This is a genomic window from Phenylobacterium sp., assembly GCF_004299445.1.
Classification (GTDB): Bacteria; Pseudomonadota; Alphaproteobacteria; order Caulobacterales; family Caulobacteraceae; genus Phenylobacterium.
The window spans coordinates 57,134-112,753 of the sequence record NZ_SCTC01000080.1 but is presented as its reverse complement, the minus strand read 5'-3'; the positions used below and the strand labels follow the sequence as shown (position 1 = coordinate 112,753).

General features: G+C 69.3%; 56 protein-coding genes (2 of these 56 only partly in view). 23 read left to right on the top strand and 33 right to left on the bottom strand.

All coding sequences use genetic code 11. The features are described 5' to 3' along the window. From EPN98_RS22610 to EPN98_RS22585, 6 genes are all read left to right on the top strand, one after another. A protein-coding gene (locus EPN98_RS22610) for a DUF2336 domain-containing protein (protein ID WP_293365201.1) crosses the window boundary here: on the top strand, positions 1–935 show its 3' portion. 199 nt of this gene lie to the left of the window's left edge; 935 of the gene's 1,134 nt are visible here — the last part of the coding sequence; its start codon lies beyond the left edge, outside the window; it ends in the stop codon at positions 933–935. A gap of 62 nt (positions 936–997) precedes the next feature. Continuing rightward, positions 998–1,774 (top strand): NAD kinase, encoded by a 777-nt coding sequence (locus tag EPN98_RS22605; RefSeq protein WP_293365200.1) that lies wholly within the window; start codon positions 998–1,000, stop codon positions 1,772–1,774. Between the two features lie 133 nt (positions 1,775–1,907). After that, positions 1,908–2,336, top strand: a complete 429-nt coding sequence (locus EPN98_RS22600; protein ID WP_293365239.1) for an Hpt domain-containing protein — start codon at positions 1,908–1,910, stop codon at positions 2,334–2,336. Positions 2,337–2,547: 211 nt separating this feature from the next. Further along, positions 2,548–3,066, top strand: coding sequence for a hypothetical protein (locus tag EPN98_RS22595; protein ID WP_293365199.1), 519 nt, complete (start codon positions 2,548–2,550; stop codon positions 3,064–3,066). A 292-nt stretch (positions 3,067–3,358) separates the two neighbouring features. After that, positions 3,359–3,775 (top strand): endonuclease domain-containing protein, encoded by a 417-nt coding sequence (locus EPN98_RS22590; protein WP_293365198.1) that lies wholly within the window; start codon positions 3,359–3,361, stop codon positions 3,773–3,775. Positions 3,776–4,001: 226 nt separating this feature from the next. Beyond that, positions 4,002–4,601, top strand: coding sequence for a hypothetical protein (locus tag EPN98_RS22585; protein WP_293365197.1), 600 nt, complete (start codon positions 4,002–4,004; stop codon positions 4,599–4,601). Between the two features lie 47 nt (positions 4,602–4,648). On the opposite strand, the gene EPN98_RS22580 is transcribed toward EPN98_RS22585, so the two are convergent. After that, positions 4,649–5,449: an NUDIX domain-containing protein gene (locus EPN98_RS22580; protein ID WP_293365196.1), complete on the bottom strand. Its 801-nt coding sequence runs from the start codon at positions 5,447–5,449 to the stop codon at positions 4,649–4,651. 50 nt (positions 5,450–5,499) lie between these two features. After that, on the bottom strand, positions 5,500–6,654 hold the full coding sequence (locus tag EPN98_RS22575; protein ID WP_293365195.1) for a DUF2336 domain-containing protein: 1,155 nt from the start codon (positions 6,652–6,654) through the stop codon (positions 5,500–5,502). A 172-nt stretch (positions 6,655–6,826) separates the two neighbouring features. Between EPN98_RS22575 and EPN98_RS22570 the strand changes: the two genes are divergently transcribed. Together EPN98_RS22570 and EPN98_RS22565 are read left to right on the top strand one after the other, a co-directional pair. Further along, entirely contained in the window at positions 6,827–8,047 is a 1,221-nt protein-coding gene (locus EPN98_RS22570; protein WP_293365194.1) for a hypothetical protein, read from the top strand. 169 nt (positions 8,048–8,216) lie between these two features. Then, positions 8,217–9,413, top strand: a complete 1,197-nt coding sequence (locus EPN98_RS22565; RefSeq protein WP_293365193.1) for a CaiB/BaiF CoA-transferase family protein — start codon at positions 8,217–8,219, stop codon at positions 9,411–9,413. Here EPN98_RS22565 and EPN98_RS22560 read toward each other — a convergent pair. Continuing rightward, positions 9,410–10,234, bottom strand: coding sequence for a transglycosylase SLT domain-containing protein (locus EPN98_RS22560; protein ID WP_293365192.1), 825 nt, complete (start codon positions 10,232–10,234; stop codon positions 9,410–9,412). The two genes, EPN98_RS22565 and EPN98_RS22560, sit on opposite strands and share 4 nt — an antisense overlap. 138 nt (positions 10,235–10,372) lie before the next feature. Here EPN98_RS22560 and EPN98_RS22555 point away from each other — a divergent pair, with 138 nt between their 5' ends. Beyond that, a complete protein-coding gene (locus EPN98_RS22555) occupies positions 10,373–11,068 on the top strand; it encodes an energy transducer TonB (protein WP_293365191.1) in 696 nt (231 codons plus the stop codon). Between the two features lie 21 nt (positions 11,069–11,089). Here EPN98_RS22555 and EPN98_RS22550 read toward each other — a convergent pair whose 3' ends face one another. Both EPN98_RS22550 and EPN98_RS22545 read right to left on the bottom strand, forming a co-directional pair. Beyond that, positions 11,090–12,259 (bottom strand): acyl-CoA dehydrogenase family protein, encoded by a 1,170-nt coding sequence (locus tag EPN98_RS22550; protein ID WP_293365190.1) that lies wholly within the window; start codon positions 12,257–12,259, stop codon positions 11,090–11,092. A 14-nt stretch (positions 12,260–12,273) separates the two neighbouring features. Beyond that, positions 12,274–13,305 (bottom strand): FAD-dependent oxidoreductase, encoded by a 1,032-nt coding sequence (locus EPN98_RS22545; protein ID WP_293365189.1) that lies wholly within the window; start codon positions 13,303–13,305, stop codon positions 12,274–12,276. A gap of 73 nt (positions 13,306–13,378) precedes the next feature. Between EPN98_RS22545 and EPN98_RS22540 the strand changes: the two genes are divergently transcribed. The 3 genes from EPN98_RS22540 (at position 13,379) to EPN98_RS22530 (ending at position 15,476) form a co-directional block, all read left to right on the top strand. Continuing rightward, positions 13,379–13,924 (top strand): CinA family protein, encoded by a 546-nt coding sequence (locus EPN98_RS22540; RefSeq protein WP_293365188.1) that lies wholly within the window; start codon positions 13,379–13,381, stop codon positions 13,922–13,924. Between the two features lie 107 nt (positions 13,925–14,031). Next, entirely contained in the window at positions 14,032–14,646 is a 615-nt protein-coding gene (locus EPN98_RS22535) for a DUF6644 family protein (RefSeq protein ID WP_293365187.1), read from the top strand. Beyond that, positions 14,643–15,476 (top strand): DUF6644 family protein, encoded by an 834-nt coding sequence (locus EPN98_RS22530; protein WP_293365186.1) that lies wholly within the window; start codon positions 14,643–14,645, stop codon positions 15,474–15,476. The genes EPN98_RS22535 and EPN98_RS22530 overlap by 4 nt, the downstream gene beginning before the upstream one ends. Before the next feature lie 2 nt (positions 15,477–15,478). Here EPN98_RS22530 and EPN98_RS22525 read toward each other — a convergent pair whose 3' ends face one another. Further along, on the bottom strand, positions 15,479–16,414 hold the full coding sequence (locus EPN98_RS22525) for a LysR family transcriptional regulator (protein WP_293365185.1): 936 nt from the start codon (positions 16,412–16,414) through the stop codon (positions 15,479–15,481). 128 nt (positions 16,415–16,542) lie between these two features. On the opposite strand from EPN98_RS22525, the gene EPN98_RS22520 reads away from it, so the two are divergent. Next, a complete protein-coding gene (locus tag EPN98_RS22520) occupies positions 16,543–17,118 on the top strand; it encodes an NAD(P)H-dependent oxidoreductase (RefSeq protein ID WP_293365184.1) in 576 nt (191 codons plus the stop codon). Positions 17,119–17,189: 71 nt separating this feature from the next. Then, on the top strand, positions 17,190–17,990 hold the full coding sequence (locus tag EPN98_RS22515; RefSeq protein WP_293365183.1) for a class III extradiol ring-cleavage dioxygenase: 801 nt from the start codon (positions 17,190–17,192) through the stop codon (positions 17,988–17,990). An 88-nt stretch (positions 17,991–18,078) separates the two neighbouring features. On the opposite strand, the gene EPN98_RS22510 is transcribed toward EPN98_RS22515, so the two are convergent. The 4 genes from EPN98_RS22510 to EPN98_RS22495 all read right to left on the bottom strand — a co-directional run bounded on the left by EPN98_RS22510 (position 18,079) and on the right by EPN98_RS22495 (position 24,401). Next, positions 18,079–20,487 (bottom strand): ATP-binding protein, encoded by a 2,409-nt coding sequence (locus tag EPN98_RS22510; protein ID WP_293365182.1) that lies wholly within the window; start codon positions 20,485–20,487, stop codon positions 18,079–18,081. Positions 20,488–20,558: 71 nt separating this feature from the next. Further along, positions 20,559–21,365 carry an RNA methyltransferase gene (locus EPN98_RS22505; RefSeq protein ID WP_293365181.1) on the bottom strand — a complete coding sequence of 269 codons (807 nt, stop codon included), beginning with the start codon at positions 21,363–21,365 and terminating at the stop codon, positions 20,559–20,561. A gap of 4 nt (positions 21,366–21,369) precedes the next feature. After that, on the bottom strand, positions 21,370–23,493 hold the full coding sequence (locus EPN98_RS22500; RefSeq protein WP_293365180.1) for a M13 family metallopeptidase: 2,124 nt from the start codon (positions 23,491–23,493) through the stop codon (positions 21,370–21,372). An 89-nt stretch (positions 23,494–23,582) separates the two neighbouring features. Further along, positions 23,583–24,401, bottom strand: coding sequence for an acyl-CoA thioesterase domain-containing protein (locus tag EPN98_RS22495; RefSeq protein ID WP_293365179.1), 819 nt, complete (start codon positions 24,399–24,401; stop codon positions 23,583–23,585). Between the two features lie 153 nt (positions 24,402–24,554). Between EPN98_RS22495 and EPN98_RS22490 the strand changes: the two genes are divergently transcribed. Then, the gene (locus tag EPN98_RS22490; RefSeq protein WP_293365178.1) at positions 24,555–24,962 is read left to right on the top strand and encodes a hypothetical protein; all 408 of its coding nucleotides are present in this window, start codon (positions 24,555–24,557) and stop codon (positions 24,960–24,962) included. Here the strand turns inward: EPN98_RS22490 and EPN98_RS22485 are convergent. The 4 genes from EPN98_RS22485 to EPN98_RS22470 form a co-directional block, all read right to left on the bottom strand. Next, positions 24,959–25,711: an enoyl-CoA hydratase/isomerase family protein gene (locus EPN98_RS22485; protein ID WP_293365177.1), complete on the bottom strand. Its 753-nt coding sequence runs from the start codon at positions 25,709–25,711 to the stop codon at positions 24,959–24,961. The genes EPN98_RS22490 and EPN98_RS22485 overlap by 4 nt on opposite strands. Continuing rightward, positions 25,708–26,910: a CoA transferase gene (locus EPN98_RS22480; RefSeq protein ID WP_293365176.1), complete on the bottom strand. Its 1,203-nt coding sequence runs from the start codon at positions 26,908–26,910 to the stop codon at positions 25,708–25,710. Before EPN98_RS22480 ends, EPN98_RS22485 begins: the two co-directional genes overlap by 4 nt. Further along, positions 26,910–27,680 carry an SDR family oxidoreductase gene (locus EPN98_RS22475; protein ID WP_293365175.1) on the bottom strand — a complete coding sequence of 257 codons (771 nt, stop codon included), beginning with the start codon at positions 27,678–27,680 and terminating at the stop codon, positions 26,910–26,912. The genes EPN98_RS22480 and EPN98_RS22475 overlap by 1 nt, the downstream gene beginning before the upstream one ends. Before the next feature lie 64 nt (positions 27,681–27,744). Continuing rightward, the gene (locus tag EPN98_RS22470; protein ID WP_293365238.1) at positions 27,745–28,416 is read right to left on the bottom strand and encodes an NAD(P)-binding domain-containing protein; all 672 of its coding nucleotides are present in this window, start codon (positions 28,414–28,416) and stop codon (positions 27,745–27,747) included. Between the two features lie 33 nt (positions 28,417–28,449). Between EPN98_RS22470 and EPN98_RS22465 the strand changes: the two genes are divergently transcribed. Next, entirely contained in the window at positions 28,450–29,388 is a 939-nt protein-coding gene (locus tag EPN98_RS22465) for a LysR family transcriptional regulator (RefSeq protein ID WP_293365174.1), read from the top strand. On the opposite strand, the gene EPN98_RS22460 is transcribed toward EPN98_RS22465, so the two are convergent. After that, positions 29,364–30,764 (bottom strand): AMP-binding protein, encoded by a 1,401-nt coding sequence (locus EPN98_RS22460; protein WP_293365173.1) that lies wholly within the window; start codon positions 30,762–30,764, stop codon positions 29,364–29,366. The two genes, EPN98_RS22465 and EPN98_RS22460, sit on opposite strands and share 25 nt — an antisense overlap. 125 nt (positions 30,765–30,889) lie before the next feature. Between EPN98_RS22460 and EPN98_RS22455 the strand changes: the two genes are divergently transcribed. Then, positions 30,890–32,170 carry an amidase gene (locus EPN98_RS22455; RefSeq protein WP_293365172.1) on the top strand — a complete coding sequence of 427 codons (1,281 nt, stop codon included), beginning with the start codon at positions 30,890–30,892 and terminating at the stop codon, positions 32,168–32,170. On the opposite strand, the gene EPN98_RS22450 is transcribed toward EPN98_RS22455, so the two are convergent. From EPN98_RS22450 to EPN98_RS22425, 6 genes are all read right to left on the bottom strand, one after another. Continuing rightward, positions 32,167–32,871, bottom strand: a complete 705-nt coding sequence (locus tag EPN98_RS22450) for a phosphatase PAP2 family protein (protein WP_293365171.1) — start codon at positions 32,869–32,871, stop codon at positions 32,167–32,169. The two genes, EPN98_RS22455 and EPN98_RS22450, sit on opposite strands and share 4 nt — an antisense overlap. 25 nt (positions 32,872–32,896) lie before the next feature. After that, positions 32,897–33,073, bottom strand: a complete 177-nt coding sequence (locus EPN98_RS22445; protein WP_293365170.1) for a hypothetical protein — start codon at positions 33,071–33,073, stop codon at positions 32,897–32,899. Positions 33,074–33,186: 113 nt separating this feature from the next. Beyond that, on the bottom strand, positions 33,187–34,329 hold the full coding sequence (locus EPN98_RS22440; RefSeq protein WP_293365169.1) for an L-lactate dehydrogenase: 1,143 nt from the start codon (positions 34,327–34,329) through the stop codon (positions 33,187–33,189). A 54-nt stretch (positions 34,330–34,383) separates the two neighbouring features. After that, entirely contained in the window at positions 34,384–35,118 is a 735-nt protein-coding gene (locus tag EPN98_RS22435; RefSeq protein ID WP_293365168.1) for a hypothetical protein, read from the bottom strand. Between the two features lie 11 nt (positions 35,119–35,129). Next, entirely contained in the window at positions 35,130–35,753 is a 624-nt protein-coding gene (locus EPN98_RS22430) for a helix-turn-helix domain-containing protein (RefSeq protein WP_293365167.1), read from the bottom strand. Between the two features lie 79 nt (positions 35,754–35,832). Continuing rightward, on the bottom strand, positions 35,833–36,588 hold the full coding sequence (locus tag EPN98_RS22425) for a hypothetical protein (RefSeq protein ID WP_293365166.1): 756 nt from the start codon (positions 36,586–36,588) through the stop codon (positions 35,833–35,835). Positions 36,589–36,764: 176 nt separating this feature from the next. Here EPN98_RS22425 and EPN98_RS22420 point away from each other — a divergent pair, with 176 nt between their 5' ends. Further along, positions 36,765–37,097: a hypothetical protein gene (locus tag EPN98_RS22420; RefSeq protein ID WP_293365165.1), complete on the top strand. Its 333-nt coding sequence runs from the start codon at positions 36,765–36,767 to the stop codon at positions 37,095–37,097. A gap of 66 nt (positions 37,098–37,163) precedes the next feature. Here the strand turns inward: EPN98_RS22420 and EPN98_RS22415 are convergent, their stop codons facing one another. The 6 genes from EPN98_RS22415 to rlmJ all read right to left on the bottom strand — a co-directional run bounded on the left by EPN98_RS22415 (position 37,164) and on the right by rlmJ (position 42,635). After that, positions 37,164–37,835, bottom strand: coding sequence for a cytochrome b/b6 domain-containing protein (locus tag EPN98_RS22415; RefSeq protein ID WP_293365164.1), 672 nt, complete (start codon positions 37,833–37,835; stop codon positions 37,164–37,166). A 2-nt stretch (positions 37,836–37,837) separates the two neighbouring features. After that, positions 37,838–38,335 (bottom strand): cytochrome c, encoded by a 498-nt coding sequence (locus tag EPN98_RS22410; RefSeq protein ID WP_293365163.1) that lies wholly within the window; start codon positions 38,333–38,335, stop codon positions 37,838–37,840. A gap of 47 nt (positions 38,336–38,382) precedes the next feature. After that, positions 38,383–40,491: an AsmA family protein gene (locus EPN98_RS22405; protein WP_293365162.1), complete on the bottom strand. Its 2,109-nt coding sequence runs from the start codon at positions 40,489–40,491 to the stop codon at positions 38,383–38,385. A 53-nt stretch (positions 40,492–40,544) separates the two neighbouring features. Then, complete coding sequence (locus EPN98_RS22400) at positions 40,545–41,105, bottom strand: sugar transferase (protein ID WP_293365237.1); 561 nt, start codon at positions 41,103–41,105, stop codon at positions 40,545–40,547. 40 nt (positions 41,106–41,145) lie between these two features. After that, complete coding sequence (locus tag EPN98_RS22395) at positions 41,146–41,736, bottom strand: hypothetical protein (protein ID WP_293365161.1); 591 nt, start codon at positions 41,734–41,736, stop codon at positions 41,146–41,148. Positions 41,737–41,807: 71 nt separating this feature from the next. Then, the gene (gene rlmJ, locus EPN98_RS22390) at positions 41,808–42,635 is read right to left on the bottom strand and encodes a 23S rRNA (adenine(2030)-N(6))-methyltransferase RlmJ (RefSeq protein ID WP_293365160.1); all 828 of its coding nucleotides are present in this window, start codon (positions 42,633–42,635) and stop codon (positions 41,808–41,810) included. Positions 42,636–42,705: 70 nt separating this feature from the next. Between rlmJ and EPN98_RS22385 the strand changes: the two genes are divergently transcribed. Beyond that, complete coding sequence (locus EPN98_RS22385) at positions 42,706–43,719, top strand: DNA topoisomerase IB (protein WP_293365159.1); 1,014 nt, start codon at positions 42,706–42,708, stop codon at positions 43,717–43,719. A 99-nt stretch (positions 43,720–43,818) separates the two neighbouring features. Then, positions 43,819–44,634 carry an arylamine N-acetyltransferase gene (locus tag EPN98_RS22380; protein ID WP_293365158.1) on the top strand — a complete coding sequence of 272 codons (816 nt, stop codon included), beginning with the start codon at positions 43,819–43,821 and terminating at the stop codon, positions 44,632–44,634. 26 nt (positions 44,635–44,660) lie between these two features. On the opposite strand, the gene EPN98_RS22375 is transcribed toward EPN98_RS22380, so the two are convergent. Beyond that, positions 44,661–46,664, bottom strand: a complete 2,004-nt coding sequence (locus EPN98_RS22375) for a TonB-dependent receptor (protein WP_293365157.1) — start codon at positions 46,662–46,664, stop codon at positions 44,661–44,663. A gap of 64 nt (positions 46,665–46,728) precedes the next feature. Between EPN98_RS22375 and EPN98_RS22370 the strand changes: the two genes are divergently transcribed. Both EPN98_RS22370 and EPN98_RS22365 read left to right on the top strand, forming a co-directional pair. Beyond that, positions 46,729–47,472 (top strand): SDR family oxidoreductase, encoded by a 744-nt coding sequence (locus EPN98_RS22370; RefSeq protein ID WP_293365156.1) that lies wholly within the window; start codon positions 46,729–46,731, stop codon positions 47,470–47,472. A gap of 269 nt (positions 47,473–47,741) precedes the next feature. Then, positions 47,742–48,032, top strand: a complete 291-nt coding sequence (locus EPN98_RS22365) for a hypothetical protein (RefSeq protein ID WP_293365155.1) — start codon at positions 47,742–47,744, stop codon at positions 48,030–48,032. 59 nt (positions 48,033–48,091) lie between these two features. On the opposite strand, the gene EPN98_RS22360 is transcribed toward EPN98_RS22365, so the two are convergent. The 5 genes from EPN98_RS22360 to EPN98_RS22340 all read right to left on the bottom strand — a co-directional run bounded on the left by EPN98_RS22360 (position 48,092) and on the right by EPN98_RS22340 (position 54,752). After that, the gene (locus EPN98_RS22360; protein ID WP_293365154.1) at positions 48,092–48,946 is read right to left on the bottom strand and encodes a crotonase/enoyl-CoA hydratase family protein; all 855 of its coding nucleotides are present in this window, start codon (positions 48,944–48,946) and stop codon (positions 48,092–48,094) included. A gap of 24 nt (positions 48,947–48,970) precedes the next feature. Then, positions 48,971–49,882, bottom strand: coding sequence for a glutathione S-transferase family protein (locus tag EPN98_RS22355; protein WP_293365153.1), 912 nt, complete (start codon positions 49,880–49,882; stop codon positions 48,971–48,973). A gap of 6 nt (positions 49,883–49,888) precedes the next feature. Beyond that, complete coding sequence (locus EPN98_RS22350; protein ID WP_293365152.1) at positions 49,889–51,748, bottom strand: AMP-binding protein; 1,860 nt, start codon at positions 51,746–51,748, stop codon at positions 49,889–49,891. A gap of 104 nt (positions 51,749–51,852) precedes the next feature. After that, positions 51,853–52,350, bottom strand: coding sequence for a DUF6702 family protein (locus tag EPN98_RS22345; RefSeq protein WP_293365151.1), 498 nt, complete (start codon positions 52,348–52,350; stop codon positions 51,853–51,855). Further along, positions 52,347–54,752 (bottom strand): M1 family metallopeptidase, encoded by a 2,406-nt coding sequence (locus EPN98_RS22340; protein WP_293365150.1) that lies wholly within the window; start codon positions 54,750–54,752, stop codon positions 52,347–52,349. The genes EPN98_RS22345 and EPN98_RS22340 overlap by 4 nt, the downstream gene beginning before the upstream one ends. Positions 54,753–54,911: 159 nt before the next feature. Between EPN98_RS22340 and EPN98_RS22335 the strand changes: the two genes are divergently transcribed. After that, a protein-coding gene (locus EPN98_RS22335; protein WP_293365149.1) for an alpha/beta fold hydrolase crosses the window boundary here: on the top strand, positions 54,912–55,620 show its beginning. It continues 1,055 nt past the right edge of the window; the window shows 709 of its 1,764 coding nt (coding positions 1–709); it begins with the start codon at positions 54,912–54,914; the stop codon falls past the right edge of the window.

Below are 55,620 nucleotides of genomic sequence, written 5' to 3'. Positions count from 1 at the left end.
GCCACCGCCTGTCCGAGAAGCTGGCCGCCGCCGACTGGGCGCCGAACGCCCTGATCAACGTCCTGGCGCTGGACGACATCGAGATCGCCCGCCCCATCATCGCCCAGAGCCCGGTGCTGCAGGACAGCGACCTGATGCGCCTGCTGGTCGAAGCCACCATCGAGCACCAGATCGAAGTCGCGCGCCGTCCGCACATCTCCGAGGCCGTGGTCGGCGCCATCCTCGAGCAGTCCGAGCCCGCCGTCCTCACCGCGCTCGCCGGCAACCACACCGCCGAACTGTCGCCCAAGGACATGCAGGACCTGGTCGAGGCGTCCCGCCAGATCGCCGCCCTGCGCACACCGCTGTCGCAGCATCCCAAGCTCACCGGGCAACTGGCCAAGCGCCTCTACCTCTGGGTGGGTCTGGCGCTGCGCAAGGGCCTGGCCGACCGGTTCCGCCTCGACGTCGCCGTCCTCGACGCAGCCCTGGCCGCCTCGATCAACGAGGCCCACGCCGGCCACATGGCGTCCTCGTCCTCCGAGGCGGTGCCGCGCATGACCCGCGAGGGCGAGCGCGAGGTGATGGAACAGCGGCTGATCGACAAGCTGTATTCCGCCGGCCAGCTGCGCCCGGGCTACCTGGTGCGGGCGCTCCGCGAAGGCCGGCTGGGCCTCTTCGTCGGCGCGCTGGCGATGCTGGGCCGCTTCGACACCGGCCACGTGCAGTCGGCGATCGATTCCGACCGGCCCGAGCTGCTGGCCCTGGCCTGCGCCGCGGTCGGGATCGACCGCAGCGTGTTCCCCGACATCCTCGAGATGACGCGCCAGCTCAACGACGGCCGGCCGGGCGGCGGCGCCGACGGGGCCCGCAAGGCCTCGGTGGCGTTCGCGCCGGTGGCGCCGGAAGTCGCGGCGTCGGCGTTCCGCCAGGCCGCCCGCTCGCTCGCCGCCTAAACGTCAAAGTGTCGCAAACAGCCGTTTGACAGACGCCGGAGCTTCGGCCCTTCTGGCGGACGATGGCGAACCTTTTCGTGACCCGACTGACCTTCGTCGCAAGCACCCGCCCGGAGGCGCAGGAGGCGCGCGACAAGCTGGCCGCCCGCTATGGCGACGCCGGGATCGACAACGCCCAGGTGATCGTCGCCCTGGGCGGCGACGGCTTCATGCTGGAGACGGTCCACGCGCTGATGGCCTCGGGCAAGCCGATCTACGGCATGAACAAGGGCTCGGTCGGCTTCCTGATGAACGAGTTCGCCGACGACGACCTGCTGGGCCGGATCAACTCGGCCGAGCAGGCCGAGATCCACCCGCTGCGCATGCAGGCCGTGGACGTCGACGGCCAGACCCACGAGGCGATCGCCTTCAACGAGGTCAGCCTGCTGCGCACCACCCGCCAGGCCGCCAAGCTGCGCATTTCGGTCGACGGCAAGGTGCGCCTGCCCGAGCTGATCTGCGACGGCGCCCTGATCTCCACCCCGATGGGCTCGACCGCCTACAACCTCTCGGCCCACGGCCCCATCATCCCGATGGATTCCAAGATCCTGGCGCTGACGCCGATCAGCGCCTTCCGCCCGCGTCGCTGGCGCGGCGCCCTGCTCGCCCACAATTCGCGGATCCGCCTTGAGGTGCTGGAGGGCGCCAAGCGCCCGGTCAGCGCCGTGGCCGACAACTTCGAGGCGCCCAACGTGCTCGAGGTCTATGTCGCCGAGGATCGCGACGTGAAGGTGTGCATGCTGTTCGACGCCGGGCGCAGCCTGGGCGAACGCGTCCTGGCCGAGCAGTTCTCAGTCTAGCCTGCGGCGCCTTTCCACATCCACGGTCGAGCTTTCGCCGGTTATTAACCGCTTCACCCTATTCTGGCTGGCGTTCCGCTGGGAGAGTTACGTGAGCGATCCGAAAACCGGTCAGTTCCAGACCCCCAACCCCATGCGCCTGCGCATGGGCGGCGGTCGCCTGGGCGCCATCGATCCCGCGGCCATCGCCAAGGCCGAAGCCGCGCTGAAGAGCCTGTCGGGCAACTTCACCCAGTGGCTGAACGACGAGATCGCCAAGCTCGAGACCGCGCGCGCCGCCATCCGTGACGCGGGCCAGACGGCCGAGACCATGGAAAGCCTCTATCTGCGGGCCCATGACCTGAAGGGCCTGGGCGCCACCTACGGCTTCCCGCTGATCACCCGGATCGCCGGCCTGCTCTGCCGCCACATCGACGACAAGGCCAAGCGCCTCGACGTGCCGATGGGCCTGATCGACGCTCACATCGATGCGATCAAGACGGCCGCCCGCGACGACATCAAGACCGACGACCAACCGGCCGGCCAGGTCATGCTCCAGGCCCTGGAAGCCCGCGCGGCCTGAGCGGCCCCTTCCCTCCCTTGATGGAGAGGGACAGATCGCCGGAGGCGATCAGGGTGATGGAGTCTCGATCCTCACCGCTGTCCGAGCCTAGCCCCCCAATACCCATCTCCGTCATCCCGCGAACACGTCGCGGGATGACGAGCAAGGGCACGAACCGGGCCACGTGCGCGAAAGCTTGACGTCCGCCACGATCCATGTTCTCTTTTTGTTCATGTCGAACGCCGCCGACGCCGCCGCCGAACAGGCCCTCCTCCTGGAGCTCGCCCAGCTCGGCATGGGCATGGTCCGCCAGGTCCATGGCGTGGCCCTCGAAACCCGCGACGTCGACCAGCTCGTGGCCCTGACCACCGTCTACAGCCAGGTGAGCCGGGGCGTGCGCCAGTCGCTGGCGCTCCGCGCCCGCTTCGCCGCCGGAACCGTCGCGCCCGCGCCCCGCGCCGAGGCCAAGCGGGTCGCCGCAGCCCAGGCGACCGACGCTGAACGCCCCGAACGCGACGACGCCTACGAACGGCCCGACTGGCACACCCGCCTCGAGAGGCCCGAGTCCGTCGAACGCCTCCCCGACGACCCCGACGTCTGCCGCGCCCAGATCGCCCGCAACCTCACCGTCGTCTCCCGCACCCCGGCCCTGGCCGCCATCCCAGCCCTACAGGCCCCCGCCGCCGCCCTCGCCGGCCGCGCCGCCCTCCTCACCGGCGCCCGGGCACTGCGCGTCGCCAACACATCCTAGGCCCCTCTCCCAGGCGCGGCAGCGCCGTGGGAGAGGCCGGGAGAGGGCGGCGCCGACGAACGATCATCCGCACCATTGGACCCGATCCCGCCACACACTCCACAAGCATCGACGCGCGGCCCTTGGTTGGGACCCGGTCCTTGGCTGCGCCAAAGCCGGGATGACACCCGTTGTGCAGTCTCGATCACTCCCTTTCTTGCCCTCACCTCTCCCAGGCGCGGCAGCGCCGTGGGAGAGGCCGGGAGAGGGCGGCTCGGCCGTGCCGCCGCCCCAGCGTTGGACCCGATTCCCCATGGCCAAGGTCGTTTCCGTCACGTCCAAACTCCGACGAGATCGTGCCCGCCGTCTCAGGCGCGACCAGACCGAAGCTGAGTTTCAGCTCTGGGAAGTCCTGCGCGCAGGCCGCCTCGAAGACTGGAAGTGGCGCCGCCAGGTGGCGGTCGGCCCCTTCATCGTCGACTTCCTATGTCTCGAAGCCGCCCTCGCCGTGGAACTGGATGGCGGGATTCACGGCGATCAGGTCGAGTACGATGCGCGCCGCGATACCTACCTCAAGCGGCACGGCCTCACGGTGTTGCGCTTCCGGAACGCCCAAGTGATCGACGACCTGGACGCCGTGTCCTGGACGATCCTCAGCGCCTGTCGCGAGTCCGATCCCAGCCGCCGCGGCTCCATCATCGCCCGCGGGCGACGAACGCCCGGCCGCTAGCTCAAGGCCCGGTCGGGTCCAACGTCGAGCGGGCTTCTAACCCAGCGCCGCCCTCTCCCGCCCTCTCCCTCGGCGCTCCGCGCCCGGGAGAGGAGACCCGACTATCGCGCCGGGGGAAACGATACCGCCTTCGGCGGACCGATTCAGCGCGGAGCAAGGGGATAGGTATCGGAGTGGAAAGCAGGCCCCCAATCGCTAAGCTCCTCGCCGGAATAGGAGATGAGCAGTGTCGTTGATCCGACCGACAGCGCGGCGCTACGGCAAGAACACAGTTCCGCTTGCTATCCTGGTCGCGACGCTGGGCGCGTTGCCTGGGACGACGGGCGCCACATCTGCTCCGCCACCGACCCGGGACTCGCGCGAATTGCCCGGCCTTTGTCGATCGACTGAAGTTGCGCTCTTCCAGTGTCCCATTGGCGCGAAGCAGGTCGCGATCTGCGCCGCGAACGGCCCGTCTCGCGCAGTCCAGTATCGATACGGCGCCCCCGGCAAACTGGAACTTGCCTATCCAGAGCCGTCTGGCGGCAGCGCCGGATCATTGCGATGGGCCTCCGCCGGCTACTCTGGCGGCGGTGAGATGCAGATCTATTTTGAGACCGGCGGCGTCACATACGTCGTGTACTCCCGCATGATCAGGACGGGCTTCGGTCCGGATGGCCACAACAATCCCCAGGACGAATTGGGCGTCGCGGTTCTCAGGGGTGGTCGGGTCCTGTCGAACCGCCGTTGCGGCGTCGCGGAGATCCGGGGTGGAACGAGTGACTGGATCGACGAACAGCGCGCGAAGAGTCTGCTGCCACGAGGGAAAGTGGTGCGACTCCCTTAGCCTTAGGGGCAGCCCTTTCCACCGTCGCCTACGGGGCTCGACCGCCCCTACCCCGTCCGGCTCTCCGCCGAGATCCGCTCCATCGGCTCGGCCACCGCGCCGTAGCCCGCGTCGGGCGGGATCACCAGGAAGCGGGCGCCGTCGCGCAGCTCCACCACCGGCAGCACGGTCACCAGCTTCCGGGCCTGCGCGCGGGCCACGCAGTCGCTGGCGCTGTCGGCTTCCGCCAATAGCTGCACGTTCATCCGTGTCGGGAAGATCACCGTGCGCTCGCCGGCGTCGGCCAGACGCAGGATCTCCTTGGGCGCGATCCACTCGGCGTCCACCGCCTCGCGACCGTCGGCCGCCGCCACCTGATCGGCTGGCGCGCGCACGGCGTAGAACCAGGTGTCGAAGCGCTTGGGCATCATGGTGGGCGTGATCCAGCGGGCGAACACCGCCAGCGAATCCAGCTGCAGCCGCACGCCCAGCTCCTTCACCACGTCGATGAAGGCGGTCTCGCCCCGGTCCACCGCCGAGCGCACGGCCGGGTCGCACACCTCCGCGAAGTCCGAGCCGTCGAGACCCTCGGCCAGCAGGATGCCCGCCTCTTCGTAGGCCTCGCGGATCGCGCCGATGCGCAGGGTCCGCTGCTCGTCGTCGAAGGCGTCCCAGCCCACGCAGTGCTCGGCCCAGGCCGGGTCGGCGTCGCCGGCGTGGGTCTTGCCGCCCGGAAACACCAGCGCGCCGGATGCAAAGTCGATCTGGTGATGGCGCTTCACCATCAGCACTTCGAACTCGGGCTGGTCGCGCAGCAGCAGGATGGTGGCTGCGGGCTTCGTCTCGGCGGGCTGTCGTTGTTCGCTCATGGGCCCAGCTTCGTACGCTGACCGCGGGGAAGTCGAGTCCCCGTCCGACGTCACCCCAGCTGGACGACCCGCTCGGGTTCTTCCGCTTGGCCCTTTGCGAGCCCGCTGCCCATCCGGGCCAGCAGGTACTCCACGTCCTCGCGCGCCGCCGCCTGCGGCTGGGTCAGGAACCGCTGCAGCATGCGCTCCTGGAACCGCTCCTGGTCGCGCGGGCCGCCGTCGAACTCCATGGCGTGGAAGGTGTCCACCGCCGCCCGGAACGCTGGGAACAGCCGCGCCGGCAGACCAGCACGCTCGTAGATCGCTCTGAGGCCCAGCGGCCCCGCGTCGTGGATCATCAACCAGGTGCGGTGGTGCGGCACGCCCGCCAGCTCGGCGACCGCCCATTCGAAGAAGGTCATGTGGCCGTGCGCCAGGGCCCGCAGCAGCAGCGAGGCGGTCAGCTTCCGCTCGCGGTTCAGGTGGGCGACGAAGCCCTTCACGTCGGCGGTCTTGCCGGCCTGATCCACGAGGTCGACCGTGGCCCGCTCGGCGGCGCCGGTGGCCAGCTGCATCGCCGTCTCGGCCGACAGGTCCAGCTTGGTGACCAGGTGCTGGCGCACCTGCACGCTGACCATGCCGATCAGCCGCTCGGTCACCGCCAGCGGCAGGGCGTTGCGATAGGCCACCGCCGCCAGCACCCGCTCCGAGGCCTCGAACCGGTCCACCACGCGCTGCAGGCCGTCTTCGCTGAACTCGGCGGCCGGGTTGGCGCAGGCCGTGACGATGGCCCGCTCGCCGCCGTGCTCGGCCAGGCTGTCGGTGACGGCGCGCGACAGTTCGGGCCGCTTGGCGATCGCAACCTGGCGCACCGGCCCGCCCAGGCGGACCACTTCGGCCAGATCGGCGTCGGTGAAGACCGGCGAGAAGGTCAGTAGCGGCAGGCAGACGCTTTCCACGTCGCGCGCCAGCTTCACGGCCACGTCGCGCGGCACCACGTGCGACGCCTTCAGTTCCTCGGCGATGGCCTTGCGCACCAGCTCGGCCGCGTCGGCCGCCATCACCCGGAGGATGTCGGCCGCCAGCGCCCGATCCTCGTCGGACAGCGCCGTGCGATCCATGGTCGTGCAGAGCTTGCGCGCGGCGACCGCACGCTCGTCCGGTGTCGCGCCTTTCACCAGCGTGCGGATATCCACATCCGTCAGCGCCGATCGCGTGGTCGCCATCGCCAGCCAGTTCCCCTGTCCGAACCCGCGTCCGGACTCCCGCGATTCGACATTTGAATGGCTCCGCTTAACGAGAGGTTGCCAAGCGAATCTGTGGATTAAGGATTTCGCGTAACCGCACGCCAACGCCGCGGCGCGCAGGGTCCCCGAGCCCCTCGCGAAAGGCCTGCCCGTGTCGTCCGACAAGTCCGCCGAAGCCGCTCTCGCCGCCGTGGTCGACGAGCAGGGGATGAAGGCCCAGGCGGCGCTGCTTCCCTTTGCGCTGCTGGCGTTTGGCGTCTCGCTGCCGGTGTTCGTCTGGGTCGCGGGCCATGCCGCCAACGCGCACTGGATGGGGGCCGCCTTCGGCGCCTTCGCGGTCGGCTGGGGCGCCTTCTACGCGGTCGTGAACTGGCTGAAGACCGACGCTGCGACCGATCTTCGCAGGCGCGCCCGCGTGCAGGTCATGGCCGGCCTGGTCTGGGCCCTGACCGTCGCGGGCCTCGCCGCCTTCGCCCATTTCGCCGGGCCGGTGCGCGAGACCCTGCTGCTGCTGATCCTGGCTGCGGCGATGGTCTGCGTGGTGTTCACCGCCACCTGGCTGCCCAGCCTGTTGATCGTGGCGCCGGTGGCGGTGGCGGGACCGCTGATCGCCCTGTTCCTCGACCCGGCCGATCAACCCACCGCCCGGCTGGCGCTGAGCGCGGCCGCCCTCGGGCTGGCCCTGGCGCTGGTCGTCAACCGCATCCTGCGCCGCCAGTACGCGCTGGCGGCCGAGCGCGAGCGGCTGCTGGCCGAGCGCGCCGCGCAGGCCGAGGCGGCCCGCAGGTTCGCCCGGGTGAAGTCCGATCTCGTCGACAGCCTCTCCGACGAACTGCGCGACGGCCTGACCGGCGTGGCCCATGTGCTGGCCGCCGCCGCCCGCGGTCGCGCCGCGCCCACCCGCCAGCAGATCGGCGTGGCGCTGGACGCGGTGAACGAACTGCTGACCATCGTCGGCGAAGCCCCGGCCGCGGCCCCCGCCGACGAGCCGGCGCGGAGGCTGCGCATCCTCACCGTCGAGGCCGACCCGCTCACGGCGGCGACCCTGCGCGCCAGCCTGGAACAGCTGGGCCACCAGGTGGTCCACACGCCCAAGGCCGCCCGCGCCGTCGAACTCGCCCGGATCTGCGACCTCGACCTGGCCGTCTGCGGCGACCTGGCCGCCATCGTTCCGTTGCGGGCCCTGCCCGGCGGCGCCGGCGAGACGCCGGTCGTCGCCATCGTGGGCTCGGAGGCCGGGGAAGCCGAGGCGGCCCTGGCCCAGGGCGCCGACGCCCTGGTCCGCCGCCCGCTGGCCATACCGGCCGTCGCGCGGGCGATCGCCGATGCGCTTTCGGCCACCCCCGCGGCGAACGATCGCCAGGTCGCCTAGAGCCTGTCCGGTTCAGCCGGAATCGTCCGAGGCGGACAAGCAGGCTCGATCTCTTTGATTTCGAGCGCGTTTCGGGGCGAAACCCACATCCACCTTCGCCCCACGCGCTCTAGGCGCCGCCCCGTCATATCCCGTACCCTGGCGCGCAAAAGAAGCTGGGAGTCTGCTCGTGTTGCTGAAGGGCCTGAAGGTCGTCGATTTCTCCGCCTACATCGCAGGCCCCGGCGCGGCGTGCATCCTGTGCGACTGGGGCGCCGACGTGATCAAGGTGGAGCGGCCCGAGGGCGACAACATGCGCCACATCTTCGCCGACCTCGCGAACGACATCGGCGCGAACCCCACCTTCGAGTTCGACAACCGCGGCAAGCGCGGGATCGTGCTCGACATCACCAAGCCCGCCGCGCGCGACGCCCTGGCCAAGCTGGCGGCCGAGGCCGACGTGTTCCTGACCAACGTGCGGCCCGTCTCGCTGAAGAAGTACGGCCTGGACGACGCCACCCTCCGCGCCGCCAACCCGCGCCTCGTCTACACGGTCATCACCGGCTACGGCCTGGAAGGGCCCGACGCACACCTGCCCGGCTTCGACGTGACCGCGTTCTGGGCCCGGTCGGGCATCGGCTACATGACCGCCCCCAAGGGCGCCGAGCCCTTCATGCGCACCTCGGGGATGGGCGACCACACCACCTCGCTGGCGACCGTCTCGGCGATCCTGGCGGCCCTCTACGAGCGCGAACGAACCGGCGTGGGCCGCGTGGTGCAGACCTCGCTGCTGGCGTCGGGCGTCTACCTGATGGGCTCGGACATGGCCGTGCAGCTGAAGATGGGCCGGCTGGCCTCGATCCGACCGCGCGACAATCCGATCAACGCGGTGGCCAACCACTTTCGCAGCTCGGACGGCCGCTGGTTCGTGCACAACCCCCGAGGCTCGAGCGGCGGCTGGGAGAAATTCGCCGAAGCGGCGGGGCGGCCTGACCTGGTCAAGGACGAGCGGTTCGCCAGCGGCAAGGCGCGCCGCAAGAACGCCCGCGAGCTGTCCGCTGAGCTGGACGCCGCCTTCGCCGCCCTGCCGTTCGACGAGATCGCCCGCCGGCTCGACGCCGCCGACCTCGTCTGGGCGCCGTTCCAGACGCCTGCCGAGGTGGCCCAGGACGCGCAGGCCGACGCCGCGGGCTGCTTCGTGCCGGTCGACGACGGCCAGGGCGGGACCTACCGCTCCCCCGCCGCCCCTGCGGTGTTCCCGGGACTGCAACAGGAGACCCGCCCCCGCGCCCCACGCCTGGGCGAGCACACCCGCGACGTCCTCGCCGAGCTGGGTTACGGCCCGAGCGAGATCGACGCGATGATCTCACAGGGCGCTGCGGCCTAGCTCTCTCGGTTGTCCGACAGGACCTTCAGCATCTCGCTGGTGAACAGCGAGCCGGCCAGGCGGCTGCCGACGCCCGCCTGATCGGCTGGCTGCGAGCCGCGCAGGATCAGCGCGATCAGGGCGTCCTGCTCGCGCTGGCGCGCCTGCTGGCGCATCGACGCATACTGGACGAAGCCGCCGTCCGCATCGGGCCTCTCCTGCGTGGCGCTCACCGCCTGCTGCGCGCCGCCGGTCTTGGTCAGGTTGGCGTAGACTTCGCTGACCGAACGCTCGCGCCCGTCACGGAAGAAGATCGAGCGGTTCGACCGCGCCGCATCTGGAAACAGCGAGGCGGCCGACGCGCCGGGCTGGTTCTCCACCGCCTTGATCAGACGCGCCGACCCCTGGGGGCCCAGGAAGTGGGCTGCGTACAGCTCGCCAGCCGTCGGTTCACGGCCGACGCGGCCCTTCAGGTACGCGGCGTGGTCCGACGTGAGTTCGCCGGCCATCAGCGAAGCGGCGTGCGGGTCGAGGCGCAGGTCCATGACGGCGCGGCGAGCCTCATCGCCCTGTACGCGATAGCGGCCGTCCGAGCCCCTGGTGATCAGGTCGGCATAGCGGGCGTAGCCGTGCTTCGACCCGTGCTGCTTGAGGGTGCTGAGCCAGGTCTGCTCGACGAACTGGAACAGGCCCGCGGCCGACGAGGTCGACGCCTGAGCTCGGGGGTTGAAGCTCGACTCGCGGCCCGCGGTCTTCATCAGGAATCCGAAATCGACGCCCGTCGCCCTCGAGGCGCGGTCGATCGCTTGTTCGACGATGGCGCGGATTCCCTGGACGGCCATGGACGCAGGAGTCCGCGATCATGGTTAACGCGGGAATAACCCTGTTCCGACTTTCCCCATCGCCTCTCCACGGCTTCGCCAAATTACCGACGTAATCGGCCGCGCAGACTACATGCGTAAGACAACTGGGAGCCCGAGATGGTCATCCGCCAAGCCCTCCCCTTCGATTTCGCGCCCCAGGGCCGGCGCACACCTGCCAAGACCACCCTCATTGTCGCCGCCTCGCTGGGCGTCCACGCCGCCGTGGCCGCCTATCTGGCGATGATGCAATTCGCGCCGCCCAAGGCGCCGCCCACGGTGGAACCCCCGCTGCTGGACCTGGAATTCTACACCCCGCCCAAGCCACCGCCGCCGCCTCCGCCTCCGGAGGCGTCCAAGTCGGTGACCACGCCCGTCCAGCTGCATGCGCCGACGCCGACCTCGACGCCGACCAATGTCGCGCCCCTCCCCGCCGATCCGACGCCCGTCCCGGACGCGCCAATCGGTCCATTGGCGAACCTCACGCCTGGCCCAGTCGCTCAGCCCTCGCCGCCCGACCCGATCATCCGCAATCCCACCTGGCTCAAGCGGCCCGGCGCACGCGAGTTCGAACGCTTCTATCCGGACCGCGAGATGCGGATGGAAACCGAAGGCCGTGCAGTGCTGAACTGCATGGTCACCGCCAGCGGCTCGGTCACCGGCTGCAAGGTGGCCTCGCTGACCCCGGCCAACAGCGGCTTCGGCGACGCCGCGCTCAAGCTCTCGCGTTACTTCGTGATGAGCCCGCGCACCGTCGATGGCCAAGCGGTCGAAGGCGGCCAGGTCTCGATCCCGATCACCTTCAACCTGAAGTGAGCCCCCTACTCGCTGGGCCTGTCAGTAGCTCTTGGGCAGGCCCAGCACTCTTTCGGCGATGTAGTTCAGGATCATTTCGCGGCTCACGGGCGCGATGCGGGCGATCATCGCCTCGCGGAAGTAGCGCTCGACATGGAACTCCTTGGCGTAGCCCATGCCGCCGTGCGCCAGCACCGCCGCCTCGCAGGCGTTGAAGCCCGCCTCGCCGCCCAGGAACTTGGCTGCATTGGCTTCGGCTCCGCAGTCCCGCCCGGCGTCGTGCAGGGCGGCGGCCTTGAAGGCCATCAGGTTCGCGGCCTCCAGCTCGGCCCAGGCCTTGGCCAGCGGGTGGGCCACCCCCTGATTCTGGCCGATGGGCCGGCCGAATACGACCCGCTCCTTCGCATAGGTCGCTGCGCGTTTCAGCGCGGCTCGCCCGAGACCCACGGCTTCGGCGCCGATCAGCACGCGCTCAGGGTTCAGCCCCTCCAGCAGGTAGTAGAAGCCCCGCCCCTCCTCGCCGACCAGATCCTCGGCCGGCACGTGCAGGTCGTCGATGAAAACGGCATTCGATTCAACGGCTTTCCGTCCCATCTTGGGGATCGGCGTGGCCGTGATCCGGCTGCGATCGAAGTCGGTGTAGAAGAGGCTCAGGCCCTCGGTCGGCCGCTTCACCTGATCCTTCGGCGTCGTACGCGCGATGATCAGCATCTTGGTCGCGCGCTGGGCGTTGGTCGTCCACATCTTCCGGCCGCGGATGACATAGCCGTCGTTGGTGCGGTCGGCCCGGGTGGTGAGGCTGGTGGTGTCCAGGCCAGCGTCCGGCTCGGTGACGGCGAAGCAGGTCTTGTCCTGGCCGGCGATGATCCGCGGGATGGCCCGCTGGCGCTGTGCCTCGGTCCCGAACTTCACCACCGGCATCAGGCCGAAGATGTTCAGGTGCATCGCGCTGGCCCCCGAAAAGCCCGCCCCGCTCTCGGCCACCGCCTGCATGACGATGGCGGCTTCGGTCAGTCCCAGGCCCGAGCCGCCCAGCTCCGTCGGCATGGCCACGCCCAGCCAACCGGCCTCGGCCATCGCCGCCACAAAGGCCTCCGGGAATTCGCCGCTCTCGTCCGTGCGCCGCCAGTAGTCGGCGTCAAAGCGCTCGCACAGGCGCAGGACCGCGTCGCGGATCGCCTGCTGTTCGTCCGACAGCCAGAAGCCGTTCATCGTCTTCCCCACCCTCAGTCCCAAAGGGACGCGCGGAACCGCGCCGGATCCATCCGGTCGGCATATGGCCCGCGTTCGCGCCCCGTCACGCAAGCCGCCACGATCCGGGCCACCAGCGGCGCCAGCAACCACCCGTTACGCCTCGCCCCCGTCGCCAGGATCACGCCCGGCTCCGCCTCGCTCCACCCTACCAGCGGCAGTCCGTCGCGCGTCGCCGCCCGGATGCCGGCCGAAATCTCCACCTGCGCGCCAGCCAGGCCGGGAAACAGCTTCAGACCGCCGGCGAGCAGCGGCGTGGCCAAGGCCTCGTCGACGCCGGCATCCGTCCGACCCGCCTCCATCGTGGCGCCGAAGATCATTTCCGCGCCTGGCGACGCGTAGACGCCCTCGGCGCGCACGACGGCTCCGCAGGAGGGGCTCGCGACGCGGACGATATGGCCCTTGATCGGCGAAAGCACGGAGAGCTCCGGCGCGACCTCCAGAAGCTCCTGGGCCGCCCCCGTGGCGACCACCAGGACGTCGGACTGGCCTCGGCCCCGCACGGGCTCCGAGACGAATCCTACCCCTGCCTCGCGCGCCGCCGCCGTCAGGGCGGCCAGGGCCGGTCGCGCGTCGACCCGCCAGTCCTCGCGGGACAGCAGCGCTCGCGGGAACGCCTCCGAGAGGCCGGGCGCGAGCCCCCGCGCCGTCACACCGCCGAGCTCAGTCGGGCGCTGGCCCAGCCTGGCGAAGGCGGCGGCCAGGCCGTCCAGCCAGGCGTCTCGGCCGACGGCCAGCGCGCCTGACCGGTCAAGCACGATGCCCGCCCGAGCAGCCAGCGCCGGCCACAGGTCCCGGGCCGAGAGCAGAAGATCCGGGTACGGCCGCGCTGTTTCGTCCAGCACCGCCTCGAACACCGGCGCGATCATGCCCGCCGCGACGCTCGAGGCATTGGGCCCACCTGGATCCGCCACGGTCACGCGGCAGCCCGCGTCCGCCAGCGCCAGCGCCGTGGTCAGGCCCAGCACGCCGGCGCCGGCGACCGTGACTCGCGGGCTTGCGTTCATACGCCTAACGACCCGCTGGCCCAGCTAAAATCAAGGCCCGGAACCGTAGCTGTCCCGCGGTGTTCCGGACGCAATGGCCGAAGCTCTCGCCCCGCCCCTGCCCGACGACATCGACCGGCTGGCCGCGGCCGTGCTGCAGGCGGCCTGCGCCGCCGAGTTGCGGCTCGCGTCGGCGGAGAGTTGCACCGGCGGCCTGCTCGCCTCCCTGCTCACCGACATTCCCGGCAAGTCGCACGCCTTCGAGCGCGGATTCGTCACCTACACTGATGAAGCCAAGCACGAGCTGTTGGGCGTTCCGAAGGATATCTTGCAGTCGGCGGGCGCCGTGTCCGAGCCCTGCGCCGTCGCGATGGCCGAGGGAGCCCTGAAGCACAGCCACGCGGATATCGCCATCTCAATCACCGGCTTCACCGAAGGCGGGCCGGGAGCGCCTGCGGGCCTGGTGCACCTCGCATGCGCCCGTCGCGGCCAGGCGACCCGCCACAGGGTCGAATGCTTCGGCGACGTCGGTCGCGCCGAGGTTCGGCTGAGCGCGCTGCGGGTGGCGCTGACCCTCTTCCAGGACAGTCTGTCGGCGCTCGCCGCCGCCTCTCGACCCGCATTGCGGCGGTCGCCTTAGCCATCTAGCTTCCTGGTCGGGGGTGTTTCTGGGGCGACGCATTCCGCAATGGACGCGTGAAGCGAAACCTATAGAAGCTCCGGTATGGAGTTGGGGGGAGAAGCGCGTTGATCCGCGACGTCCTGGTGTGGCTCGCCACAAAGGTCGGGAAAGGACCCGGCGAATACGATCCGTCGTGGAGCGAGGCGCTCGCCAGCACGCTCAACGTCTGGGGCCTGCTGGAAGGCACCCACGTGCTGTCCCTGATGCTTTTCGCCGGGACCATTTTCCTGGTCGATTTCCGCCTCCTGGGCGTTGGCTTCAAGAAGACGCCGATTTCGGTGATCAGCGACCGCGTGCTGCCGCTGACCATCTTCGGCTTCGCGCTGATGGTCGTGACCGGCGTCGCACTTTTCTACGCCAAGCCGCTGCTTTATTACCATAATCTGTGGTTCCGCCTGAAGCTGATCTTCCTGGCGATCGCAGTCATCAACATCTTCATCTTCCACTATCGGGTGCAGAAGGACCGCGACGCGTGGGACACCGCTGAGAAGCCGCCGTTGAAGGTGCGTATGTCGGCGACGGTCTCGATCCTGGCCTGGGTGACGGTGATCACCTTCGGTCGCTTCATCGCCTATGACTGGTACGAGTGCGGCAAGCCGCTCCCCCACTGGGCCAATGTCGCCCAGGAGTGCGCCATCTCGGAGCGGGGCGCCATCGACCTCTCGGAGGTGTCCCAATGACCATCGCGCCTCAGGATTTCTTCCCCCAGCTCGCCGGCTGGGTCGGCCAACTGGACGACACCTTCCCCGGAGCTTGGGTCAAACCCTACTTCGCACAGTGGGAAGTGCTGCACTTGCTGTCGCTGGCGCTGCTGGGCGGGGCCAGCCTGCTGCTCAACCTGCGCCTGATCGGCGTCGGACTCACCGACGAGTCGCCGTCGGAAGTGCGCCGCGGCGTGCTGCCCTGGCTCAACCTGGGGGTCGTTGGCATCCTGGCCACCGGCCTGTTGATCGGCACGTCGAACCCTGAGCGCCTCTACACGTCGGAGGCCTTCACGGCGAAGATGCTGGGCTTGGCGGCCGCCATCATCCTCACGTACGGCGTCAGCCTGCCGGCGGCGAAAGCCGACGGTCGCCTCGGCAAGGGCGCAGCCCTGGCCGCCGCTCTGGGCATGGCCGTGTTCGGCCTGTCGGTCGGCGTCTTCGCCGTCGCCAAGCTGGTGAACCCCGGCCTCTGGCACGTCATCATCGCGGGCGCGCTGCTGGTGCTGTTCGTGACCCGAGGCCTGACCCGGATCATCTACCTCGCGGGCCTCGTCGCACTCATGGTCACCCAGGCGGCGCTGCACCATGTCATCTACAAGCCCGACGACTACGCGCACCTCGACCCGGCCAACAAGATCATGATCCTGGTCTACCTGGCGCTCATCCTCGCGGCGGCGGGCGTGCAGATCGTCAGCTCGGGCCGCGGCTCGCAGGGCGCGGGCCCGGCCGTCAAAGCCCTGGCCTACGCCTCGATCCTGGTCTGGGTGACGACGGCCGCCGCCGGCCGCTGGATCGCCTTCGCCTGAACCTACTCTGCCGCCGCCACCGGATGGCGGCTGCCCCATCCCTGGTGCCAGGCGGGTTCGCCCGCATAGCGCTGGGCCAGGAAGTCGACGAAGGCCCGCACCTTGGCCGCCAGGTGGCGTGCATGCGGATAGACCGCGTGGACGTAGATCTCCTCGGGCTCGTAGTTGCACAGCACCGGGATCAGCCGGCCTGAGCGCAACTCGTCCGCCGCCGCAAACGCGGGGGTGCGCAGGATGCCCATGCCCCGCACTGCGGCCTCGACGCAGGCCTCCGCGCCGTTGAAGCGCAGCCGGCCATGGACCCGCACCTCCATGGCCTCGGTGCCCCGACCGAAGCGCCAGACGGTGGCGTCGCGGGCATTGGTGTCCAGGATCGCCTCGTGGGCGGCCAGTTCGCCCAGGGTCAGCGGCGTTCCCGCCCCCGCCAGGTAGGCCGGCGCGGCACAGGTGACCATGCGGACGGCCGCCAGCTTGCGCGCCACCAGCGACGAGTCCTGCAGGTGGCCGATCCGAACGGCCACGTCGAACCCCTCTTCCACCAGGTTCACCATCCGGTCCGAGAAGCTGACGTCCAGCGACACCGCCAGGCACTGGGATGCGAAGTCCAGCAGAGCGGGCGTAAGCTGGCCCTTGCCGAACGACACCGGGGCCGAGACCTTCAGGTTTCCCGACGGCCCGGCCTGGTCCTTCACGGAATTCTCGAGAGCGTCGAACTGCTCGATCAGGTCGCGCGCGCGTTCCAGGTAGGCCTGGCCGGTGTCGGTCAGCGACACGTCGCGCGTGGTGCGGTTCAACAGCCGCGCGCCCAGCCGGTTCTCCAGCCGCGCCACCAGCTTCGACACCTGCGCGCCCGAGACGCCCAGCTTGCGCGAGCCCTGGGTGAAGCTCTTCGCCTCCGCCACAGCGGCGAAGGCCCGGATCTCGTCCAGACGGTCCATGTTATTCTTTCCTATCTGGCGATACTGTCCTTCAAGGCGGTCGGATTATCAACCACCGGAGAGGAGCCCATCTTTCCGTCATCGCCGAGCGATCGGCAACCAGACACCCTCTCGCAAGGACGGCTCCCATGACCCAAGTTCGCAACGTCGCCGTGATCGTCGGCTCGCTTCGCAAGGACAGCGTGTCCCGCAAGCTCGCCAAGGCCTTTGGCGCGCTCACGCCCAACCTGAAGTTCAATATCGTCGAGATCGGCGACCTGCCGCACTTCGATCAGGACCTCGAATCCGACCCGCCGGCTCAGTGGGTTCGCTTCCGCCAGGAGATCGCCGACGCCGACGCCGTGCTCTTCGTGACCCCCGAGTACAACCGCTCGGTCCCCGGCGTCCTGAAGAACGCCATCGACGTGGGCTCGCGCCCCTACGGCTCAAGCGTGTGGAACGGAAAGCCCGGCGCGGTGATCAGTCAATCGCCCGGCGCGATCGGCGGCTTCGGTTCGAACCACCACCTGCGCCAGTCGCTGGTGTTCCTGAACGTGCCGCTGCTCAGCCAGGAGGCGTACCTCGGGAACAGCTTCGCGCTGTTCGATGAAAACGGAGAGCTGATCAACGAGAGCACGGGCGAGTTCCTGCGCGCCTACGGCGTGCAGTTCTCGGCCTGGATCGAGACGATCAGCCCGGCTTCGGCCACCGCGAAAGCCGCCTGACCACAGCTTTGAACACCGTGCGCCTCGCCTCCCCCCGGGCCGGGCGCACGCGGAGGTCCCAGGTTAAAGCCATGACCCTGCCCACCGTCTTCCTCCCCCACGGCGCGGGCCCCTGCTTCTTCATGGAGTGGACAAGGGGTCCGGCCGACACCTGGGACCGAACCGCAAGTTATCTGCGCGGGCTGGTCGACAGCCTTGCCGAGCGTCCTGCCGCGATCCTCGTGATTTCGGGTCACTGGGAAGCTCCGGCCTTCACAGTCGGAACCGGCCAGTGGCCACAGCTTGATTTCGACTACTTCGGCTTCCCGGAGCACACCTACCGGCTGGCGTTCGACGCACCGGGTTCCCCCGGCCTGGCGCGAAGGGTCCGCGAGCTGCTCGACGGCGCGGGCTTCGCCACCGCCGAGGACGCCCAGCACGGCTGGGACCACGGCGTTTTTGTGCCCCTGAAGCTGATCACCCCGGACGCCGACATCCCCGTGGCGCAGCTGTCGCTCCGAGGCGATCTCGATCCGGGCGCGCACCTCGCCGCGGGCCGGGCGCTCAGGCCGCTGCGTGACGAAGGCGTTCTGATCATCGGCTCGGGCATGAGCTGGCACAACATGCGTGGCTTCTCGCCCGCCTTCACACAGCGCTCGGCCGTCTTCGACCGCTGGCTTGAAAGCGCGATCGCCGATCCGGTCGGACGCGACGCCGCCCTGGCGGGATGGGAACATGCGCCACACGCCCGCGAGGCTCACCCGCGCGAGGAACATCTTCTGCCCCTGATGGTGGCCGCTGGAGCCGCCCCGGGCGAACCGGCCGTCGTCGCCTTCCGCGACACGGTCATGGACGTGGTTGTTTCGGCCGTGGAGTTCGGACGGGACCACTGAAGCTCCAGCGAGAGGGACCGGAGGCCTTCCGCCTCCCCCGCCGCGGCGCGACACACACCCGCCGTTGGAAGGCCTCCGGATCTCGCCCTCAGGCCGCCGTCGCCTCTCCCGCCGCGTCGTCGCGGGCTTCGACCGCGGACTGCAGCGCCTCGAACAGCCGCCCGGCCTCGATCGGCTTGGCCACAAAGGCGTCCATGCCCGACTGCAGGTACTCGGCGATCTGGTGGCTCATGGCGTTGGCGGTGAGCGCGACGATGGGGGTGCGGCGCCGCCCCTCGGCCCGCTCGCGCGTGCGGATGAGCGCGGTGGCCGTGGGGCCATCCATCACCGGCATCTGCACATCCATGAGGATCACGTCCCACGGCTCGCGATCCCAGGCCTCGACCGCCTGGCGGCCGTCGGCGACGATCTCGGGCTCGACGCCCACCTGCGCTAGCAGCGTGCGCAGCACCAGCTGGTTCATCGCATTGTCCTCGGCGGCCAGCACGCGCAGCGTCCGCGCGCCTCGCGCCGCCTGGGCCTTGCGCTTGCGAGTCCTCGCCTTGGGCGCGTCGCGGGCGACCTTTTTCAGGGGCAGCGACACCGTGAAGGTCGAGCCCATCCCAGGCGCGCTGGTGGCGGAGATCTCGCCGCCCATCAGTTCGGCCAGCTCGCGACAGATGGCCAGACCAAGGCCCGTCCCGCCGAACCGTCGCGTGGTGGACGCATCGGCCTGCTCGAACTTGCGGAACAGCCCGCCCAGCTGGCGCGCTGTCATGCCGATGCCGGAATCGAAGACGATCAGCGACAGTCGATCCCTGGCGCGGCCGATGCGCACCTTGACGCCGCCCTTTTCGGTGAACTTCAGGGCGTTGGAGACCAGGTTCCAGAGGATCTGACGCACCCGCACCTGGTCGCCCTCGTAGACCCCCTGGGCGGTCCGATCGACGCTGAGTTCGAATGTCAGGCCTTTGGCGTCGGCGATGGTCTGGAAGGTCGCCTGCACGGTCCTGGCCAGCTCGCCCACCGCGAACCGCGAGTCCTCGAGTTCGAGCTTTCCAGCTTCGATCTTCGAGAGGTCCAGGACGTCGTTCAGGATGGCGAGCAGGCTCTCGCCGGACTGTTGGATCACATCGATCCGTTCGCGTTGGACGGCGCTGAGCTCGTCGCTGGCCGCCAAGGCCTGGGCCATGCCCAGGACGCCGTTCAGGGGCGTGCGGATCTCGTGGCTCATGGTGGCCAGGAAGGCGCTCTTGGCGCGGTTGGCCGCCTCGGCCTCCTCCTTCGCCTGCACCAGCGCAGCTTCAGCCTGCTTGCGCGCCGTGATGTTGCGCATGGCCCCGACAAGGCGGATCGGGCGCCCGTTCTCGTCCTGGATCAACTTGGCCGCGCCGGTCGCCCACACTTCCTTGCCGTCGGACCGGACGACACGGTACTCGGGCTGCCGCAATTCGCCCTCGCCGCGCCAGCTGTCCCAGCTGGCCATCAGGCGCGGTCGGTCGCGCGGGTCGATGATCGACCAGATGTCCCGCGCCAGCTCCTCGTAGGTCTTCGGCGTCTCGAAGAAGGTGTCCTCGGCGCCCGTCTTCGTCAGCTCCCGACGCACGTAGTCGAGCTCGAACACGTGAAGATCGGACAGCTCCAGCGCCATCCGCATGAGTTCCTCGGATCGCTTGTTGCGCTTCAGCGCCTCGACGATCTGGGTGATCTCGTACGATGTGGCGATCAGCCCGCCGACGTTGCCGTCGTCATCGTACCAGGGCGCCAGCAGCACCCTCATCCATTCGACGCCGCCATCGGCCCGCGGCGACTCCAGCCTCTCGACGGTTCGGCTGTTTCCCTGAAGACAGTGGCTTATGCCGTCGCGCCACGGCTCGAACACCTCGGGGCGAAGCTCGTAGATGGACCTGCCCACGACCTCCACGCCTTCAAGGCCGCGCCACTCGATCCAGGGACGGCTTGCGTAGAGCACCCGCGCTTCCCGGTCGATCATGACCATCGACACGGGCATGGCGTCGACGATGGCCGACATGGTGCGTTCGTATCGCGCCTTGGAGTCGGCGGCCTTCAGTCGGACCCACTCGTCGGCGACGAAGTCCGCGAGATCCTGCAGGCGGCGCGCCAGGCTTCCATCGTAAGGGCGCGTATCGTCGCCTGCGACCCACAGCGCGCCCGGCGTCGAACCGTCGGCCAACCGGATCGGGGCGCCGGCGAAGAAGCGCACGCCGCCATCTCGGATCACCTCCGGCTCGTTCTGAAAGCGCACATCCGCCCGCGCGTCCTCGACCCAGACGACTTCGCCGGTCGCCATCACCTCGCGCACGCCCGAGGCCTTGCTGATCTTCTCGATATCGCCCGAGCGACTGCGCCAGTAGCCTTCGGCGGTCTTCAGCGTGATCTGGGCGTTGACGCCGCCGAACAGGGCCTTGGCCAGCCGGGTGGCGCGGTCGAAGACAGCCCTGGACTGCTCCAGGCCGGCCGGCGTCGCGCCCGCACCGTTGTCCGTCCCCTGCGCCATGGCCGTCCCACACCGCCGCGTTCGAGCGCGGTCCTGCAGAGAGCCTTACCGCTCGCCGGTTAAGTCCGCCTTTAAGTCGCTGACGTTGCGGCAGCTCCAAGCGCGTGCAGCACGATGCCGCTGGTCGTGGCGACGTTCAGAGAGTCGAAGCCGCCCGCCATGGCGATGCGCACCGTTCGGCACTGCGCCAGCACCTCAGGCGGCAGGCCGGGGCCCTCGGCGCCGAACAGCGCCGCGGTCCGGTGCGCCACGCGCAGCTCACGAAGTTCGGTTTCGCCCGCCGGTGACAGCGCCACTGTCTCGAAGCCGGCGTCCGCCAGCCGTCCGATCATCGCCGCGGCGTCGCCGACCCGTGCGAACGGCGTGCTGAGCGCGGCGCCGACGCTGACCCGTATGGCCTTGCGGTAGAGCGGGTCGCAGCAGGTGTCGTCCAGCAGGACCGCGTCGGCGCCGAAGGCGGCGGCGTTGCGGAAGACGCCGCCCATGTTGTCGTGGTTGGCGATGCCGACCAGCCCCACCACCAGCGCCCGCGCCGGCAGGCCGGACAGAAGCGCCGCGGCGTCCCGCTCGGGCCGCCGGCCGATCGCCAGGATGCCCCGATGGATCGGGAAGCCCACGACCGCATCCATCGCCGCCTGCGCCGCCGCGTAGACGGGCGTGGCCTCGGGTAGTCCGGCCAGCACACCGGTAAGGGCGTCCATCCGATGCTCGGCGATGAGCACTGACTGGATGGCGTCCGGCATGGCGACCACCGCCTTCTCCAGCACCACCCGTCCCTCGGCCACGAACAGCCCCTCACGGCCCACGAGGTCGCGTTCGCGGACGGCGCGGTACGGGGCCAGCCGGGGATCGTCGGGATCGTCGATGCGGACGATCAACGCGCTACCAGATCTTCACGCGGTCGGCGGGCGCCAGGTACAGCTTCTGGCCTTCCTTCACGCCGAAGGCCGGGTACCAGGGATCCTGATTGCGCACGGTCAGCGCCCGCCAGGGCCCCGGCGCGTGAACGTTGGTCACCACCTGCCGCCGCAGCGCCGCCTCACGGAACTTCGAGCGGTAGTTCTGCGCCCAGCCGAAGTAGAAGCGCTGGTCGCCCGTGAAGCCGTCGATCACCGGCGCCGGCTGGCCTTTCAGCGAGAGCTTGTAGGCGTCATAGGCCGTGGCCAGCCCGGCCACGTCGGCGATGTTCTCGCCCAGCACCTGCGCACCGTTGAGGTTCAGGCCCGGCAGCGCCTCGTAGGCGCTGTACTGGTCGGCCAGTTTCTTGGTCTCGGCCTTGAAGCGGGCGAGGTCAGTCGGGGCCCACCAGTTCTTCAGGTTGCCGTTTTCGTCGAACTGGGCGCCCAGGTCGTCGAAGCCGTGGCTCACCTCGTGGCCGATCACCCCCCCGATCGCGCCATAGTTCACAGCCGCATCCGCATTGGGATCGAAGAACGTCGGCTCCAGGATCGCGGCCGGGAAGATGATCGAGTTCTGGCTGGGGGCGAACAGCGCGTTCACCGTCTGGGGCGACATGAACCACTCGCCGCGGTCCACCGGCTTGCCCAGCTTGGCGACGTTGCGCCGGTACTCGAACAGGCTGCCGCGCGCCCAGTTGCCGTAGGCGTCGCCGCGCACGATCTCGAGGCCCGAGTAGTCGCGCCACGTATCGGGATAACCCACCGAGACCCGGAAGTTGGCCAGCTTCTTCTTGGCCCGCGCCTTGGTCTCGGGCGTCATCCACTCCAGCTTGTCGATGCGCTGGTCGAAGGCCTTCAGGACGTTGGCCGCCATCTCCTGGGCCTGGGCCTTGGCCTCGGGCGAGAAGTGGCGCTCGACGTAGAGCTTGCCGATCGCCTCGCCCAGAGCGGCCGAGGTGTTGTCGACGCCGCGCTTCCAGCGATCCCGCTGCTGCGGCGTCCCGCTGAGCGCCGTGCCATTGAAGGCGAAGTGCTCGTCCACGAAAGCCTTCGAGAGGAAGGGCGCCCCGCGCTCCACGACGTGGAACGCCAGGTAGTCACGCCAGGCCTGGATCGGCTGGTCTCCGGCCAGCTTCGCCATGCCGGAGATCGCGGGCGCCTGCCAGGCGCCGAACCGCGACTGGCCGGCGAGACCCGCCGCGCCCAGGAACGCATCCCAGTCGAGGCCCGGGGCCTTCTTCGCCAGATCTGTTCGGGCCCAGACGGTGTTGGACTTCGCCACGTCCGAGCTCTCGTCCACCGACACGTGCGTCTTGGCGATCGCCGTCTCCAGCGCCATCACCCGCTTGGCCGCGCCCTCGGAGTCGGCGTAGCCGGCCAGCTTCAGCATGGCGGCCACGTGCGCGACGTACTTTGCACGCAGTTCCACGAACCGCGGGCTCTGGCCCAGGTAGTACTCGCGGTCGGGAAGACCCAGGCCGCCCTGCATCAGGTAGGCGCGGTACATCGTGGTGTCGTCGAGGTCCTCCGCCACCCACAGGCCGAACGGGCGGTCGGTGTAGAAGTTGGTGGCGTTCAGGGCGTCGGTGTCGGCCCGGATGCTGGCGCCCAGCACGCGCGCCAGGTCCTTGCGTGTCCGGATCGCGGCGATCTCGTCCAGCTCGGGCTTGAGCGGCGCGGCGCCCAGCTGCTCGATGCGCTCGGCGTCCATGAAGCTGGCGAAATAGTCGCCGATCTTGCGGGCCTCCGAGCCGACGGGCTGCTCGGTCTTGGCCATGTCCTCGATGATCGCGCGGGTGCGCTCCGAGGCCTTCTCGGCGATCACGGCGAAGGCGGTGATGTTCGCGCGGTCGGCGGGAATCTCGGTGCGATCCACCCACTTGCCGACCGAATGGCGGAAGAAGTCGTCGCCGGGCGCCACCGAGGCGTCCATCCCCGAGACGTCGAAGCCGAACGCCCCCACTTGAGCCTTGGGCCGCGGCGGCGCGGGCGGCGGTGGCGGCGGGGCTTCGGCGACAGGCGGCGGAGCCGGCGGCGCCGTGGTCGCACAGGCGGATACGAGGACAGCCGCGGCGGCGGCGGCGAACAGCGACGGGCGAAGCATCATCGGAAACGTGAACTCCCAGGCGGCCCCGAGGGCGCGCGAATCTGCCCGCTTCATACACCGGCCGTCCCGCAACGCGAGCGTGGCCGCGATCAGCGGTCCTCCGCCGTCTCCCGAACGCGCACGATCAGCGACTGGCTGGCCGTGGCCATCAGCTCGCCGTCCTGGGCGAACAGCGACATCGACCCGTGCGCGAAGCCGCCGTGGACGCCCGAAATCCGGATGTCGCACAGCACCCACTCGGTCGGCACGATCCGGCGGATGCGCAGCGTGTTGTCCAGGCTGTTGCCGCCGGCGTTCTTGCCGAGAGCGTTGCCCACGCCCTGGGGCACGAAGTCGGCCATCACCGCCAGCATCGCCGCATCAATCGCCAGGTCTTCCTTGGGCCGAGCCCACAGGACCGTGCGCCCATCCGGCTCGGCCGCGCCGTCGCGGTCAAAGCCCGAACGGCCCTTGGCGAAGCGCACGTCCATTCGCGAATGCACGCCCTCCTCCGACCCGCGCCAGTGCTGGCGTCCGGGGCAGTCATCGGGCTGAGGCACATCGGGCGCCTCGACCCACTGCTCCGAGAACGGGCTCTCCCGTGAGCCCAGCGCTGCGCTGACGGTGATGATCTCCTTATCGTCCACGTGGCTGATCGAGCGGGCCTGGGTGTTGTACTTGCCCTCGACCGGCGTCCAGACGTCGATGTCCACCACACTGCCCGGACGCGCATAGCCCAGGTACTGGGCCGTGGCGCAGATCAGGGACCGGCCGGTGGTGCGCTCCATGGCCGCGACCGCCGAGGCCATGCCCACGCCGCCGAACATGAACTCGTTGCCCGGCGGCCCCACGCAGATCCTGGGCTCAACGGGCAGGTACCAGCGGTGCGGATTGTGGGTCGGCGTGAGGTCGAAGAAGAGCTTTTCCATCGCGCCCTCCAAAAGCGCGACGGGGCCTCAGATGCAAGCCCGCCCCGCACGTGTCCTGCGACGATCTGCAACGCCTGCGGGAAGTCGAAAACCCCTGCCTAACCACACCCGTTAAGCCTGAAGTGAACCCTCAGGTTTACAGTGTTCACCCATATGAGCGTTCAACCCGTCCATATCCCGGCCCTGTGGCCCCTGAAGCGCCCGTTCTACATGCCGCTCGCGTTCATGCTGGGCGCGGTGGTGCTGGGGCTGTCGCTCACCCCGTTCGCACAGGCGTTCCTGCCGCGGGTGCTGCTGTTCTACGCGGGCACCAGCGCGGCCTACAGCCTCATGCCGTTCGTGCGACGCGGCGACATCCCGTTGGTGGCGGCGTGGGTGGTGCTGTTGTCGGAACTTGCGCCTTGCTTCGCCGGGCATCTGATGTCGCCGGCGAACGTGCTGGCCGACGCGCTTGGCGTCCTGATGGCCGCCGCTCCAATCTTCATTGCTCGCCAGCGCCAGGTTCTACAGGGCGACGTCCGCCCCGGCGGCCGCAGGGCCTCGGAGATCAGCGGCGTCTAGCTCCGCGTGAACACGGGATCTCTGCGCTCGCGGAAGGCCGCGATCGCTGCCTTGTGGTCGTTTGAGCGGCGCAGCACTCGCAGTTCGTCGGCCCAGATCTTCCCGGAGTCCTCGGGCGACAGGTCCAGGGCGCGGTGCGCCGTGCGCTTGGTAGCTTCCACCGACAGGGGCGCACGGGTGGCGATCCGCTCGGCGATGGCGATGGCGGCGGCCCGCAGGTCGTCCGGCGCATGCAGGCCGGTCACGAGGCCATAGCGCTCGGCGGTCTCGGCGTCGTGCGGCAGGCCGGTCAGCAGCATCGACTTGGCGCGGCTCTCGCCGATCAGGCGCGGCAGCCGGTAGGTGGACGCCATCAGCCCCACGTTCACACCGGCGCAGACGAACTTCGCCTCGGTCGACGCCAGCCGGATGTCGCAGCACAGCGCCAGCTCGAAGCCGCCGCCGACGCACCAGCCGTTCACGGCCGCCACGACCGGAACGCGGCTCTGCTCCAGCCGATCCAGCAGTCGCCCGAACCCCGCCAGGTCCTCACCCTTGCCGCTGACATTCTTCAGATCGTCGCCCGAGCAGAAGGCCCGCCCCTTCCCCGTCACGATCAGGCAACGCAGCCCGTCGTTGGTCTCCACCTGGTCCAGCGCCGCCATGAAGGTCTCGCGCATCTCCACGCCCAGCGGGTTCATGGGCGGGTTGTCGATGGTCAGCAGCATCACCGCCGGGCTGATCGTCTCGATATGCACCGTGCCCGTCACGCTGGAACCTCCCGCTGGACCGCCGCCGCCCCGCTGGCGATCAGCGCCTCGATCTCGTCGCTTGCGAAGCCGGATTCGGCCAGCACCTCGCGCGTATCCTGTCCGACCTCAGCCGGGCCGCGCGTCAGCCGGACCGGCGTGTCGTGCAGCTTGATCGGCGTCTTCACGAACCGGCGTCCGCCCGCCTCGCCCAGGAGGCCGCGCGCCTTGATCTGCGGATCATCCCACGCCTGAGCGATATCGTTGAGCGGACCCGCCGGGACGCCCTCGGCTTCCAGTCGCGCCAGCCAGTAGGCTCCCGGCTCGCGCGCCAGGACTCCTTCCAGCCGCACCTGCAACGCGTCGCGGTTCTTCATCCGCCCCGACGGACTGTCGAAGCCCGCCTCGTCCGCCAGTTCCGGCGCCTCGATGGCCCGACAGAAGCGCGACCAGAGCCGTTGACTGTTTACACCCACCACGATGTGACCGTCGGCGGTCTTCAGGGGTTCGTAAGGCGCAGCCAGCCGGTGGCGCGCCCCGTTGCGCTTCGCCACCTCGCCGGTCGACAGGTACATGCCCGTCTCCCAGATCGTGTAGGCCAACGCCGACTCAAGCAGCGATGTCTCCACGTGCTGGCCCTTGCCGGTCGCGTTCCGGCTCTGCAGCGCCGCCAGCACCCCCACCGCGGCGAACACTCCGGCGTTCAGGTCCGAGATCGGCACCGCCGTCGAGCACGGGACCTCGCTGCCCGCCTCGCCCACGAAGCTCATGATCCCGCTCATCGCCTGGGTGACCAGATCGAACCCGCCCCGCCCGCGATAGGGACCATCCAGCCCGAAGCCCGAGACGGAGCAGTAGACCAGCCGCGGGTTGATGGCGGCCAGCTGATCGTAGCCCAGCCCCATGCGGTCCAGGGCGCCCGGCCGATAGTTCTCGACGAACACGTCGGCCGTCTCGGCCAGTCGTCGGACGACGTTCGCGCCGGCCTCGGTCGAGAGGTCCAGCGCGATCGCTCGCTTGTTGCGGTTGACGTGATCGAATGCGCGGAAGGCGTCGGCGCGAAGCCCCAGCATCCCGCGGGTCGACTCCCCCGCCGGCGGCTCGATCTTGACGACATCGGCGCCCAGGTCGGCCAGCACCATCGAACAGTAGGCGCCGGCGATGACGTGGGTGCAGTCGAGGACCTTCAGCCCCGCCAGGGCGCCCACAGGATCGGGCATCAGAAGTTGGCCCGGCGCGAGATCGCCCCGTCGACCACCATGTTGATCCCCGTCGTGAACGCCGAGCGCGGACTGGCCAGGAACACCGTCGCCGCGGCGATCTCCTCCGGCGTCGCCATCCGGCCGGTGGGGTTGCGCTTGATCATCTGGTCGAAGAACTGCGGCATGCCCGCCTTCACGTTCCCCCAAACGCCGCCCTCGAAGAAGACGGTCCCGGGCGAGACCACGTTGCAGCGGATCTTCTTCGGCGCGTTCTCGCGCGCCACGCCCTTGGCATAGTGAATCTGGGCCGCCTTCATCGCGCCGTAGGAGCTGGGGTTGTCCGCCTCGGCCGCCGAGATCGATGAAGTGATCAGGAACGCAGCGTCGCCGTTCTTCTCGGCCGCCTTCTCCAGGAACGGCTTGGCAGCCTCGAACGTGCGCACTGCGCCCATGACGTCGACGTCGAACATCGCCTTCCAGCTGGCCTCGTCCGAGCCCTGGACCAGGGCGCTGGCGTTGGAGACCAGCACATCGATGCCGCCCAGCGCTTCGCCGGCCGCCGTCACGAACGCCTTGATCGCCGGCCCATCGGCGATATCGACCGCCTGGCCGAACGCCTTGACGCCCTTGGCTTCGAGCTGCCGCACGGCGTCGGCGACCTGCGCCGGGTTGCGCGCGCAGATGGCGACGTTTGCGCCTTCGTCGGCGAGGCACTCGGCGATCGACCAGCCGATGCCGCGGCTCGCGCCGGTGACGACGGCATTCTTGCCCTTGAGCTGCAGGTCCATCCCGTTCCTCCATGTGTTGGAGGCGGACCCTGCACGAACTGCCGCCGCGGGAACAAGGCCCTCCTTAGCGGCGATGCATGAGCGCGAAGGCGGAAGTGTCTGGCGCCCCTCGTACGGCGACCTGGTTGATCCAGACCATCGCGTAGGGTTCCAGCAGGCGGGCCATCCTGAGCCCGCCGCAATCCAGAGGCTCAAAGCCCAGGTCGGCCACAAGGCCCATGACCTCGATCTTGCGGCCCTCGTCGTCGCCGGCCACGAACATGCTGGGCGCCGTGGGATAGCCGGTGGCGGCGTCCATCACCCTGTATCCGACCTGGTTCATGGTCTTGAAGACGCTGGCGCCCGACGCCAGGCGTTGCACCTGCTCGCCGCCTGAATCCGTGAAGCCGATGGCCAGCGACAGCCCGTCCGGGCCGAACGCCAAGGGATTGGTCGCATCCAGGATCAGTTTGCCAGCGACGTCGCCGAGACTCGCGACGGCGTCTTCGATAGCCGCCCACGGCACAGCCAGGGCGATCGCCGAGGCCGCCCCGGCAGCCTCACGGTTGCTCGCCACCGCGAAGCCCTGCGCTCTCAGCGCGGCGTGCTTGGCGGCGCTGGGATCACTGACGCCGAACACGATGTCGTGCCCTGCCCGCGTCCAGCCCCTAGCCAGGGCGCCGCCCACCGCGCCGGCGCCAATGATTGCAATTCGCATGCTTGATCTCCGCTTTGCCCGGACGCTAGCGAGGACCATCATGAAGCCAAGCGAATTGGATTCATCCAGGTAATGAACACTGTCGATATCCGTCGATTGGACTTCACGCTGCTGCTAGTCTTCCAGACCGTGCTTCAGACCGGTCGCACGACGCTCGCGGCCCGCCGGCTCGGTTTGAGCCAATCCGCCGTCAGCCACGCGCTGGGCCGCCTTCGCGACGCCCTCGGCGATCCTCTGTTCCTGCGCCGCGCCAACGGCCTGGAGCCCACCGAAGCCGCGCGCCAGATCGCGCCGCGGGTGGCCGCGATCATCGCGATGGCGGAAGACGTGCTGGGCGGGCGATCGGCCTTCGATCCCATGGCGAGCGATCGCATCTTCCGGCTCGCGGCGAACGACTACGTGGCCAGCCTGCTCGGCCCCGCGATCAGGGCCCGGCTGGCGGCCGGTGCGCCCCGGGCCGGGATCTCGATCCGGTTCGCCGTCGGCGCCGCCGCGGTGGAGGCGGTGCGAAACGGCGAGGTCGATCTGGCGCTCGGCCGGTTCGGAGCCCAGCCGGACGACATCGAACCCCTACGGTTAGGCGCCGAGGGCTACCTGCTGGGCGCCCGGCGCGGCCATCCCGCGGTCGCCGCGCCCCTGGACCTGGGCGGCTACCTCGCGCTGGAGCACCTGCTGGTCTCGTTCCGCGGTGACTTTCAGGGAACGGCCGACCTGGCCCTTTCGCGGGTGGGAGAGCGCCGGCGGATATCGGCTTCGGTCCCGATGTTCCTGACGGCATTCGCACTGGTTCGCGACAGCGACCTCGTCGTCACCGCGCCCGCGCGGTTGCTTCATGCCTTCGCTCCGGCCTTCGGACTCGAGCTTCGGACGCTGCCCTTCGAAATGCCCGAGTTCGATGTTCAGCTGCTGACGGCCCGCAGCCGCGCCGCCGCTGAGGGGCGGGACTGGTTTGTCAGCCTGGTGCGCGACGCCTGGGCCGATCTCGATCAGGCGTCGAACAAGGTGGCGTAGGTCTGGCGCAGCAGGTTCTTTTGCACCTTGCCCATGGCGTTGCGGGGAAGCTCATCCACGAAGACCACCCGCTTGGGCGCCTTGTAAGCCGCAAGCTGCCGCCGCGCCTCGGCGATCATGGCGGCCTCGTCGCCCTTTCCCATCACCACCGCGACCACGCCCTCGCCGAAATCCTTGTGCGGCACGCCGATCACAGCGCTCTCGGTGACGCCGGGCAGCTCGTCCAGCACCAGCTCCACTTCCTTGGGATAGACGTTGTAGCCGCCCGAGATGATCAGGTCCTTGGCCCGGCCCGAGATCCAGACCCGGCCATCGGCGTCCTGCCGCCCGACGTCGCCCGTGATGAAGAAGCCGTCGGCGGTGAACTCCTCGGCGGTCTTCTCCGGCATCCGCCAGTAGGCCGAGAATACACTCGGCCCGCGGATCTGGATGACGCCCGTCTGCTCCCCGCCCCCGATCCGCAGCTCGACGCCCGGCAGCGGATAGCCCACCGAGCCCGCAATGCGGTCGCCGTCCAGCGGGTTGGTGGTGATGATCACCGCCTCGCTCATCCCGTAGCGCTCGAGGATGCGCTGACCCGTGCGCGCCTCGAACTCCGCGAACGTCGAGGGCAGCAGCGGCGCCGACCCGCAGACGAACAGGCGCACGCCCTCGGCCTTGGCGCGCGTGAAGCCGGGGTTGTCCAGCAGGCGCGTGTAGAAAGTGGGCACGCCCATCATGACGGTGGCCCGGTCCAGACCCGACAGCACGTCGGCGTCCGCGAACTTCGGCAGCCAGACCATCGGGCAGCCGCTAAGCAGGGCGCAGTGGAGCGCCACGAACAGGCCGTGGACATGGAAGATCGGCAGGGCGTGCAGCAGCACGTCGTCGGGCGTGAAGCCCCAGGCCTCGTGCAGCGCCAGCGCGTTGGCCGCCAGCGCCCCGTGGCTCAGCATCGCCCCCTTGGACCGCCCGGTGGTGCCCGACGTGTAGATCAGCGAGGCCAGGTCGCCATCCTCGCGGGGGACGCTCGCCGCCATCGGCGGCTGGGCCCGGGCCTCAGCCACCCAGGCCGGCGGGTCGGTGATGAACACCTTGGGCTCGGCGTCGCCAAGGAAGTAGTCGACCTCGGCGGCGGTGTAGGCCGAGTTCAGCGGCAGGTAGACCGCACCGGCCTTAAGGACGCCCAGGTAGACCATGATGGACTCCGGGCTCTTCTCGGCCTGCAGCGCCACCCGATCGCCGGGCCCGACGCCGCCGGCCGAAAGTCGCCCCGCCACGTGCGCCGCGCCGGATTCCAGTTCGCCATAGCTGATCGCCCGTCCATCGCTGAGCAGGAAGCAGGGCTTCGAACGGTTGGCCGGGAAGCGGGCGGCGAGAAGGTCGTAGAGGTTCATATTCCTCCCTTAATGGGCAGGGACGGGCCGCGAAAGCGGCTGCGGCGGCCACGGACGCCGCGCTCGGCTTCCCCCACATCCCCTGCTCGCTTTCACGAGTTGCCCCTGCCCATTAAGGGAGAGAGATGCGCCCCACTGAAGCCCTCGCCCGCATCCGCCGCTATGGCGGCCGCCTCAAGGCGTTCGTGCAGGTGTTCGACCCGCCGCTGTTCGGCGAGGATGACGATGGGCCGACGGTGGCCATCAAGGATCTGTTCGACGTCGCGGGTGTGCCGACCGGGGGCGGCGCCCAGGTCCCGCTCGATCCCAGCCCCGCGCGCCACGCCCTGGTCGTGGAACGCCTGCTGCAAGGTGGCTACTCCGCCGTCGGCAAGACGCACACCGTCGAGCTGGCCTATGGCGGCTGGGGCACGAACCGGGCGGTCGGCGCGCCCTGGAACCCCTGGGACGCCAAGGTCCATCGCGCCCCGGGCGGGTCATCCTCCGGCTCAGCCGTCGCCGTGGCCGCCGGGCTCTGCGATGCGGCGCTGGGCAGCGACACGGGTGGATCGGTGCGCATCCCGGCCGCCATCTGCGGCGTGGTGGGGCTGAAGCCCGGCCGCGGGCTGGTCAGCCTCAAGGGCGTCCACCCGCTCAGCCCGTCGCTCGACACCGTCGGAACCCTGGCCCGCGACGTGACCGCAGCCGCCCGCGCGCTCGCCGTGATCTCGGGCCCGGACGGCGACGCCGCCGTGCGCCACCCCTTCGACGCCGGGCACGCGCTGTCCGCCGACGTCCGAGGCCGGCGCCTGGCCGCCATCCCGATCGAGGGGCTGGGCGAACTCCATCCCGAGGTGGCGCAGCTCTACATCGAAGCGCTTGAGCGCCTACGCAGCACTGGGGTCGTCATCGACATGATCCAGCCGCCCCAGGCGCTGGAGACGTCGTTCACCCCCAACGGCCTGCTGATGGCCGGCGAGGGCTGGCGCATCTGGAAAGATCGCATCGAGGCGCACGCCGAGGTCATGGACCCCTGGATCGTTCGCCGGTTCCAGGCCGGCCGCGACGTCTCAGACGCCCGGCTTGCTCAGGCCCATGCCGAACGCGCCGCCGGACAGGCCGAATTCCATGCCTGGCTTTCCCAGTACGACGGCCTGCTCTCTCCGACCTGTCCGATCCCTGCCCCACCGTTGGACACCATCGACGAGACCACCTCGCCGCTCAGCCGCCTGACGCGAGCCGCGAACTACCTCGACCTGCCGGGGATCAGCGTGCCTTGCGGCCTGACCGACGAGGGCCTGCCGGTCGGACTGCAGATTCTGGGACGGCCCCGGGACGAGACTTCGGTGGTGGCGCTGGGCGCCGCCTTCGAGCGCGTGTCGGGCTGGAACGGACAGTCTCCAGACCTGAGCGGCTTCGAGCCTTAGCCGGCGCCCCGCGTCTGCCCGCCCAGCAGGCGCAGCGCCAGCCATCCGACCAGCGCCCAGCCGGCGCCCAGGCACCAGCCGGCCAGCACATCGCTGGGCCAATGGACCCCCAGGTAGACGCGGCTGAAGCCCACGCTCACGACGATCAGCGCCGCCAGCGTCAGCGCCAGGGCCTTACTGCGCCGCTTCATCTCCAGGCTGGCGATCAGCATGGCCAGCGTCAGAAACGCCGCCGTCGACATTGTCGAGTGACCGCTCGGAAAGCTGCCCGTGTAGACGTACACCTCATGCGGCACGAGGTCCGGCCGGGGCCGGCTGAACAATCCCTTGGTGAACTGGCTCGACGCCCAGGCGGCCACCACCGCGCCAGCCATCACCACGGCGTGGATCCGCTTCTTGTGGAAAACGAAGGCCAGCACAGCGACGAGGGTCACCACGACGACGAGGGTTGTGCCCCCTAGGGCGGTGATGTCGCGTACAGCTTCTTCGACGCCGTGCGATCCGATGGGATCGTTCAGGTCGCCTGGCGAACGCAGCGCCAGTATCAATCGACTATCGATGTCCCGGGTTTCGCCCTCGGCCATCTCCTCGGCGATGCCGAGGAAGGCCAACAGGGTCGCGGCGACCAGGAACAGCCCGATAAGGACGCGCGCCTCGAACCGCTTCAGAATCGTCCAGACACGCGGGAGGATGTTCGCCATCCTCAGAGACTAGCGGGTATCGCGATCAGGCCGCCAGCCCGTCGCCCACGCCGCTCAGCAACTGTTCGACCGCCGCCTGCGCCGCCGACTGGGTCGGATGCACGCCCTTGGCGACCGTCACGCCCTCTTCGTCATAGACGCTCCATCGCCAGACATCGTCGTCATGGCTGAGCGAATACGCGAACGACTGACTCTCAAGCATGCCCGTCCTCCGATGACCCGGCGGGATGAACTCGCAGGAAACCAAACGGTTTCGCACTGCACAATCGCATTCGCGTTATCGGCGAATCCGAGCGCTCGGCGCCTGCCGAACCCTCAGTCCCGGTCCAGCAGCGTCTTTCCGGCTGTCGTCACGTCGGCGCAGCCGGTGAGGATCATGGCGACGGCCAGTTCGGCCCGCAGTGTGCCCAGCATCTTCTCGATCGCCGTCTGCCCGCCTGCGCCCAATGCCCAGGCCCAGGGCCGTCCGACGAAACAGGCCCGCGCGCCCAGGGCCAGCGCTTTCAGAACGTCGAGTCCGGAGCGGATGCCGCCGTCCATGTATATCTCGAGGTCGCCGCCGACGGCGTCGGCGATCCGCGGCAGCGCGGAGATGGACGACTTGACGCCGTCCAGCTGGCGGCCGCCATGGTTCGACACCACCAGCCCCTGGGCGCCGGCCTTCACCGCGTCGCGGGCGTCCTCGACGTCCAGCACGCCCTTTATGACGATCGGTCCGTCCCAGTTCTCCCGCACCCAGTCCAGGTCCTTCCAGGTCACCGAGCGGTCGAAGTTGCGTGAGATCCAGGCCAGGAAGTCGGTGACCCGTCGGCCCTCCTTCACGGCGTCCTGCACGGTGCCCAGCGTATGAGGTCGGCCATGGACGAACAGGTCCCAGGTCCAGGCAGGGTGCGTGATCCCCTCCCAGGCCTGGGTCAGCATCGCCTGCATCGGCGTGGCCCCTGTGAAGCCCGAGCGAATGTCACGGTAGCGCGAACCCGGCAGCGGCAGATCCACCGTAAAGACCAGAACCGGACAGCCGGCGGCCTTCGCCCGGCCCAGAAGGTCCTTCATGTAGCCGCGGTCCTTCAGCATGTAGAGCTGGAACCAGGGCGGCGTGCCCGTCGCCGCCACTTCTTCGATCGAGCAGACGCCGACGGTCGACAGGCAGAACGGCACGCCCGTGGCCGTGGCCGCCCGGCTGGCCTGGACCTCGCCGCGATGGCCGTACATGCCGGCCATGCCAACCGGCGACAGCCCCACCGGCATCTTAAGGGTCTGGCCCAGTGTCTCGACCGACATGTTGAGCTGGGTCATGTCGCGCATTACCCGCTGTCGCAGCGCGATCGCTTCCAGGTCGGCGACGTTCCGGCGCAGCGTCTCCTCGGCGTACGACCCGCCGTCGATATACTCGAAGAAGATGTTGGGCAGCCTGCGCCGCGCCAGCTCGCGATAGTCCGAAACCGAAGCTACCCGCATCCGCACAATCCTCCCGCCGGGAGGTTGTGGAGCGCTATGGACGGGCGTGCAAGGTCACGTGCAGGGCGCTTCGCGCGGCGGCCCGTAGCGATCGTCCCACCAGGACTGCCAGCGCGCCTCAAGGTCCGAGAACTCCGCGCCCGGCAGCCCGTACGTCGTCAGGATCAGCGCCCCGCGGCCGTCCGGCGAGGTCTCGGTGACCGACTTGTCCGTGACGATCAGCATCCCGTTCCCCCACTGTGGGACCGTGAAGCCGAACTGCCAGGGCGTGCGATGCCAGGCTTGGCCCTGCACGGTCTCTCCCGTTGGCAGCGTCACCGTCAGGCGTTGGCCCGGCGGCGTGTCGGACAGATCCGCGAGCCCCAGCGCGGCCATCGGCGCCTGACCGCCCGGCTTGGCTGACCCCTCCAGATATAGGGTCCGCCGCGGCCCCAGATCATGCTGTTCCATGGCCAGCTTCAGCTGCTGTACGAAGCTGATCCAGCCTTCGGTCATGTCCTCGTAGACGCCGTCCCAGCTATCCGTCTCGGCCACGGTGCGGACCACCCGCAAGACGGTCTCGCCGCCCTGGTCGATGAGTTCGAACCGGTCGTTCACGCCCTCGAAGAACAGCACCCTGGCCGCCTCGTCCCGCTTGGCGTGGGTGACGAATATGTACTCGACCTCGTCCTTCAACCCGTCGGCGTCCCAGCCGAACCAGTTGTAGATCTTGGCCGGATCGCCGATCGCGTCCCAAACGGCGTCGGCCGGCGCGGCGATGGTCACTTCTACGAGCAGGCGATCGGGCATCGTGCGCTCCGTCAGTTCAGGGGCCTGGGTTCGGTCAGGGCGCCGACGGCGGGGTGGCCCGCCGCAGTCAGGCGGTAGCGCCGACGGACGCCTTCGGCGGGATACGACTTGGCCAGTTCCGTGACCGCCTGCGTCAGCTTCTGCGTGAAGGCGTCGTACTCGGCGGGGCTCGCAAAACCGATATCGGCTTCGACGGTGATGGTCAGCAACCGGGATCCTTCCCGCTCGGCCTCGCCGCGCATCCGACCGACCTCGTGCACGATCCGCGCCGCCGTCTGCACCAGATGCGCGGCCGAGTGCTGGTCCTGGGCGCCGACGGCGGCGGGGGCATGGTCGCCGATCAGCATCGGATCGATCACCAGCGCGCGGGCTCGCGCCAGGTAGAGGGTCTCGGTGAAGCCACGCTTGCGGCGCGCGCCGACCTCGACGATCAGGCCCGCCGCCTCCAGAACCTTGAGATGGTGGCGCACCTGCTGTCGCGGCAGCTCCAGAGCCTCCCCCAGCCCTGCCGCCGACATCGGTTCCGTCAGGCGCTCCAGCAGACGGCGGCGAAGAGGCGACAGCGCCACGCGGGCGGCCGCCGCCTGGTCCACGAAATCCAGCGCAGTTCTTGAGTCGGGCTGAGCGTCCGTCATGCGTCGAACCTCCAATAGACAACTTATTTTGTCAATTAGGCCGAGCACAACGCGTCTGTTGCGCCGACTCCTGACGCGATCAGGCTTTGACGGCTTCCCCCGCCGGCGCGGCCGCGGGCGCCCTCAGCGCCATGGTGATCCAGACCTGATGGCCTCGGGCCATCAGCCGGCCCTCGGCATCGAAAAGCGCGACCCCGGCGATCTCCTTGCGGCCTTCGCGGACGATCGGCCAGGCGAGCACGATATGCTCCTGGCCGGCCCGCGGCGGAACCACGACTTCCCCGGTCATGGTGCCCAGCAGCGCGCCGTGGCGACCTTCCTTCTCGACCCAGGCAAAGAACCCGGGACAGTCGAGGGCGGCCCAGACGACCTCGGTCGGGATCGTGCCGTCCGCCTGCGCGAACGCAGCGTGGGGGGTCCAGACGCAGGCGACGACGCCTGGGTCGGCGCCCGCCAGCTGGCCTGGGAACACGCGCAAGCCGTCGCCCTCCTCGCGCGCAGTCCCGCAGGTGAAGCACACGGGGTGGACACGCTGGGTATGGCCGAGATACCCGGCCATCGCCCCGCGCGCCTGCTCCAGCGTAGGCGTGACGGGCGGGTCTGGCAGCTCCTGGGTCGAGGGTCCGCCCTGCGCGATCAGGGTCTCGTCGGCGCCGGTGAGGACCCGGGCGCCGTCACGGGTCGCCACTTCGAGCTCTGTGTCCAGGGGCACCAGAGACCGGATGACCGCCGTCACCGGGCCATCGAACGCCTTGGCCAGAACCCCACAGACGTAGCCGCCATTGCCGGAGTTGGGCGGGCCGCGAAATTGGCCGCCGATCGTGATCTTGCTCAAAATTCAAAGCTCACTGGAAATGGAACAGGTTCAATGGGGGTGCTTTCCCACGCTGACGCTGCGCCAGGAAAGTCAAATTCCGTCATCGCGGCGTTGGACGCGGCGGTCGGTCGCGCTAAAGGCAGGGAATAGACCGCGCGCAACGCGGAATCGGACACCATCGACGGAGACACTTGGTGAGCGACCGGATCGAACGCCCCTGGGCCCTGATGCGTCACCACGCGGGCTGGGCCGATGTCTTCCACATCGACAGCGAGTCGAACGATTCGATCACGGGCTTCTATCCCGACCGCGAAACGGTGGGTCCGCCGGTGAACTACTCCACCCGCGCCGTACTGGCCCGTTACCCCACGCTTGAAGCCGCCCGGTCGGCGCGCGAAGGCGCGGTCTCGGAGTGGCGCAAGCACGACGCCGCCGTCCGCGACGCCGAGTCCAAGCTGCGCGAGGCCGAAAAGCTGCGCGAAGATGCCTGGCTCAACTCTCTCCGCGACGCCGCCGAGCGCAGCTGAGGCCCTTCCGGCGAAGCGGACGCCCGTCGCCGGCAAGACGCACGGCGCGCGACGCCGTCGCGAGGTCTAGAAGCGTAGCCCCTTCGACAGCGCCCAGGCGATGGCGCCGGCCAGCGCGACGCCCAGCGCAAGACGCCACCAAGGCGCCGCGGCCAGCCCGGGGTCGCTCGGCAGCGCGCGCTTACCGGTGATCATCGGACCGATAAGGTCGGTCCGCTTCCACACAAGGTAGAACAGCACCGCCAGGACGTGCAGCACCACCAGCCCCTGTAGGACCCGGAAGGTGAGCTCGTGGATCTCGGCGATCTGGCGGCCGGTCTCGAAGCTGACGCGGTCCGACATCGGCCCGGCCTCGAAGGCGTCGATGTCGACCGCGAACAGGCCGGTGCCCACCTGCGCCAGCAATACGACCAGAAACGCCAGGACACTGAGAGCCCCCAGCGGGTTATGGCCGGGCACGTCCGAGGGATCGCGCCGTCCCACGGTCTTCAGGTAGCCGAGGATCGTCGCCGGCCCCCGCACGAAACTCGAAAACCGCGCCGCGCCGCCCCCGGCGAACCCCCACCAGATGCGGAAGATGACCAGGCCGATGATGGCGTAGCCGCTCCAGCGGTGCCAATTCAGGTGATCCTCGGACGACCACCATGAAAAGGCGATCAGGCCCACCAGCAGCCAGTGGACGAGCCTGACGGGCCCGTCCCAGAGCTTGTAGCGGCCAGCGACGGCGGGCTCTGGCAAAGTCAGCCCTTCTTTTCTTGCCGGAACTTCTCGTGACAGCCCTTGCAGGCCATGAACGTGGGGCGAACCTGGGCCTTGATGGCGTCGATGTCGCCGCTTGCCGCCACGGTGTTCAGCTTGCCCGCTTCGGTGCGGAAGTTGGAGGCCGCCGCCGTGAAGCCGGCCGCATCCGTCCAGATCTCGGCCTTGGCCTCGCTCATCGGCCGGGCCTGCACCCCACTGCCGCGCGGGAACCAGGTCGGGAGCGCTGCGGCCGAAGCATTGATGGTCTTGGCGTTGGCCGCCAGGACCGCCTTGTCGGGCGAGCCCTTGCGCAGCTCGTCGTTCAGGCCCTTGAACGCCGCGCCCAGCTTCTCGAAGTTCACATGCCGTGCGTACGCCGCCTTCGTCGCCGCGTTGGCGTTGGCCGGCATCTTGTCGTCATGGGCGAACGCACCGCCGGCGGCGATGGCCGCTCCGATCCCGAACGCAGCGGCCAGGGCCGCACCTTTGCTCATCATCGCCGCAAGCTTTCCTGTTCCTACTGTCGCAGTGGAGATTGACTGGGTCAGCGCTTGCCCGTCAACGGCTTCGCCGCGACGGACCTGACCGGCGCCCCGTCCGCGCGCGCCTCGGCGACCAGCGCGGCGCAGTCGGCGTTCTTCGCCAGGCCGGGGTCGACGAACGGCAGGATGGCCGCCAGCGGCGTCAACAGAGTTCCAAGCGCCAGCGCGGCCCCGCCCTGGGCGACCGCCGAGCCCGGCTGCACACCCACTTTCGGAGCCATGATCGGACCCTTGGCGGTGATCGGCAGCAGCACCCGAACTAGGCGGAACCTCTTGTCCTGCCCCCGGAAGGTCAGGTCGATCCGCTCCGTGCCCAGGTTGACGACGCCTTTGCCCCTGACCACGACGGGACCGGTATCGAGCACGATGCTGTTGGCGTGCATCACGCCGTTGCGCGTGTCGAAGTTCGCCACCCCGCACCGGATCGGCGTCATGTCCTGCTTGTTCAGCAGTCCAAGGCCCTTGATCACGTTCACGCCCAGCAGCTCGGCCAGCGCCTTGCGGATCTCACCGCCGGTGGCGACCACCGTCACCGCACCGTCAGCGCCGGCAAAGGCGGCGTGCACGCTGTTCCCGGACCCGACCAACCTGGCGCGGCCGACAAGCGGTCCCGTCACCGGCGAGCTGCCCTGGAACTGCAGCGGAATGATCGTCTCGATGCGCGAGTTGGACAGTCGCAAGTCCAGTTCGGTCCGCGCCTCGGCTTTGCGGGCGTCGAGGGTAACGAATCCTTCGACGCGACCGTGCGGCAGGTCCAACCTCAGGGGCCGGGCGCGCAAGAGCCCATCTTCCAGGCGAACACGCGCCTCGGCCGAGCTCAGCTTCATCGGCGTGTCGCGGATCGACAGCGCCTTGAACGTGACGTCGGCGTCCATCGCGCGGATGCGGGTCATGTCCAGGGGCGTATCGGGAAACATGCGTTGCCGGGCCGCCATCTTGCGCCCGGCCACAGCCTGCTCGGCCGAAGCAGTCTCGCCAGGGCCGGCCTTCGGCGCTCCGCCGAACACGGAACCTAGGTCGTCGAAGTCGAGGCTGCGAGACGTCAGGTCGGCGCGCAGGAATGGCCGTGCGCCGGCGGTATCGACCGAGATCTTCCCTGCGATATCGCTGTCGCCGATTCGACCGCCGAAGCCGTCAACGCGCCACATCAGCGCCTCGCGCACCACGCGGCCGCGCACGCTGTAAGGCGGCGTGTTGGGCAGGGCCAGACCCGTGAGCGGGAACAGCTCGGCCAGATCGGGACCGCGCGCGGTGGCGTCCATATAGAATCGGGCAAGGTCGAACGGCTTGGGCACTGCGCCCTTGGCGGTGACCAGGGTCCGCCCGGCCCTGATCTCCGCGTTGAACGGATAGGGCTTGTCGCGCTCGATGTTCAGCAGCGGGCCGCCGACCACTTCGGCGCGGAACGGCGCGCCGTTGATCGTGCCGCGGCCATGGAGTTGGAAGCCGCGTGTGGCCGAGCCAAGCTGTTCGCGGGCGTCGATCGTGCCTTCGAAGCGAACATCGCGCTGAGCGTCGAGATAGGAGAGCCGCCCCTCGTCGATGAGGAAGTGCTGGATCGGCGGCAGGTTCATGGGCGTCTTCTTGCGCCCATCCGAGAAGTCCCAGTTTCTGCGGCCCTTGGCGTCGGCCAGAAGCTTGAAGTTCGGTCGCTCCACCGCCAGGACCCGGATGTCGGCCTTGCCCCAAAGCAGCGGCACGAGACGAACCCGCACACGCAGCCGGTCGATCGTGCCCAGCGTCCCCTGCCCGGCCCAGGCTGGGTTGGCGATGGCGATGCGGTTCACCGTGGCGGTGGGCTGCCAGGACCAGACGTCCGCGTTCAGGTCGCCACTGATCGTGACCTGACGATTAAGCCGCGCGGAGGCGGCGCGCTCGAGCGGCTCCCGAAACCAGTTCCAGTCCCAGATCGCGATCAGGATCGCGATGCCCACGGCGACGGCGATGAGCACCGCTCCGGTCCAGCCCAGCGCCTTTTTCTGCGGAGGCGTCAACGTCGGCGGCTTGAGTTGCGCGACAGACAGCCGCTGGCGCACCGGCCGCCGCGCCCCAGGCGGGTCACGGCGCAACGGCCGGCGGGACGGCGGAGTCTGGACGGGATTTTCGCTCACGAGGCCTCCGGGACCACAGAACGCGTGGCCTCCCGGTCTGTTGCCCCGGAAAATTAGTGACTTACGCCCCGGCCGGTCAGCGCGGTGCGCGCTGTCGCCACAATGATCGCCAGGTCGAACGCAAACGACATCCTGTCGAGATACTCCGCGTCCAGCTTCACCTTCTGGGGGATCGGCAGCTCATCACGCCCGTTCACCTGGGCCCAGCCGGTGACGCCCGGGCGCAGGCGGTGGACACCGGCCTCGGTGCGCAGGCGGACCAGGTCGTCCTGGTTGAACAGCGCGGGCCGCGGCCCTACCAGGCTCATGTCGCCGACCAGGACGCTCCAGAGCTGCGGCAGCTCGTCCAGGCTGGATCTACGCAGAAACCGGCCCAAAGGTGTGATCCACCGGCCAGGATCCTCCAGGAGATGGGTCGCCACGTCAGGCGTGTCGGTCCGCATGGAGCGGAATTTCGGCATCGCGAATAGGCGGTTGTCCCGTCCAACGCGTCGCGACCAGTGGATCGCGGGCCCTGGACTGGTCAGCCGCACCGCCAGCGCCAGCGCCAGCAGCACGGGCCAGCCGACGGCTAAGCCCGCCAGCGCGATCACGATGTCGAACGTCCGCTTCAGCACCGCCCGTTGTTAGCGCCGGGCGGCGCCAAGCGCCACGTCAGGCTTCGAGGTCTTTGTCGGGCGGGGTCTTGCGGACGCGCGCCTTGGCGGCGGGGGCCGGCAGAGGGTCGGCGGTGGTTTCCGACAATGGCTGCGTCTCGACCTCGGGAGCCGCCGCGGCTTCGGCCATGGCCTCCGCGGCGACGTCCTTTGCAGCCTCGGTCACGCCGTCTGCGACCGGCGCGGACGTGGCCTCAGGCTCCGGAGCAGATAGGGCGTCGATCGGCGGGCTGACGGCCTCATCATCAACGGGGCTCTCGAGCCGCGCCTCCGCCGTCGCGGGGCCCGCATCGGCGACGCTATCGACGGCGGCCTCGGCCGCGGCTTCAATCCCGTCGGTCACTGTTTCAACGAGGACCAGCGCCGCTTCGGTTGCGGCGGCCACAGGCGTCGGCGGGACGGTCGGCGTGTAAGGTCCGGCGAACATCGCCTCCAGGTTCACGGGCCTCGTCCAGCGGGTCATCCACCAAAAGGCCACGCCGCCTGCGGCTGCGGCGCCGAAGTAGGCCCAAAGCGGGGAAGCGGCGCCCAGCATCAGCTGCGGGGACACCCGGGACTCTGGCAGTTCGGGGAGATCGAAAGTCGCCATGGGGAGACTCCTGTTCGGCACGAAATTGTGCGCCGCAACATAACACGTCCACCACCTTCGCAGTTGCGAAACTATTGTGGCGAAAGCGCGTAGACCTTCGATCCGCCGCCCGTGCCCAGCGCGTCGGCAACCCAGCCGCAGATCGCGGCAAAAGGTGCGGCAAGGTCGGGCCCGTCGACCAGCACCAGCGCGCAGCCGTTCATCTTCATCGGATCGCTCAAGGGCCGAACACGAGCCTCGGCCACCAGCATCGGAGCGGCCACCTCATCCTCCAGATCGCGCAAGAACGAGTCCAGCGTCTCGAGATCCTTGATCGGCAGCCAGATTAGAGCCTGAGCCTTGGGATTTCTGGCCCTCAGCGCGGCCACCGTCTCGACGATGCGCGCGTAGTCGTCCGCTCGTTCGAACGGCGGGTCGATCAAAACCAGCACCCGCCCCTGAGCCGGACCTTGGGCCACCGCGGCGGCATAGCCGTCGGTATTGAGGGTCCGCACCGCCTCTCGCCCCCGCAGCGTCGCGCGCAGCGCCTCGTGCTCCTCGGGTCGCAGTTCGCAGGCGATGTATCGGTCGCCCGGCCGCAGGGCTTCGGCGATCAGCCACGGCGAACCCGGATAACGCCGCACGGCGTCGCCCCCGTTCAGGTCGGCGACCGCCTGGCGCAGCGGGGCGATCTCCGGTGGCGCATCGCTGGCCGTTCGCAGCTTCAAGGCGCCGGCCTCGGCCTCGCCCGACCGCTTCGCCTCGGCGCCGCCCAGGTCGTAGAGGCCGCGGCCGGCGTGAGTGTCGATCACCGTCAGCGGCCCGCCCGATGCGGTGAGCTCGGCCAGCAGCCGTAGGAGACCGGCATGCTTCACCAGATCGGCGAAGTTCCCGGCGTGAAAGGCGTGGCGATAGTTCACGGCGATCCATGGGCTGCAGGCGGAACCGGGGTGGCCATATCACGTTGCGGCCCAGCCAGTGGAGGTCGGGATGCCGAAGGACGTGGGCGACGAGGCCGAGACCGCGCCGATGCCGGCGGGCCTATCCTATGTCTCCGACCAGGACCCCGGCATCCGCCGGAAGGCTGCCAAGAACGGGTTCGGCTACACGGGCCCCGACGGCAGGGCCGTGACAGACGCCCGGACACTCGACCGAATCCGCGAGCTGGTCATACCGCCGGCCTGGACCGACGTCTGGATCTGCCCCAGGGCGAACGGTCACATCCAGGCGGTGGGCCGCGACCGGCGGGGCCGCAAGCAGTATCGCTACCACGCGCGCTGGCGAGAGGCCCGCGACGCTCACAAGTACGACCGGCTCCTGGCCTTCGGCCGCGCCCTGCCCCGCCTCCGCGCCAGGGTGGAGGCCGATCTGGCCCGCCGCGGCCTGCCTCGCGAGAAGGTCCTGGCCGCCGTGATCCGGGTGATGGAGACCACCCTGATCCGTGTGGGCAACGAGGAGTATGCGCGGACGAACAAGAGCTTCGGCCTGACGACGCTGCGCAACCGCCACGTTAGGATCGGCGCGGAGAAGGCGGTCTTCGAGTTCCGCGGCAAGAGCGGAAGGTCCCACGCCACCGGCTTCAACGACCGCCGGCTCGCGCGCGTCTTGAAGGCCTGCCAGGATCTGCCCGGCCAGCGCCTGTTCCAGTACCTCGACGCGGACGGCCAACGCCGCGCTGTCGAGAGCGCCGACGTCAACGCCTACATCCGAGAGGCCATCGGCGAGGACTTCTCGGCCAAGGACTTCCGCACCTGGGCCGGCACCGTGGCCGCAGCCCGCACCCTGACCCTGCCCGAGTGCGCCGATCTCTCGGCGTCAAAGCGCAACCTCAACACCTGTGCGAAAGCCGTCGCCGGCCTGCTGGGCAACACCGCCGCGGTCGCCCGCAGCGCCTATATCCACCCGGCCATTCTCGACGCCTACGCCAAGGGCGAACTCGACCTGCGGGCCCGCGAGGGGCGACCGTTCGAACTGGCCGTCCTCAAGTTTCTCGAGAGCCGCTAAAGGGCGGTCAGGAGCCGCCGTCCGGCGTCGCAAGCGGACTGGCGGCGTCCGCCAAATCGGCCCTGGCGGAGTTGTGGCGGGGCGCCTAGGTCTTCGTCCATGGAACTCCAAGCCTACCTCGAACGCATCGGCTTCACCGGTCTCCCGCGACCTGACCTCGCCACCCTGAAAGCGCTTCACCGCGCCCATGCGCTTTCGATCAGCTACGAGAACCTCGATGTCCAGCTGGGGCGGCCGCTGACCACCAGCCCGGCCGAGGCCTTCGACAAGATCGTCCGACGCGGCCGCGGCGGGTGGTGCTACGAGATGAACGGCCTCTTGGGCGCAGCGCTGGAAGAGATCGGCTTCAAGGTCACCCGCCTGGCGGGCGGCGTGCACCGCATGGTCCGTGGCGACGAGGCGGTGGGCAATCACCTGGTGCTGCTGGTCGAGCTGCCCGAGGGCCTCTGGATCGCCGATGTCGGGTTCGGCGACGGCTCGCGCGACCCCTTCCCGCTGCAGGACGGCCCGATCCGCTCGGACGGCTTCGAATACCGCCTGCAGAGACTCGCAGGCGGATGGTGGCGGCTCCACAACCACGATGCCGGCGGCGCCCCGAATTTCGACTTCAGCCTCGACCCCGCGGACCCGGCTCTGCTTTCGGCCAAGTGCCTGGAGCTGCAGACGTCGCCGGCCTCCGTCTTCGTCATGACCGCCATCGCCCAGAGACACATGGGCGACGAGATCCGGTTGCTCCGCGGCCGCGCCTTCCGCCGTCTGCGGCCGGGCGTGAAGGAGGACAGCCTGATCGATACGGCCGCGGAGTTCGTCGCCGTGCTGCAGCGAGAGTTCGAACTGGACATCCCCGAAGCCGCAACGGTCTGGGACCGCGTCTGCGCGCGGCACGAGGAACTGTTCCCGAAGGCCTCGGCCTAGCGTCGGGTCGAGACCAACCCGCCGGGCTACTGGCGGAACGTGAAGCCGATGCGGAGGGTCTGGGGCGCTGCGAAGCTCTCGACCCCGTCCGCCGTCTCGCCCACCTCCAGCTTCGCGTCGAAGAGGTTCTCGACGGCTACGAAGACCTCGACGTTTTCGGTGACCCGCCAACCGGCGCGCGCATCCAGCTGCACCCCGGCCGACAGCCTGCGGCTGTTGAGGTCGTCCTCCCAGCGGGCGCTCTCGTAGCGCAGGTCGGCCGACAGCTCGACGGGGATCTCGCTCGGGCGGAAGGTGGCGCCCGCCGTCGCCGTCCATCTCGGCGTCTGGGCCGGACGCCGGCCTGAAAGCTGCGGAGCGCTGCGGCCGCCGCGCACCTCGGCGTCGGTATAGGCCGCCGCGGCGCGCCAGGCGAACGCGTCCGAAAATCGGCCCGACGCCTCGCCTTCAAATCCCCAGGCCTCGATCTCGCCGGCGTTCTGGCGCTGGCGCAGGGTGCCGCCCGCCGGGACGAAGCCCGCTGTCGGGAATGTCCCAGGCCCCACGCCGATGGTGACGTTGGTGATCGGGTCCTTCAGCAGGTTGTAGAACACGCCCGCGCTCCAACGGACCGCGCCCTCGCCCGCCACGCCCGCCTCGACGCCCTGGAGGGTCTCCGGCTTGAGGGTCGGGTTGGCTTCGGTGATGTCGTTCCCCACCCGGAACGGCCGGTGCAACTCGTTCAGGGTCGGGGCCCGGAAGCCGGCGTAGGCGGCCGCGCGCAGGAAGAGGTCGTCGGCGACCTCGTAACGCACCCCGACACGGCCGGTCGGCGTGGTGTCGGACCGATCGGCCGCGCCCTGGTTCAGCAGCACTGCGCCTGTCTGCCGGTCGCGCTCGATGCGCACCGCGTTGAACGCGCGCGAGCGGTCCAGCCGTACGCCGCCAGTCAGAAGCCACGGGCCCTGGTCCAGCACGCCCTCGGCGTAGGCGCCGTAGACCAGCGTCTCGCCGCCGGCGGTCCGGTCGCGGGTGAAGGCGCCGTTTAGGAAGCGGAACAGCTCCTGCTCCTTGCCGTCGGCGGCGCGAATGTCGGCGCCGACCTCCCAGGCGAAGGCGCCCTGCTTGCCCTGCAGCGCAGCGTTGAAGCCGTAGCCCACGGCCGGCGTATCGTACTGGTCGTTGGCGGGTGTGGTCGTGGCCCGGCCGGCCGCGACGGCCACCGAGCTGTTCTCCAGGTCGCTGGCCCGCGCCCAGGCCTGCAGTCGCCACCCGCCGACGCCCTCGCTCGCGGGTTGGGCCACCGTCAGGGCCGCCGACGCCCCCGAGGTGTTCGACCGCGCCCCACGCAGGCCGGCCTGCTGGTTGACCTGGAAGGCCGAGACCCGCGCCGCCGTCTGGACCGTCCCGAACTCATGCTGCACCCGCAGCGCCACCGAGGCGTCTTCCAGGCGCAGCCGGGTGTCGGCCGCGCCCCGCCGCGGGCCGCGCACCGCATGGTAGCCTTCCGTGCGCGAGCCTGACGCCGTCAGCAGCACGCCCGGCAGGCCGGCCGCGATCGCCGCGCGATAGGACTCGCGCTCGCCGGCCGAAGCCTCGGCGACGGCGACCCCGTCCGGAGTCGCCCGCTCGGTCAGCGCCACCACCCCCGTCAGCGCGCCCGCGCCATAGGGCCCCGAGCCGGCGCCGCGAACCACCGTCGCCCCCGCAAGACCTTCCGAGGGCAAGCCGCTCCAGATCACCCAACCGCCGAAGGGGTCGTTCTGCGGCGCCCCATCCAGGGTCACCAGCGCCCGGCCTGCCCCGGATGGCGCGATGGCGCGCAGCGACAGGCCCTGGGTCGTGGGATTGGCCGCGCCACTGCCCGTGCGGCGGAACAGCGACACGCCGGGCGCAGTCTTCAGCGCCTCGTCCAGGCGCGGCTCGGTCTTCAGCACCTCGGGCGAAATCTGCACGGCGCTGAACACCGCCTCGCCGCCCAGGGGCGCCAGTCGCGGCGCATAGACCACGACGGCCTCGACTTCCGGGGAGGGCGGCGGCAAATCGGGCATGGAGCTCTCGTAAGGCGGGTATGTCGAAGCACACGAGGGCTTATCAGCGTCGAGGGAGATCACAATGGCGAAGGTCGCTATCGTTACGGGAGCCGGCAGCGGTATCGGGCGGGCTGTGTCCCTGGCGCTACTCCAGAACGGCTGGAGCGTGGCCCTGGCGGGCCGGCGGGAGGCCGAACTGGCGACGACCGCGGCGCTCGGCGAAGGCGCGCCGTGTCTGGTCCAGCCGACCGACGTGTCAGACGAGGCCTCGGTCGACGCCCTGTTCGCCGCGACGAAGGCCCGATTCGGCCGGCTCGACCTGGTGTTCAACAACGCCGGCACAGGCGCGCCGCCGACCCCGCTCGAGGATCACAGCCTTGAGCATTGGAGGCGGGTCGTGGACATCAACCTGACCGGCGCCTTCCTCTGCACCCGCGCCGCGTTCCGCCTGATGAAGGATCAGGATCCCTGCGGCGGACGGATCATCAACAACGGCTCGATCTCGGCGCATGTCCCGCGGCCTCGCTCGATCGCCTATACCGCCACCAAGCACGCCATCACCGGCCTGACGCGTTCCACCTCGCTGGACGGGCGCGCCTACGACATCGCCTGCGGCCAGATCGACATCGGGAACGCGGCCACCGAAATGACCCGCCAAATCGCCAAGGGCGTGCCCCAGGCCGACGGGACGCTGAAGCCGGAAGCGGTCATGGACGTGAAGGCCGTCGCGGATGCGGTGGTCTACATGGCCGGCCTGCCGCTGAGCGCCAACGTTCAGTTCATGACGGTGATGGCCACCCAGATGCCCTTCATCGGGCGCGGCTAGTCGCAGCTGCGAGAAAACGTCGCGACCTGCGCTCTCTGATCGCAACATCTTGAAACAGATAGAAAGTGAGCTTTTCCAAGGGGCGCCTGGCGCTCAGATTATCACCGATCACTGTCCCATCATCTCGCATTGCAACATTATTGCTGCACCGCGACAACTTAACGCTTGCGTCAAGGTCAAGATCGCGGAATCAAGGGGGCACCAGACGGCGAGCCCGGCGCGCAAGTCACCGGCAGCGGTCTGAGAGGAACGCCGGAACGGGGTTTTGTATGAACCCATACCGACGGAATTTCATCGCCATGATCCGCATCCTGACCGTCGCGGCTGTCGCCGCCATGATCGCCGCCCCCGCTTCGGCCCAAACCGCCCGCATCAATCTGTCGGGCAAGACCAGCGACCAGATCCAGGCCGACATCGCCAAGGCCGCCAAGAAGGTCTGCACCAAGGCCGTCGTCGGCGCGACCTTCCCGCGCGAGATGTACGCCTCGTGCTTCAAGTTCGCCGTCAATGACGCGAAGGCCCGCCTGGGCGCCCAGACGCAGATGGCCGTCAGCAACTAGGCCATCGCCTATCGAGCTCCGATCAGGCGGCTGCGCCTGATCGGAACAGGCTCCGAGACCTAGCCGCCAAACACCGGCGCCGGAGGTTCGACCTCGACCTCGGCGAAGTTCGCCACCCGCTTCTCCATATTCGCCTTCACGGCCTCGATCTGGTTCGGCGAGCCGATCAGCGCGGTCTGTTCCCGGCTCTCTTCGAGCAGGACCTCGCGCTGGTCGGCCTCCGCCGCAAGATTCAGCAGACGCTTGGCCGCGCGGATGGCGTGCGGGTTCTTGCCCGCCACATCCTTCGCGAACGCCAGGGCCTCGGCCCGCGGGTCCGCGACGCAACGGGTCGCCATGCCGATACGCAGCGCCTCCTCGCCGTTGAAGATGCGGCCCGAGTAGGTCAGCTCACGCGCGATGTCGTCGCGCACCAGCTGGCGCATCAACACCAGCCCGGCCATGTCCGGGACCAGGCCCCACTTGATCTCGAAAACCGAGAGTTTCACGTCGGGCGTCACGAACCGCATGTCGGGTCCCAGGGCCAGCTGGAAGCCGCCGCCCAGCGCCACGCCGTGGACTGCGGCGATCACGGGCGCCGGCACCTCGCGCCAAACCATCACGGCATGCTGCGCGCGGTTCGATCCGCCAGGCGTGCGGTTGCGGGTCACCAGCGCGTCGCCGGTGCTGCTCTGGCCGCCGGAACGAGCCCCCGAGGCCATCGCCCCGAAGTTGGAGGTGTCGAGGCCGGCGCAGAACGCCTTGCCCTCGCCCGACAGCACCACGGCGCGGACGCCGCTCTCGCCCTTCAGCCGCTCGCCGGCCTGGATCAGGGCGTCGAACATGGCGTTGTCCAGCGCGTTCATCTTGTCGGCCCGCACCAGCCGGACGTCGGCGACGCCGTCGGTGATGTCGATCTGCACGCGGTCGTTCATCTCTCGTCCCTTCCCTACCTCTACCTAACCCTTGACCAGCACGTAGCCGGCCCGCGGGAAATGCACATGGCTCACGTCGACCTCGCCGCATTCGCGGGCGATCGTGATCCGGTCTCGCGTCAGGCCCACCAGCACGCCCTCCACGGGATCGCGCCCGTAGTCGTCGGCCTGGACCACCACCTTGTCGCCCTGCTTCAGGCCGGACGGGTCGTTCGCGTCGCACCCCAGGTCGGGCGCGGGTTCGTTCGCATGGGCGGCCTTCACCGCCTCGGCGGGCGCCATCTCGGTGCGCTGACCGTGCCCGATGGCCCGGATACGGTCGCGCCAGGCCCGCGTGCGGTCCAGTCCCGCGAGCAGTTCGTCGGCGATCCTCGGCGTAGCGCCCGAGAGCCACCAGACGTTCATCCAGGCCGCGACGTCCGCCAGCGAGGGCGTCGCCCCGCCCAGGAAGTCATCGCCGGTCTGCAGGCCGTCCTCGAGCCAGGCCGCATACGCCCGCCACTGCGGTCGCATGAACGGCGCGGCGGCCTTCATCGCGCCGGTGTCGAAGGGCCGGCCCGACAGCTTCTCGCGGTCGGCGATGAACTCCTTGGGCACCGCGTCGCCCATCTCGGCGAAGATCACCACCACCGTGGCCTGGAACCACAGCCGGTCGGCCCAGAGGTTCACCGCCCAGTCGGCGCCGCGCACCACCGGCGGCGTCGGATGGCGCCGCTCGATCTCGGCCAGGATCACCTGGCTGTCGCAGTAGATGTCGGCCCCGATCTGCATCACCGGGATGCGCCGGTAGCCGCCGGTCAGCGGGATCAGGTCGGGCTTGGGCATGATCACCGGCTGGATCACCGAGCGCCAGGCCAGCCCCTTGATCCCCAGCATCAACCGCACCTTCTCCGAGAAGGGCGAGGTGTCATAGTGGTGAAGGATGATCTCGCTCATGGCCGTCTAAACCTCCACCACGCCGGGTCCCGGCGGATTCGCATACAGCGCCTTCACCAGGGCGTCGCGACGCTCCAGGGTGGCCCGCTGGTTCACATAGCCCTTGTCGGTGATCTCGCCGGCGTCGATCGAGGGCGGCTCGATCATGATCGCAAACCGCGCGATCCGCCGCGACGAGCCCCCTGCCGTGGCGTTGAACGCGGCGATCCGCGCCTTCAGCACCTCGGTCAGCTTCTCCAGCGGATTGTCGCCCAGCGTGGGCAGCGCCGCCGGCGACGGCCAGATCAGGGCGGTGGCGTACGGCTTGTCCTGCCCCGCGATCACCATGTCGAAGGCGTAAGGCGTGCACGCCGCCACCAGGTCGGGCCGCAGCGTGCCGACCGAGACCCAGGTGCCCGAGTCCAGCTTGAAGTCCTCGGTCACGCGGCCGTCGAACACCAGGCCCAGCTCGGGCTTGTCGGGGTCCAGGAACCGGCAGGCGTCGCCCAGCTTGTAGAAGCCCTCGTCGTCAAAGGCGGCGGCGGTCTTCTCTGGATCGTTGTGATAGCCGCTCGTCACCGTCGGCCCCTTCACCCGGACCTCCAGCTTGGAGCCGTTGGGCACGAGCTTCAGCGTGATCCCCGGCAGCGGCAGACCAATCAGACCCACCAGCTCGGTGATCCAGTGGACCACCGTGATCCCCTGCGTCTCGGTCGCGCCGTACATGGTGGTCAGCGGGATGCGGTAGCCCGTCTCGGCGATCGCCAGCTTCTGCAGCCGTTCCGATACGTCGTTCGACAGCGTGGCGCCGCCGTAGCCGCAGCTGCGCAGGTTCTTGAAGAAGCTGGCGCGCAGGCGCGGATCGTTCTCCATCGCCTCCACCAGCATGCCGAACGCCACCGGCGCCGACCCGAAGCCCATCGGCGATATCTCGTAGAGGTTCTTGATCGTGGTCTCGAACAGGCCGGGGATCGGCTTGCCCTCGTCGAGGTGCAGGGTCGCCCCGCCCCACATCGCCCCGTTGAACCCGATGTTCCCCGCCGAGATGTGGCTCCACGGCATCCAGTCCAGCACCTGCGGGATCACATCGGGATCGGCCGGTTCGTCGCGCAGACCCTCGGTGCCCGCGATGACGCCCGCGAACATGCCATGCGTCTGCGGCACGCCCTTTGGCATGCCGGTCGAGCCTGAGGTGAACAGATACTTCGCCACCGTCGCGTGCGTCAGCGCCTCGCGCGCGACATCGACCGCGGCGGTGGGTGCGGTGGCGGTCAGCTCAGCCAGCGGGATGGTCCCCTCGCCGCCGTCGACGGTCACGAACCTCAGCGTCGGATCCAACGCCTTCAAGGTCTCGAAGGCGCGCGCGAACATCGCGCTGTTCTGCGCGAACACCACCCGCGGCTTCACCGTCGCGAAGCAGTGCTTCAGCTTGGCGTGGTCGGTCGAGATCAGGCTGTAGGCCGGGCTGATGGGCGCGATCGGGACGCCCGCCGTGTAGCAGCCCAGCATGACCAGGGCGTGCTCCACCGAGTTGGCCGAGAGCACCATCACGCTGTCGGCGCCGGTCAGTCCCTGGATCAACAGCCACTGGGCGATGCCATCGGCGGCCCGCTTGGCCTCGCCATAGGTCACGCCCTGCCACGGCCCGTGGCCCGGCGCGCGCTGCAGGATGTACGGCCGGTCGGGGTGCGCGGCGGCCTTGTCGGCCAGCAGGTGGGCGATCGAGCGCGGCCCCTCGGCGGGCGGATGGTTCGATCGGACGTAGTAGGTCCCGTCGGGCGTCTTCTCGATCGAGACGTCCGGCGCCTTCTGCGGCAGAGGCTTGAACGGTGGCAGGGCGCGGGCGGCCTCGTTCACCAGCAGGGCGTGGTCGTCGGCGGGGCTCATCGGCCCATCCTCCCGGTCGTCGTTGACCCGGCAGACCCTACGCGAGCGCCCGCCCGGTTCAACGGGGACGCCACGTCAACGCGACGCCTGCGAGGGACGTAGCGTCAGTCGAAGCTGATCTTCTGCGCGCCGTCGCCCAGGCGGAAGACCGCGGTCTTCGTGACCTTGCCGCGGCGCACGTTGACCTGGTTCTCCTGGTCGTCGTGGGCGTCTTCGAAGAGGTTGGAGTCCACGCTCACCGACTTGGCTGGCGCCGGCAGTTGGGCGGTGTAGACGAGCTCGACGCTGTCGCCGGCCAGGATCGTGTCGCGATGCGTCAGCGTCACCCGATGACCATCGGCGTCCCACACCTGGAAGGCGCGTCCGGCATAGGCCTCCAGCGCCCTCACGGCGGCCGGGTCGTCCAGGCTCTGCTGTTCGTCAGGGGCGATCACCGACAGCGCCGGCTCGACATCGTGAGCGGCCATGCGGTGGCTTATCTTCACCGCCCCGGTGGCCGCATCGATCTCCATGACGGTCAGCGACGCGTGTCCCCGGTGCGCCACGGCGGCGGCCGGGACGACGAGCATCGCCGCCCCGATCAGCGCCGCAAACAGCCTCACTTGGGCGCGTCCGCCGGCTTCGTCGCGGGCAGCGGCGTCAGGCTGTCGGGCGCCACGCGCAGCTCGTTGTCCTTCAGCTTGTTCTCGTCCTCAGGCCGTCCGGGCGCCAGCTTCAGCACCTTGGCCGCGCCCGAACCTTCGAACAGGTTGTTGTCGCGGTCGGCGTCGGCCGTCTCCCACAGGGGATCCAGCTCGGCGCGCTTCAGGGTCTTTGGCGTAACATACTGCCACGTCACCTGCTTGGAGTTCCGCCGCCAGATCTCGGCCGGAATGCGCACGGTCTCCGTTGAGCCATCGGTGAAGTCCAGCTTCAGGATCACCGGCATCACCAGCCCGCCCAGGTTCTTGAACGTGAAGCGGTAGAAGGTGTCGGTCTGGTTCCGCGCCACCCGCTCCTCGGCCGTCAGGTCCTCGTCGGCGGTCTTGGCCTTCTTCTTCTGGGCCAGCGTCGCATCGTTTCGGTCGATGCTGTCGTAGTAGTCGCGGACCTTCGGGTCGCGCTCGTCCACGGTGGGCTCGGTGTTGCGGCTGACCGTCAGGCTGATGGGCTCGGAGGCCACCCGGTCGCGCCGTGACTTGGCCAGCGCCTCGGCGTCGGCCGGCTCCAGCTTGGCGGCCACCACGCCGTCCAGCGCGATGTCCACATGGTCGGTCGAGTAGAACCAGCCGCGCCAGAACCAGTCGAGATCGACACCGCTCGATTCCTCCATGGTCCGGAAGAAGTCGTAGGGCGTCGGGCCCTTGAACCGCCAGCGCGTGGCGTAGTCCTTGAACGCCTTGTCGAACAGCTCGCGCCCCAGGACGGTCTCGCGCAGGATCACCAGCGCGGTCGCGGGCTTGGCGTAGGCGTTGGGGCCGAACTGCAGCAGCGAGTCCGACTGGGTCATCACCGGAACCTGGTTCTGGCTCACCATGTACTCGACGATATGGCGCGGCTCGCCGTCATTGGTGGGGAAGTCCTTGGCCCAGCGCTTCTCGGCCTGGAACTCCAGGAAGGTGTTCAGGCCCTCGTCCATCCAGGTCCACTGGCGCTCGTCGGAATTGACCACCATCGGGAAGTAGGTGTGGCCAATCTCGTGGATGATCACGCCGATCAGGCCGGCCTTGGTGCGCTCGGTATAGGTGATGTCGCCCGTCTTCTTGTCCTTCACCGGGCGCGGCCCGTTGAAGGTCATCATCGGGTACTCCATCCCGCCGTTGATCGAGTTGATCGATTGGGCCTTGGAGTACGGGTACGGGAAGGCGAAGTCGTTGTAGGTGTCGATCGTGTGGGCGATGGCCTTGGTCGACCAGGCGTCCCAAAGCGGCCGGGCCTCCTTCGGATAGAAGCTCATCGCCATGACCAGCGGCTGCTCAGTGCTGTCCTGCTTCACGCCCATGGCGTCCCAAACGAACTTGCGGCTGGAGGCCCAGGCGAAGTCGCGGACGTTGTTGGCGCGGAACACCCAGGTCTTCACGCCCGTGGCCTTGCCCTTCTCGGCGGCCAGCGCCTCGTCGGGGGTCACGATGTAGACGGGTTCCTTCGCGTTGCGCGCCTGCGCCAGCCGCGACTGCTGGGCCGACGTCAGCACGGCGCCGGGGTTCTGCAGGTCGCCGGTCGAGGCCACCACGTGGTCGTTGGGGACCGTCAGCGCGACCTCGTAGTCGCCGAACTCCAGCGTGAACTCGCCCGATCCCAGGAAGGCCTTGTTGTGCCAGCCCTCATAGTCGGTGTAGCGCGCCAAGCGCGGGAACCACTGGGCGCCCAGGAACAGGCAGTTGCCGTCCTCACCCGGCTTGGTGAAGCACTCGTAGCCGTCGCGGCTGCCCACCACCTTGTTCTCGTTCAGCGCGTACGACCATTCAACGGTGAAGGTCGTCGAGGACCCCGAGGCCAGCGCCTGCGGCAGGTCCACGCGCATCAGGGTGTCGACCACCGTGTGCGGGATCGTCCGGCCCGAGCCGTCCTTCACCGAGATCAGCTTGAAACCGCCCTCCCACTCCTTGAACTTCTGCACCCGGCGCAGCTGGTTCAGGCTGATCTCGTTGGCCGAACCCACGGTCGCGGTCCGCTCGGCGATCGAGTCGCGGCGGAAGATGTTCTGGTCCATCAGGAGCCAGAGGTAGGTCAGCCGGTCGGGCGAGTTGTTCTTGTAGGTGATCGTGGCCTTGGCGGTGACGGTCTTGGTCGGCTCGTCCAGGCGCGCCTGAATCTTGTAGTCGACCTTCTGCTGCCAATAGCGGTGGCCCGGGGCCCCGCTGGCGCTACGATAGTCGGTGGGCGTCGGCCACTCCTCGCCTTCCAGCTGACGGAAGGCATCCTTCCACGGCGCCTTGGTCTGCTCGACAGGGCTCGCGGCCGCCGGCGACGCTAGAAATGCGGTGGCCACGGCGGCCAGCGCAAGCGCAATAATCTTGTTCATGAACGCCCCAAACTGTCGTGATCGTCCATCCCGCCTTTCGGCGGACTTGGCAAGATCGCCCCCACTCGTGGACGCGCGGTGCGCGACGAACGGGCGTCCGGTGTTCGCGTAACGGGTGCGTTTGGTTGTCCGTTAGGCCTTTCCACGTATCGTCGTTCCATGCTGCGGCTGGCTCGACAATCCGACACCGAGGGCGAGGCCGACCGGATCCTCGCGACCATCGGCGCGGCCATTCATCCGGCCGACGACGGGAGCGGCGGCGCGCCCGTGACCGTACCTGCCGGCGCATTGGCGGTGGCGGTCCTCGACGGCGAAGGCCGGGTCCGCGGCCATGACGCGCGCTTCGGACGCTGGTTCGATCCCGATGAAGTGACCCACGCGATCCAGGGCTGGCTCCGCGGTCCCCGCGTGGCCGCGCTCGTCACCGTGACGGCCCGCGGCGGCGGCAGCACTGTCCTGCTGCTGGGTCGCCTCGAGGATGCCCAGGCCTGGAGCCTGCCGCCGGAGATGCTTTCCGCCAGCGGCCCGGGCGCCTACGCCGCCCTCGCCTACCGGCCGTTCGAGCAGCGCGACCTGGCCGACCGGGCGCTGGCCAGCTGGCGGCTCACGCCCGTCGAGGCGCGCACCGTCCAGGGTCTGATCTCGGCCGGCGACCTGATCGAGGGCGCCAAACTTGCCGACGTCGGCTACGAGACCGCCCGCAAGGCGCTGAAGTTCGCGATGCGCAAGGCCGGCGCGGGCCGCCAGACCGACCTGGTGCGCCTGCTCCACGCCGCCGTCGGCGGCGGCGACCTGCAACTGGACCAGGCCGGCATGTTGCGCGAAGCCCTGGGCCTGTCCGAGCGCAGCGCCGGGGCCTGTCTTCTGC

Coding starts and splice junctions, on each gene's coding strand:
- EPN98_RS22605 (WP_293365200.1), top strand. CDS start 998: ATGGCGAACCTTTTCGTGACCCGACTGACCTTCGTCGCAAGCACCCGC.
- EPN98_RS22600 (WP_293365239.1), top strand. CDS start 1,908: ATGCGCCTGCGCATGGGCGGCGGTCGCCTGGGCGCCATCGATCCCGCG.
- EPN98_RS22595 (WP_293365199.1), top strand. CDS start 2,548: ATGTCGAACGCCGCCGACGCCGCCGCCGAACAGGCCCTCCTCCTGGAG.
- EPN98_RS22590 (WP_293365198.1), top strand. CDS start 3,359: ATGGCCAAGGTCGTTTCCGTCACGTCCAAACTCCGACGAGATCGTGCC.
- EPN98_RS22580 (WP_293365196.1), bottom strand. CDS start 5,449: ATGAGCGAACAACGACAGCCCGCCGAGACGAAGCCCGCAGCCACCATC.
- EPN98_RS22575 (WP_293365195.1), bottom strand. CDS start 6,654: ATGGCGACCACGCGATCGGCGCTGACGGATGTGGATATCCGCACGCTG.
- EPN98_RS22560 (WP_293365192.1), bottom strand. CDS start 10,234: ATGGCCGTCCAGGGAATCCGCGCCATCGTCGAACAAGCGATCGACCGC.
- EPN98_RS22555 (WP_293365191.1), top strand. CDS start 10,373: ATGGTCATCCGCCAAGCCCTCCCCTTCGATTTCGCGCCCCAGGGCCGG.
- EPN98_RS22550 (WP_293365190.1), bottom strand. CDS start 12,259: ATGAACGGCTTCTGGCTGTCGGACGAACAGCAGGCGATCCGCGACGCG.
- EPN98_RS22545 (WP_293365189.1), bottom strand. CDS start 13,305: ATGAACGCAAGCCCGCGAGTCACGGTCGCCGGCGCCGGCGTGCTGGGC.
- EPN98_RS22540 (WP_293365188.1), top strand. CDS start 13,379: ATGGCCGAAGCTCTCGCCCCGCCCCTGCCCGACGACATCGACCGGCTG.
- EPN98_RS22530 (WP_293365186.1), top strand. CDS start 14,643: ATGACCATCGCGCCTCAGGATTTCTTCCCCCAGCTCGCCGGCTGGGTC.
- EPN98_RS22525 (WP_293365185.1), bottom strand. CDS start 16,414: ATGGACCGTCTGGACGAGATCCGGGCCTTCGCCGCTGTGGCGGAGGCG.
- EPN98_RS22520 (WP_293365184.1), top strand. CDS start 16,543: ATGACCCAAGTTCGCAACGTCGCCGTGATCGTCGGCTCGCTTCGCAAG.
- EPN98_RS22515 (WP_293365183.1), top strand. CDS start 17,190: ATGACCCTGCCCACCGTCTTCCTCCCCCACGGCGCGGGCCCCTGCTTC.
- EPN98_RS22510 (WP_293365182.1), bottom strand. CDS start 20,487: ATGGCGCAGGGGACGGACAACGGTGCGGGCGCGACGCCGGCCGGCCTG.
- EPN98_RS22500 (WP_293365180.1), bottom strand. CDS start 23,493: ATGATGCTTCGCCCGTCGCTGTTCGCCGCCGCCGCCGCGGCTGTCCTC.
- EPN98_RS22495 (WP_293365179.1), bottom strand. CDS start 24,401: ATGGAAAAGCTCTTCTTCGACCTCACGCCGACCCACAATCCGCACCGC.
- EPN98_RS22490 (WP_293365178.1), top strand. CDS start 24,555: ATGAGCGTTCAACCCGTCCATATCCCGGCCCTGTGGCCCCTGAAGCGC.
- EPN98_RS22480 (WP_293365176.1), bottom strand. CDS start 26,910: ATGCCCGATCCTGTGGGCGCCCTGGCGGGGCTGAAGGTCCTCGACTGC.
- EPN98_RS22475 (WP_293365175.1), bottom strand. CDS start 27,680: ATGGACCTGCAGCTCAAGGGCAAGAATGCCGTCGTCACCGGCGCGAGC.
- EPN98_RS22470 (WP_293365238.1), bottom strand. CDS start 28,416: ATGGTCCTCGCTAGCGTCCGGGCAAAGCGGAGATCAAGCATGCGAATT.
- EPN98_RS22465 (WP_293365174.1), top strand. CDS start 28,450: ATGAACACTGTCGATATCCGTCGATTGGACTTCACGCTGCTGCTAGTC.
- EPN98_RS22460 (WP_293365173.1), bottom strand. CDS start 30,764: ATGAACCTCTACGACCTTCTCGCCGCCCGCTTCCCGGCCAACCGTTCG.
- EPN98_RS22455 (WP_293365172.1), top strand. CDS start 30,890: ATGCGCCCCACTGAAGCCCTCGCCCGCATCCGCCGCTATGGCGGCCGC.
- EPN98_RS22450 (WP_293365171.1), bottom strand. CDS start 32,871: ATGGCGAACATCCTCCCGCGTGTCTGGACGATTCTGAAGCGGTTCGAG.
- EPN98_RS22445 (WP_293365170.1), bottom strand. CDS start 33,073: ATGCTTGAGAGTCAGTCGTTCGCGTATTCGCTCAGCCATGACGACGAT.
- EPN98_RS22440 (WP_293365169.1), bottom strand. CDS start 34,329: ATGCGGGTAGCTTCGGTTTCGGACTATCGCGAGCTGGCGCGGCGCAGG.
- EPN98_RS22435 (WP_293365168.1), bottom strand. CDS start 35,118: ATGCCCGATCGCCTGCTCGTAGAAGTGACCATCGCCGCGCCGGCCGAC.
- EPN98_RS22430 (WP_293365167.1), bottom strand. CDS start 35,753: ATGACGGACGCTCAGCCCGACTCAAGAACTGCGCTGGATTTCGTGGAC.
- EPN98_RS22410 (WP_293365163.1), bottom strand. CDS start 38,335: ATGATGAGCAAAGGTGCGGCCCTGGCCGCTGCGTTCGGGATCGGAGCG.
- EPN98_RS22395 (WP_293365161.1), bottom strand. CDS start 41,736: ATGGCGACTTTCGATCTCCCCGAACTGCCAGAGTCCCGGGTGTCCCCG.
- EPN98_RS22385 (WP_293365159.1), top strand. CDS start 42,706: ATGCCGAAGGACGTGGGCGACGAGGCCGAGACCGCGCCGATGCCGGCG.
- EPN98_RS22380 (WP_293365158.1), top strand. CDS start 43,819: ATGGAACTCCAAGCCTACCTCGAACGCATCGGCTTCACCGGTCTCCCG.
- EPN98_RS22375 (WP_293365157.1), bottom strand. CDS start 46,664: ATGCCCGATTTGCCGCCGCCCTCCCCGGAAGTCGAGGCCGTCGTGGTC.
- EPN98_RS22370 (WP_293365156.1), top strand. CDS start 46,729: ATGGCGAAGGTCGCTATCGTTACGGGAGCCGGCAGCGGTATCGGGCGG.
- EPN98_RS22365 (WP_293365155.1), top strand. CDS start 47,742: ATGAACCCATACCGACGGAATTTCATCGCCATGATCCGCATCCTGACC.
- EPN98_RS22360 (WP_293365154.1), bottom strand. CDS start 48,946: ATGAACGACCGCGTGCAGATCGACATCACCGACGGCGTCGCCGACGTC.
- EPN98_RS22355 (WP_293365153.1), bottom strand. CDS start 49,882: ATGAGCGAGATCATCCTTCACCACTATGACACCTCGCCCTTCTCGGAG.
- EPN98_RS22350 (WP_293365152.1), bottom strand. CDS start 51,748: ATGAGCCCCGCCGACGACCACGCCCTGCTGGTGAACGAGGCCGCCCGC.
- EPN98_RS22340 (WP_293365150.1), bottom strand. CDS start 54,752: ATGAACAAGATTATTGCGCTTGCGCTGGCCGCCGTGGCCACCGCATTT.